Genomic DNA, 47,426 nt, shown 5'->3' with positions numbered 1-47,426 from the left:
AAATAAGTAACAGTTCACTTAAAAAAGAAAATTAAGCAGCGAAGGTTAGCTTGAACCATCATCTCTTAAATAGGTATAAATGAATTCATTTATACACCCTACCGATAGATAAATTATAATCTATTAAAATAAATAATGAATTAGTAAGATTAGTTCATCGATTTACTCTACTTTGCTTGTTTGGGTTTTTTCTATTTTATGGTTTTTATGGTGTTAATTTGGCTGTACAAACAGTATGTGTTTATCATTTAAATATTAATAATATCAATAGATAAGGTGTTATAAGCTATTTTTTCTGATAAAAAAGTAGTTTATCACCATTTTAAAATTTCGTCTAAAATTCATTCGAATGGTTATTTTTATATATAAAAATTGTTAAATTGATGTTTTATTTTATTGTACTTATAATGAGTAAATCAACTTAAGATATTACATTAGATATAAAATTTGTTTATAAATAGAATTTTCAATGGAAAGAACACAGTCCAAGGTGTCGTTAATAACATAAGCTGTAATTATTAACTGACTGTATTTCATGTAAATATGATTTGTGTATCAAAGGTGGGTAACATGAAAAAGGCAAAAAGCGCTAATCATAAGATTTTTGATCAAATTCTTTCTGTAAATAAGCAGAAAGAAAACGAATTTAACAATGGGCAAGATGGTGCAATTATTCTTTCTATACTTGTGATGTTTTTTGTACCATTTTTACTATTAAATACAGCAAGAATTTATTTTGGAATAGATTACAGCTTTGTCGCTGTGATCTCCATGTTGGCGGTTAGTGCTATCATCACATACACATTGTATAAGCGTCTAAAAATGGATTCTAAATTTGCTGAGAAGCATATTGTATTAGACCAATTATTGATGTGTTATACGCCAAAAAATAAAGCAGAGTTTAAGAGCCTTCAAGAAGAGAGAAAGGCAAACCCATCAAGTACTTATTCACTTGTTGAAGATTGGGCTAGTAGAGAAAGACTGCACTATGCAAATTAGCACACACTAATAATCTAATAAATGTTTGCATATCCCTCGGCTACTTTTAGTTAGTTGGGGGATTTTTTTATCTATTGCAAAGGCTAGCCCCACATTGAGGGCTAGGTTAATAAAAATAACTAATTCCAGTTTTTACCTAGAAGGTATGCAACTTCGAGAGATTGCATTCTGTTGAGTCTAGGGTCACATAATGACTTATACTTATAACTAATATCTTCTTCGCTGATCTCAGGAATACCCCCAGTGCACTCAGTAACATCTAGTCCTGTCATTTCTAAGTAGACACCTCCTGGATGTACTCCTGCTTCCTTTAATATATGAATGAACTGAATCATTTCATCAGTAATATCCGTAAAATAGCGTGTTTTATATCCTTCTTTGGCATTTTTAGTATTACCATGCATAGGGTCAATCATCAAAATGACAGGCTCTCTACTGGACTGAATTGATTTTATGAGAGCAGGGAGCTTTTGTTTAATAACCCCTGCTCCCATTCTAATGATGAGAACTATTTTTCCTTTCTCTTGACTAGGATTTAATTTCTTTATTAATTTCAGCAACGTATCTGATGTGATATTTAGTCCGCATTTGATACCAATAGGGTTTTTTATCCCTCTTAACTATTTGATATATAATTGTTATTCATTGTTATTCATTGTTATTCATTGTTATTTAATTATTTACGTTATATAGAATAAAAAAAACGGCATAAATAGCCGTTTTTTATTCTATATAATTATGAGCGATCGACGTTAATGCGATTTTCCTTGTTCAATACCAAGCCCAATCTGTGAACGAATAAATTGTTCTTTAAAGCGCTCCCTTTCCATTTTCCCTTGTTCTGAATTATCTGTTACAGAGAATAACCATGAAGCAATAAATGCCACGGCCATGGAAAAGATTGCTGGATATTCATAAGGATAGATTGGTTTTTCATGATGAAGAATACTAACCCAGATAGTTGGCCCTAAAATCATTAAGACAACGGCGGTAATTAAACCGAACCAACCCCCTGCCAATGCTCCACGAGTGGTCAGTTTGCGCCAGTACATTGAGAGTAGAATGATTGGGAAATTACAACTTGCTGCAATTGAGAAAGCTAAACCGACCATGAAGGCAATGTTTTGTTTTTCAAACAGAATGCCCAACCCGATGGCAACAAAACCTAAGATAACAACGGTAATTTTAGATACGCGTAATTCATCTTTTTCATCAGCTTTACCATTTTTCATTGCCATCGCATATAGGTCATGAGAAACCGCGGAGGCACCTGCTAAGGTTAAACCAGCAACAACAGCAAGGATGGTGGCGAATGCAACTGCAGAAATAAAGCCTAAGAAGAAATTACCACCAACTGCATCAGCAAGATGTACTGCGGCCATATTGGTGCCACCAATTAATGCCCCAGCAGCATCTTTAAATGCAGGATTGGAACTTACAAGAACGATAGCACCAAAACCAATAATAAAGGTTAAGATGTAAAAGTAACCGATAAATCCAGTGGCATAGAACACACTTTTACGTGCTTCTTTAGCGTCACTAACGGTGAAGAATCGCATAATAATGTGAGGAAGGCCAGCTGTACCAAACATTAATGCTAAGCCAAGGGATAAGGCGGATATCGGGTCGGAAACCAGCCCTCCAGGACTCATGATAGCAATACCATTTTTATGAACTTCTACGGCTTCTTTAAATAAGGTATTAAAGTTAAAGCCAACATGCTTCATAACCATAACAGCCATGAATGTTGCACCAGCTAATAACAAGATGGCTTTAATAATTTGAACCCAAGTAGTGGCTAACATTCCACCAAATAGGACATATAGCACCATCAATATACCCACAATAACAACCGCGACGTGGTAATTGAGACCAAATAACAATTCAATTAATTTACCCGCACCAACCATTTGAGCAATAAGATACAGTGCAACAACAACCAGAGAGCCAACCGCAGATAGAATACGAATTGGTCTTTGTTTTAATCGATAAGAAGCGACATCAGCGAAGGTATAACGACCTAAATTACGTAAGCGCTCGGCAATTAAGAATAGAATGATCGGCCAGCCAATTAAGAAGCCAATCGAGTAAATCAGGCCATCGTAGCCAGAAGTATAAACTAGGGCGGAGATCCCTAAAAAGGAGGCTGCAGACATAAAGTCGCCAGCGATAGCCATCCCGTTTTGGAAACCGGTAATTTTCCCGCCTGCAGTATAGTAATCAGAGCGAGAACGCGTTCTTTTTGACGCCCAGTAAGTTATATATAAGGTAAAGCCGACAAACAGTAAGAACATCACAATCGCCTGAATATTCACAGGCTGGCGTTCAACATCCCCTGTCAATGCATCGGAAAACGCCATTGAGGAGGTAAAAAAGAGAATGAGTGAGAGCAATATTTTCATTTTTCTACCTCTTTTAAAATTTCTGCCGTTAAACGGTCGTATTCACCGTTAGCTCGGATAACGTAAAGCCCCGTTAGTACAAATGAAATGACGATCAGCCCTACACCAACAGGGATTCCTCTTGTGATATATGAACCTTCGGATATTGGTGTTCCAAGCCAGCTTGGGTCAAAAGCGATAAGAAAAATAAAACCAACATACAGCACGAGCGTTATTATTGATAACAACCATGAAAAGCGACTACGTTTTCTAACCAGTTCTTTAAAGCGAGGGTTATCCTCTACCTTTTCGTAAGCAGTAGCATTCATCAGAGTTCTCCTCTGTTATACTCGTTATACTTCAAATTGCAGCTTTGTTGACTACACTCACTCACACGAGTTACATACTTATGTATGCCCCTCGTGCTTCGTTCGCTTGTCGCCTAGCTACCCCTCGAATTATTTAGAGTAAACCATCTTGTTGGGATGTATGTAAGGCCGCCTCTATGAGTTGGCCTTTTGGCGTTATGACATACTCATAGACTGTTTTTCTTCGAGTAGTTTTTCGACAACACCAGGGTCGGCCAGCGTGGAGGTATCTCCGAAATTACTGGTGTCTCCTGATGCAATTTTTCGTAGGATGCGACGCATGATTTTACCGGAACGGGTTTTGGGTAGTGAATCCGTCCAGTGAAGTACATCCGGGGTGGCAATAGGGCCGATTTCCTTACGAACCCAGTTGCGAACTTCGGTGTATAGCTCTGGTGATGGCTCAACCCCAGATATTAATGTGACATAAGCATAGATTGCTTGGCCTTTAATATTATGAGGAATACCGACCACGGCAGCTTCAGCCACTTTCGGATGTGCAACGAGTGCTGATTCTATTTCTGCGGTACCTAAACGGTGGCCCGAAATATTCAGTACATCGTCAACACGGCCTGTGATCCAGTAATAACCATCTTCATCACGACGAGCACCATCACCACTAAAGTACATGCCTTTAAAGGTTGAGAAATAGGTTTGCTCGAAGCGTTCGTGATCGCCAAATAAGGTTCGGGCTTGGCCCGGCCATGAATCAACAATCACTAAGTTACCTTCTGTGGCGCCTTCGATAGGTTCACCAAGGTTATCGACTAATGCAGGGCGAACACCAAAGAATGGCAATGTTGCAGACCCTGGCTTTAACATGGTTGCCCCTGGAAGTGGTGTGATCATAAAACCACCTGTTTCGGTTTGCCACCATGTATCAACTACTGGGCAGCGGCTATTACCAATTTTTTTGTAGAACCACTCCCAAGCTTCAGGATTAATGGGTTCCCCCACTGAACCGAGAATTCGTAATGAGCTGCGATCTGTACCTTCAATGGCTTTATCTCCTTCGGCCATTAATGCACGGATAGCAGTTGGAGCAGTATAAAGGATATTGACTTGGTGTTTATCAACCACTTGGCTCATTCGGTTAACTGCTGGGTAATTAGGTACCCCTTCGAACATTAATGTTTTAGCACCATTGGATAATGGCCCATATAACAAATAGCTATGGCCTGTAACCCAGCCCACATCTGCAGTACACCAATAGACCTCACCTGGATGGTAGTCGAAGGTGTATTTAAATGTCAGTGTGGCATAGACTAAATAACCGCCAGTGCTATGCAGAACGCCTTTCGGCTTACCTGTAGAACCAGAGGTATATAAGATGAATAGCGGGTCTTCTGCGTTAATTTCTTCTGGAGGGCAATCTGCACTGACCCCTTTGATGACGTCGTGCCACCAGAGATCACGGCCTTCTACCCAGCTCGGTGCGTTGCCTGTGCGTTGGTAAACAATCACATTAGAAACCGTAGTGACTTGCGGGTTAGCGAGTGCGTCATCCACATTTTTCTTTAATGGAATTGCACGACCCGCTCGTAAGCCTTCATCTGCAGTGATGATTAGCTTCGCTTTGCAGTCAATAACGCGACCAGAGACCGCCTCAGGGGAGAAACCAGCAAAAATGACTGTATGTATCGCTCCAATACGAGCACAAGCCAGCATCGCGACAGCAGCTTCAACAACCATCGGCATGTAAATGGCGACAACATCGCCTTTACGAATACCTTGTTGTTTCAAAACATTAGCAAACTGACAAACATCATGGTGCAGTTCGCGGTAAGTGACATTTTTTGACGATGAGGGGTCATCGCCTTCCCAAATAATCGCAGTTTGGTCGCCTTTTTCAGCCAGATGGCGGTCCAAACAGTTTGCACTTAAATTTAATGTACCATCTTCAAACCAGCGGATATCAATATGGCCGGGGTCAAAAGAGGTGTTCTTGACACGTGTATACGGTTTAATCCAATCAACGATTTTTCCTTTTTCGCCCCAAAATCCTTCAGGGTCTTGAATCGAGCGTTGGTACTCATCGTTATACTGTTGTTCGTTTATCAGGGCATTTTTTGCAATTTCAGCAGGAACGGGATGTTTAGTTATTTGAGTCATATTATTATCTCCTTGCAGATGTTAATACTATGTCAAAAAATGGTTAACTAAAGCACGATTTTTAAATTTGTTTTTCTTTTGCGCGGAAGATCACGTATTAATTGTAATGAGATTTGCAGGATTATCATTTGATGCTAAATATCAAATTGAAATATAAAGCTAAAAATATAATAAAAGGTAGATTTAAAGAAAAATAAACGATGGGGTTATTGGTATTAGTTACTGAATAAAGGAGTTCTCATAGCGAATATAAATATCCATATATTTACTATGGGTTTGATAATGATTTTCATTAACAGTAAAATAACTATAATAGATAGTAATTCACAAGGTGCGAAGTTACGCAAGTGTTTACCCTATGAGCCTTGTGGTAAAAATGAGAAACATAGCGGTATTTACGTCACTGGAGACAATAATATGAGTTATACATTACCTGCTTTACCTTATGCTTATGATGCGCTGGAACCACACTTTGACAAGCAAACCATGGAAATCCACCATACTAAGCACCATCAAACCTATGTGACTAACACCAATACAGCGTTAGAAAAACTGCCTGAATTAGCGGGTTTAGATATCGATGTTTTGATTCAAAAATTGGACCAAATCCCAGCTGATCAACGTACGTTTGTTCGTAACAACGCAGGTGGCCACTCAAACCATAGTCTGTTCTGGAAAGGTTTGAAATTAGGTACTGAATTAAAAGGCGAACTGAAAGCTGCGATTGAGCGTGATTTCGGTAGCGTTGATGCATTTAAAGAACTGTTTGAAAAAGCAGCTGCAACACGTTTCGGTTCTGGCTGGGCATGGCTGGTTCTGAAAGATGACGGTAAATTAGCTGTCGTTTCAACTGCTAACCAAGACAGCCCATTAATGGGTGAGGCTATTTCAGGCGTATCTGGTTACCCAATTATCGGTTTAGACGTGTGGGAACACGCTTATTACCTGAAATTCCAAAACCGCCGCCCTGATTATATTAAAGCATTCTGGTCAGTTGTGAACTGGGATGAAGCAGCGGCACGTTTTGCAGCAAAAGCTAAATAATTTTATAAGATAATTTATTTGCCATAAGCGCAGCATTAATGCTGCGCTTTTTTATTTTGTAGCCCATCTGATTGTTATCTCTACTGGCATTCTTTATGATGGAAGTTCTATTACTTTGCTAAGTGGAGAGCACTGTTCATGTCATATTATCCCCAAGTCTTTATCGGTAAAGTCCAAGCAACCCAGTCTTGTGGGCACAGCGCTATCCATAAGCAAGCTGCCGACGGGTTACTGGTATTAGGGCAATTGGGGCTTGATGGTGATGAACAAGCTGAAAAACGCCACCATGGTGGGCCTGATAGAGCACTTTGTCATTATCCACGTGACCATTATGATTTCTGGGTCAATGCATATCCTGATTTAGCCGATTTATTTGTTGCCTCTGCATTTGGGGAAAATATATCAACGTTGGGTATGACTGAAGAAAACGTATTTATTGGGGATATTTTTGCATGGGGTGATGCGCGTATTCAGGTCACTCAACCCCGTTCCCCTTGTTATAAGCTCAATGGGTTAACGGGAATTGAAAATTTTGCACAAATAATGCAAGACAATGGGCGTTGTGGTTGGTTGTACCGTGTCATTAAAACAGGCAATGTTAGTGAAAATTCGCCATTAGCGCTATTGAGCCGCAATAGTGATATTTCAGTACAAGAAGCCATTATGATTGCATTTCATGCCCCTTATGATGAGGAACTATACCAGCGCCTGTTAAGTGCCGCAGGGTTATCCGCAAGTTGGAGCTTAACCATGCAGAACCGTTTAGATAACCACCGCATCGAAGAGTTTAAGCACCGGTTGTTTGGTAAGCGTTAATCACAGGTGAAAAGCCATTGTGCGCTTATAGCAAAGAGAGTTTTTATCCATAAGCGCTTGCTAGCAATATAACGTGCGATACTGAAAATGCCTATGTCTTAGGCGTTTGTTGTATAAACTGTTGGTACCACGGGATATTCGCCATTAATTCGAGATGTGTTCCCTGAGCGATAATTTTTCCTTTCTCCATATACACAATTTCATCCGCTTGTCGGGCTAGATTAGGCTGGTGGGTGACGATGATACGTGTTTGTTGTTTTGCTTGAATAATAAGGTCAATCACGGAGGCAGTATTGATGTTATCAAGGCTTGCTGTTGGTTCATCCATTAAAATGATATTAGGATGCTGTAGAATCAGCCTTGCAATACACAGCCGTTGTCTTTGTCCTCCAGAAAGTAGCATACCACCGGCACCTACCTCTTTTTCTAAGAGCGTATGATTGGCAGTGAAATTAAGTTGAGTCAGCAATGCACTGATTGCCCGGTCATCAATATTATCATTATCAAGTGCCAAATTTTGGCGTACGCTACCGCAAAATAAACGGCTATCTTGAAGTAAGACTCCCCGGCGAGCACACAATATTTCTTGTGATAGGTTTTTAATATTTTTATTACCGTAGTTCACACTGCCATGTGTTGGGTCTTGTAAGCGAGCGAGTAAGCTTAATAATGTACTTTTTCCTGCTCCGGATGGCCCTACAATGGCGGTAAGCGTATGTTCCTTAAAGCTAAGACCTATGTTTCTTAAAATGCATTTTTTATTATCACTGTAAAATGATAACTGTTCACAGCTAACGCTATCGATAGTGGGTGTTGATGAACGATAAGGAAATGTTAACACCGGAGCCTGCAAGGCTTTTTCGATTCGTTGAATTGCTTTTTTCATTTGCCTAATTGATTGGTCTAAATGAGAAAGTAACCACATAGGTTCAATTAAGCGCGCTAATAAAACTAACCCTGCTAGCCACATATTTAATGGCATCTTTGCATGATCAACTAAATAAATACCGAACCCAAAGAGCGTAATAAACGCGGTTTGTACCATCAATGAAAATAATAAGTGAAATGGCAAGCTTCTTCGTTGTAGCTGTCTCTGAGTTTGATACTGGGATGCTAAGGCAAATTTGGGATGCAGCTGCTCATAATGGGTATTTGAGCGACGAATCAATGGCTGGTGGAGCGCATATTGGTTGAGTGCACTCATTGCTTGTTGTTCTGATTCATGAGCTGCTCGTTCAAAAAAGGCAATTTTTCTGGCAGATAAGCGTAAAGAGATTAATAACAAAAGGAGTATAAACAGTAAAATAGCGCCAAATGTACCTTGATAGACTAACACGCCAATCACGATAGTACAGGGCGTGACTAACCCACTGATAATAGGATGGAGCAAATGTGCGGGGACAGACATAACCTGTGATACAGGTCCTGAAATTAATTGGTTGCTGTTTGAAATGGGTTGCAATGAAAGGGGCAGATGGCGAATAAGTGCCGTAGCAAGATAGCGCATCACCAATCCCCCTGCAAAATAGCCTTTCTGGGTGGCTATAAATGTTACGGCGAGTGTCGTTAAGCTAGAAAGAGTGAATAGTATTAATGGCATAGAGGTATCAAGGTGCCAATCTAAAATAACGACAAATAAAAATAACCCGCTAATTCCTTCTAAAATAGCGCTTAGCGTCATCCAAAATATAGCATTACGTACGGTGTACAATAAGCGTTTAAGCACAGTTCTCCTCCAATGCACGTAAAAGTTGCTGATAGGGTTCCGAATGTATTGAAAGTTGTTGATGCGAGCCTTGTGCGATTAATTTTCCGTTGTCTAACAATAAGATGCGGTCTGCTAGATTCAAGCTGTTTAAGTCATGGGTAACGAATACACAAGTTCGCGGCTCGCTGTGCAATAAATTAAGCACCCGCTGTGCATTTTGTGGGTCAAGTGCGGATGTTGGTTCATCAAGCAGCAATAAAGGCGCTGGTGATAGCAACGCTCGTGCAATCGCGAGGCGTTGGGCTTCTCCACCGGATAACACTACATCTTGCTCTATTACAGCATCCAGCCCTTTAGGTTGTTGTTTTACCAGTGATAATAAATTGAGTTCACCAAGGTAACGGTACATGTCATCTTCAGTGGCGTTTGGGGCAAATAGCCGTAGATTTTCACGTACAGAACAAGGCAGAGGCGAAGTGCTTTGCATGACGATGGAAACCGTACGGTTCAAACTAGTTAATGATAGCAGTGGTAATGGAATTGAGTTAAAGAGGACATTTCCCTTTGTTGGGTCTAAAAAGCGCGCCATAAGTTGTATTAAGGTGCTTTTTCCCGCTCCAGATGTTCCGACAATAGCAATAAATTCGTTGGGTGCTACGGTGATATTAATATTCGATAATATTGGGTTATCACCTATTCTAACGTCAACTTGGGCAAGTTTGAGCTCACCTTGGGATGGAGTAATTTCCTTTTCTCCGTAATGCATATCCGGTTCAGCTAGAAGTTGGCGAATACGTTCTGATGCGCTAACAGCAAGGTTCAAAGCGTCTGCACCATGCCCCATTGCAGCAACGGGGGCAGCAATACTGCTAATTAATAGAATGAATAAAATGACTTGAGCGAGAGGTACAGGCTCAGAGAGTAATGAAACCCCAAAAATAACCCATAATGACAGCAATGTGCTGCTGATTCCGACTTGGGTCAGTGAGCTCAAGGCGCCTATTTTACTTATCCATCGCTTAAAGGCGATTTCAAATTGGTATAACGCTTGTGATGCTTTTTTTTGAATGGATTGATTGGGATATTGCCTTGCCTGTAGCGGGTTATCTGCAAGTTCAGAATATTGTTCATACAGGGCGCTCATTGTCTGGTTACGTGAGGTATATAGCGCCTGATAACGTATAGAACGCATTTGTTTAAATAAAAAAACCGAGGTGATTAATGGCATCAAGCAAAAAATGGTGAGTAGTGTATTTTGCCATAATAGGATGAGAGTTGCTGTTATTGGGACGATAATTAATTTTGTGATATCTGCGGGGGCATGAGCGGTTAATTGATGTAGCGAACGGACATCACGATCAGCTATTTGCAAAAAGCCATCTCGACCATGTTGGGCAAAGTGGTTTAGAGGGAGTTTTTCTACTTTATCCAGAAGTTGTAGCCTGAGTTGGTGGCAGAGATGGTTATCAGTTTGATGTGTTAAATACAGAGCAAAAGTTTGGCAAATTAGCCAGCTCACACCCCCTATGGATGCAATAACAACCCATTCATAATATTGATGAACGGAAGCGTTGGCAATTTGGCTAATTGCTATCAATGGAATGAGTGAACAGAGGCCTGCGATGGCTTGTAAAATAAGTGCAAATAATAGTGTGAAGCGATAGGGACGAAGTAATTCCCAAAGTGCGCGGTACATGCTAAACCTCCATAGCGAATCGGTAACTTTAATTTATTTCGCTTTGTTATCGTGAATTAGTTGTTTTGCTTACCAGACTATTTGTTTTGTTTGCAGGCCTTATTGGCGGAATTCATTTTTAAAGCGCTTTTTTGGGGTTTTTAGTAAGATGGCGATATTGCGATTAAGAATATTGAGGGGGTGAGATGCAATATGATTTAAATGATCTCTACTATTTTGTGAAAGTTGTGGAATATGGTGGCTTTTCACAAGCGGGTTTGGCTCTAGGGATCCCTAAATCTAAATTGAGTCGACGTATTGCAGACTTAGAGAAAAACCTTAATGTTTCATTGATTTACCGTTCTACTCGCCAGTTTCATGTCACGGAAGTGGGGCAAGTTTTTTATCAGCAGTGTAAAAATGTGGTGGATGAAGCTGAAGTTGCTCATGAATTGATTTGTTCCGTTCAGTCACACCCTAAAGGAACGATCAAGTTATCGTGTCCAGTCGCACTGTTACAAGTCTATCTCAAAGAATTACTTGTAGATTTTATGATAAAGTACCCTGATATTGATGTTCAAATTTTAGCAGTTAACCGCCCTGTAGATGTGATTAGTGAAGGGTTGGATTTAGCTATTCGCGTGCGTTCATTGCCATTAGATGATTCTGGCTTAATGATGAAAGTACTTGGATATTCACGGCGTATCTTAGTGGCTAGCCCGCAGTTATTCGCAGAGCACGGTGAACTCACAGAGCCAGAAAAGCTGGTGGATTACCCGATGTTAGCGAATACAGAGCACTCACAAAATTACACGTTGACCCTCAAAAATAGTCACGATCTTAGCTTTACGCAGCATTTTACCCCTAAGTTAGCGACAACAGATGTCTTAACGCTATACCATGCGGCATGCAAAGGGGTTGGGATCGCAAGGTTGCCTTATGGTGTGGTAGAAAAAGATATTGAATCAGGGAAATTGATAGAGATATTACCGAAATGGCAGTTTCCTGAAGACATCATTCATGCGGTATATCCATCACGCAAAGGGTTGTTGCCATCAATCCAATTATTATTAAATCATTTAGCAGATAATATTTCGCCGTCAGTGAAATAAATTTCCCTGATAGCACATTAGGCTATCAGGGAAATATTTCTCATTTACTGTGTTTCAGGAATGCGGCCAAATTTCCCACTGTTGAAATCATTCACGGCTTCATTGATTTCTTGCATAGTATTCATCACAAAGGGGCCGTAACCAACAACCGGCTCGTTAATGGGATCACCACTGAGCAACAGTACTAAGGCATCTTCTGTGGCTTCTAACAGAATATTACTGTCTGTATCGTCGAGGATCATCAGCTCCCCTTCGTTTAAAGCGGAACGACCATCAACAAATATTGAACCACGTAACATGACTAAACCGACATAGCGTCCCGCTTTGGTTGGGATACCTACCGTTTTACCTTTGTTCAGCTGCAAATCCCATACATCTAATGGACTAAAGGTTTTTGCTGGCCCTTTATTGCCTAAATAGTCACCCGCGATCACTCGCAGTGTACCTGCATCATTGGGTAATGCGACTTTTGGCATACTATGGCTTTCTAACAGCTGGTAGCCGGGGGCCGCTGATTTGTCTTTTGCTGGCAAATTAACCCACAGTTGTACCATATCAAGAGTGCCACCTTGTTTCATGAAGGCGTCAGACTGATACTCTTGATGTAAAATACCCGATGCCGCAGTCATCCATTGAACATCACCTGAGCCTATCACACCGCCTTCCCCCGTAGAGTCATGGTGAGCCACTTCGCCATCATACACTATTGTAACGGTTTCAAACCCACGGTGTGGATGCTCGCCAACCCCCCTGTTTGCTGAATTTGAGCTTGGGAAATCAAAAGGCCCCGCTCTGTCGAGCAAAAGGAATGGGTTGAGGTATTTCCCATGATCGTTATAGCTAAACATTGAACGGACAGGAAAGCCGTCTCCGACCCAATGGCTGCGAGGAGATTGATAGATACCAATAATTTTTTTCATGGTTTTGCTCCTAAAATTGTTTTGATGACTGAATAATAAAGGAGCAAATCATTTGGCAGTAGTGGCAAAAATAGGTTTCATTGTTGCAGTGATAGAACAATAGAATAAAGTCTAATTATTCTATTTATAGAACAGTGTTTATCAAAAACTGGACTACTCAGCCTTAAATTGATGAATTAATCTAAATAACACGAAAACGGAGCGGCTATCGTTCTATTTTTAAATCAAAAACAGATTTCATATTTTATCGATTGAGAGGTTTCATCATGAGTAGCCCAGCTAATTTTAATGGTCAACGTCCTGCTATTAACCCAGAAGATGCGGTGATGTTATTAATCGATCACCAGAGTGGCTTATTCCAAACCGTAGGTGACATGCCAATGACGGAATTGCGCGCTCGTGCCGCTGTTCTGGCTAAAATGGCTTCCCTAGCTAAAATTCCAGTAATAACAACGGCTTCTGTACCTCAAGGACCAAATGGTCCGCTCATCCCAGAAATTCATCAAAACGCACCACATGCACAATATATTGCACGCCGTGGCGAAATTAATGCATGGGATAACCCTGAGTTTGTGGCAGCGGTAAAAGCAACAGGTAAAAAACAATTAATTATTGCAGGAACCATTACCAGTGTTTGTATGGCTTTCCCTGCGATTAGTGCGGTGATGGATGGTTATCAAGTATTTGTAGTCATTGATGCATCAGGCACCTACAGCAAAATGGCGCAAGAAATTACCTTAGCGCGAGTGGTGCAAGCGGGTGTCGTTCCAATGGATACTGCGGCTGTTGCGTCAGAATTACAAGGGACTTGGAACCGTGAAGATGCGGCGGAGTGGGCAATGGCTTACACACAAATTTTCCCTGCTTATCAACTATTAATTGAAAGCTACAGTAAAGCGCAAGAAGTTCTGAAAAATAATGAGCAATTAGATTCTGAACGTTAATTCGCGATAACCCCCCACATTTAACTTACAGAATTAAATCAGGTGGTGGATGGCATATTTGCTCCAACCCATATGTGATATTAATCTAATTGATTGTTATTGAGCATGGTAAAAACGGGAAATTTATCCCGTTTTTTATGAAAAATTTATTTGGGGTAGCAAACATAAACCCAAGCGGGTGGAAAATTGAGATAGACACGTTGTTTTGTAAAATTAAAATAGCGAGAAAACATCTTTTCGCAGGATTGGGTGTATTGAAATAAAATAAAAACCCCTTGCTTGGCAACTAAGCATTGATTCGCTTTCTTCAGAATTCTCATGCCTATCTTTTTATTTAGTGAGAGAAAAGGGATGCCAGAGATAATCACATCATACTCATCTTGAAGATATTCAGCCGAAATGGGGTAAACGATAACTCGGTTATCTTTAATCTGTTGAAGTTGTGTAATAAACGTATTATTAACTTCATAAATATCTAATGATGTATTTAATGAAGACTTTTGCAGTATTTGTTTTGTCATTACGCCATTACCAGCACCTATTTCTGCAAATTTACTTTGTTTGCCCCAATCGATATAACTCAGCATGGTATTACAGAGTGAGCTAGATGATGGAATAATCGACCCCATCTCCCTTGGCGAAGTAATAAATTGCTTTATATATTCTTTGTATGAATTAAGCCATAGCGCATTAATAATAAACATTTGCACCTCCAATTAGGGGTATAAGAATTGTTTATTTACTTCACACGGGTAAACCGCACTCACTACAGAATTTATCGCCATATCGGATCATTGAGCGACATTGTTGGCACTGCATCACGTTACGGTATTGCTGCTCGATCTGCTGTTTATCGTTGTAGTACCCATTATTATGGTCACTGTGTTTGGATGAGTGTCCTTGATTTGAATACCCCCCATGCTTGGATGCCCCACCATGTTTGGAATAGCGTGAACCTCGATTTAACCCAAATAATTTGCTGAAAAATGACATAGGTAATTCTCCGTTATTGAGTGTGTTCACGATTAATATAAACATTAGAGTTAACTCCAGACACAAGGCAAAAAGAGATTAATTACACGATATTACATTTAATTACTGTGGGTAATTAATTTGGCATTTTGAATTGATGGGCTGGGTATTACAGGAGGAAATAGACGTTGTCAGTAGCCTAATGGGGGATGAATTTCCCCCATTACACTTAATTTAAGTGGTGAATATTACAACTGCGGGCGTTTAACGAAGCCAATTGCTTCATAAACTTTATCTAACGTTTCTTGCGCGCGAGCAGCCGCTTTAGTTGCACCTTCATCCATAATTTGGTTGAGCAGCGCTTCATCATTACGGAATTCATGGTAGCGAGTTTGAAGAGTAGTTAACATGCCAGAAACGGCTTCTGCTACAGCACCTTTTAGATGACCGTACATTTGGCCTTCAAATTCTGCTTCGAGTTCTGCGATTTTCTTACCAGTCACGCCCGACATGATATCTAATAAGTTAGAAACACCCGGTTTGTTTTCTAAATCATAACGAATACGCGGTGGCTCTTCGGAGTCAGTCATTGCGCGTTTGATTTTTTTCACGACAGATTTCGGGTCTTCTAATAATGCGATAACGTTGTTACGGTTATCATCAGACTTAGACATTTTCTTGGTTGGATCTTGTAGCGCCATAACACGGGCACCACCACCTGTCGGAATGAATGGATCGGGTACAGTGAAAATATCACCGTAAATAGCATTGAAGCGTTGAGCAATATCACGACTCAATTCAAGGTGTTGTTTCTGGTCAATACCAACAGGCACTTGATTCGTTTGATAAATCAAAATATCTGCGGCCATTAGTACCGGGTAATCAAATAGGCCTGCATTGATATTTTCTGCATGACGGGCCGATTTATCTTTAAACTGAGTCATACGGCTCAACTCACCGAAATAGGTGTAACAGTTAAGCGCCCAGCTCAATTGAGCATGTTGTGGGACATGGGACTGAACAAAAATAGTGCTTTTTTTCGGGTCAATGCCACAAGCTAAATAAAGCGCGAGTGTATCAAGGGTTCTTTTACGCAGCTCGATAGGGTCTTGGCGAACAGTGATAGCGTGCTGGTCAACGATACAGTAAATGCAATCGTAGTCATCTTGCATTTGTACCCACTGACGTAATGCACCCATATAGTTACCGATGGTTAATTCACCGGAAGGCTGTGCGCCGCTGAATACGATTGGTTTTTGGGGTTGCTTTAAATTTTCAGTGGGAGTGCTCATTTAGTTATGTCCTTGCTTATTTTATTTCAGATAACCTAATTGCAGGTAATAAATCAGAAAAATGCGTTAATACACAGTTCGGTTCACTCAGTGCAATAGATTCACCATAGTTATAACCGTAGGTCAGACCGACACACGGGCATTCAGCGCTTTTCGCTGCAATAATATCATTACGAGAATCGCCGACAAAAAGCAATTCTTCTTTACGTAAACCGAATGTTCCCATCGTTAAGTAGAGAGGAGCTGGATGCGGTTTTAAAGCTTTGACATCATCGCTACCCAATACCAGAGAAAAGTAGTGTTCAATGTCTAACTTCTTCAATAATGGAGCAATAAATGGGGTCGCTTTATTAGTTACAATCCCCATAGGCAGGCCATGTTTCGCTAATTGCTCTAAAGTGTCTTTTACTTCAGGGAACAGTTGGCTGCCTGTGGTGACAGATGTTGCATAGAATTTATCAAAACTGGCTCGTGCTCTTTTTTGTAGCTCGGGCGTGATTTCTGCTCCTGCCCAAGAAAGCGCTCGCTCAACTAACACATCAACCCCATTGCCGACCCAAATAGAAACACGTTCTTTACCTGCGGGAGGGAAATTCAATTCGTTGAGCATGTTGTCGATAGCGTCAGCTAAGCCGCTGGCGCTGTCTACGAGAGTGCCGTCTAAATCGAAAGCTATCGCTTTGATATTCTCTAATACAACTTGAGTCATTGAGATACCTTTTGTAATTCGTTACGCATCGCGTCGATGACCGTTTTATAGTCAGGTTGATCAAAAATAGCAGAACCTGCAACGAAGGTATCCGCACCTGCTGCTGCGATTTCTGCGATATTGTTCACTTTGACACCGCCATCGACTTCCAAACGAATATCATAGCCACTCTCATCAATTAATTTACGGACTTGGCGCAATTTATTGAGTGTTTGTGGGATAAAGGATTGGCCACCAAAACCTGGATTGACTGACATGAGTAGGATCATATCGACTTTATCCATCACATAATCAAGGTAGCTAAGTGGGGTTGCTGGGTTAAATACTAACCCTGCAGTACAGCCATGCTCACGAATTAATTGCAGTGAGCGATCAACGTGTTCACTGGCTTCAGGATGGAAACTAATATGGGTTGCACCGGCCTTAGCAAAGTCAGGGATAATGCGGTCAACGGGTTTCACCATTAAATGGACATCGATAGGTGCAGTAATTCCGTAGTCACGCAGTGCTTTACATATAGGCGCTCCAAACGTTAAGTTTGGCACATAATGGTTATCCATAACATCAAAATGCACGATATCGGCACCAGCTGCAAGAACATTGGCAGTATCTTCGCCTAAACGGGCAAAGTCAGCAGATAAAATAGATGGGGCAATGAGAAAGTTTTTCATTATTGTCTCCGATTATTAATCGTTATCTGAGAGCCATTCATCGCTAGGTACAAGGCGCTGCGTTTTTTTCTTATCTATCTTTCTAGGAGAAAGGCTATTTGGTATACCCGGATATAATGCCAGTAACTCATTGACTTTTGTCCGGTTCAATATATTTCTACTGATAGTGCGACGTACTTTTACAATATGTAATTGGGCTTGATGATACCACTCTCTCGTCATCGGCGTATCATGATTTGAGATCAAGACAGGGATTTTGCTTTCTGTTGATAACTTTTGTGCCAAAATCGCTAAGTTTTGTTGTTCAAGCGAATTAAATGAATTCGTATGATACGCGGTGAAATTAGCGGTATCTGATAAAGGTGCATAGGGTGGGTCACAGTAGACAACAGCCCCCTCTTTTGCGTTGAGCAAGGTTTCACCATAATGCTGAGTTATAAACGTCGCATTTTGTGATTTTTCAGCAAACCACAGTAATTCTTCTTTAGGAAAATAGGGTTTTTTATAGCGGCCGAAAGGAACATTAAATTCACCACGAGAATTATAACGGCATAACCCATTATAGCAGTGGCGATTTAAGTATAAAAAAAGGATACTGCGTTTCTCAGTATCGGTTGATTGGTTAAAGGCTTCACGCATTAAATAATATTGTTCGGAAGTATTATATTCAGGTGTGAAGATTTGCTGGGCTTCTTCGATAAAAGAATCAGCACGGTCTTTAACCGTATTGTAGAGGTTGATGAGGTCACTGTTGATATCTGCCAGTATGTAGGAATCATAACTGGTGTTTAAAAACACTGACCCAGCACCAACAAAAGGCTCAATTAAGCAATCACCTTGTGGAAGGTGTTTTTTGATTTCTTCCACAAGGGGGTATTTGCCCCCAGCCCATTTTAAAAAAGCGCGTTTTTTTTTCATGCCGTCTTTATTATTACAATCGTTTAGAGTAATAAATCTATACTCTGTCAGGACAACATAATGCGCCCGGGGAAAAACGTTGTTATTTTTGATCCTGTTTGACTTGTTTCATATTTCTAACCCACGGTTTTTTCGCTTGCACTGCAGCAGGTAAGGTTCCTATTGCATTTTTTGCGTCGGTCACTGAACTATAATTTCCATGAATAAGAACATACCAGGTTTGCCCATTACGTATAGTTTTATAGACTTTGTAATTGGCCAGTTTGTTTTCTTTTGCAAAAGCTTCCAATGTATCAGAGCGGCTTGCGCTGCTGAGTTGTAATGTATAGCTACCTGCTGGCGCAGACATGATATTACTACCTTGGCTACTTGCTGTTGATGCGGGTTTCGCTGGCTGTTTAGTCTGCACAGGATGTTTTTGCTCAACGGGTTTTGCAGGTGTTTTTTCTGGTGTGACTGGTTTAACCACAGGTTGCTGTTCGACAGGTTTAACAGTTGGTGGTGTTAGCTGTGTCGCATTTTGTGGTTGGTTAGTATTTGGCACAGAAACTTGGCCTTGATTTAAGGCATCAACGACATCACCAGGTATTTCGATACGCTCACCCAAGCCATTTGGTTGAGTTTGAGGTTCTCCTTGGGTTGGTGTCGGTGTAATTTGTGAACCAGTAATTTCTTGCGGTTGCCCTGATAACGTTTGACCTTGTGAATTTGTCAACGATGAGGAGCCTGATAAATCGATATTCTGTGAATTATTTGTACCCGTTGTTTGTTGCTTTTCATGCTCTGTAGGGGCCTTTAAAGCTGAGCTGATAGCAATAATGAGCAGCAATAGAACCAGAACACCTACACCAATCATAATATGTTGGCGTGAGAGTGCAATTTTAGGTTTTGCAGCAGATGATGATTGGCGTGAGCGCCCAGTCGGTCTATCCGATGTATCTGGCCTAAGATCATTTTGACCTTGAGGCTGGTTATCTGGTTTAAATTCGTCCATTTTCCTCTCCCGAATAAAATTTGCCTATAGTAGAGATAAAATGTCTCTTATCAGTACAACCTCTTAACGACCAAGCAGGGCATCACTGCTTATTTTAAAGCATATATCCTTTCGTAATACCACGCTAGCCAAAGTGGTATTGATAATACGCTTTTTCAGAGTTTCGTATATAGGCGTAGGCATACCGTATAATTTAACGACTTTAGCGAACATCTACCAGTAACATTTTAAAACGCCAGTAAAAATTCGAGTTTTTCTTCGTTTTATGACATACAGGATGATATTGCCGCAATGACAGTCTGCGTATCAACATCTGAACGCATTTCCGAATGGCCGATAGTGGTAGGTAAAATTAAATGTAGTTTTCCACCCATCACTTTTTTATCTCGCATCATATGTGGGAGATAATCATCGGGCTTCATTTGTGACGGGCCTGTGACGGGAAGTGATGCACGCTCTAAAAGTGTGACCACTCGCTGTGTTTGTTCAGGAGTAAATTGACCAAGTAACTCAGCTGTTTTTGCAGCCATAACCATGCCAGCAGCGACAGCTTCACCATGTAACCAGACGCCATAGCCCATATGCGCCTCGATAGCATGGCCAAAAGTATGGCCTAAGTTCAATAGTGCACGTAACCCACTAGTTTCTTTTTCGTCTGCCGCAACGATTTGTGCTTTTAATTCACAACAACGGCGAATACAGTAAGCCATCGCTTGGTCATCAAGAGCGACGAGAGCATCGATATTATCTTCTAGCCAGCTAAAAAAGTCACTATCGAGGATAATGCCATATTTAATGACCTCAGCTAAACCAGAGGCGAGTTCTCTTGGGGGAAGTGTTTTTAAACAGTTGAGATCAATCACGACAGAAGCGGGTTGATAAAATGCACCGATCATATTTTTCCCTAATGGATGATTGACGGCAGTTTTACCACCGACAGAAGAGTCCACTTGAGATAATAAGGTCGTAGGAACTTGAATAAAACGCACTCCACGCTGATAACTTGCTGCTGCGAAACCGGTTAAATCGCCAATGACGCCCCCACCAAGAGCGATGAGGGTGGTGTCACGGTTATGGTGTTTTTCAAGTAATGCGGTAAATACATCATTCATAATGAATAATGATTTGTATTGTTCACCATCTGGTAGAATGATGGTATCAACTTTTACACCTGAAGATTCAAGAACATGCTTTATCTTATCGAGATAAATAGGGGCAAGAGTTTCATTTGTCACAACCATTGCTCGTTGACCTGCAGTTAATGGCCAAAATGCATCCGTTTGTTGATATAAGCCGGGTGCAATATTGATTGGATAACTACGTTCGTCTAGAGTGACGGTGACTTTTTCCATCTTGCTTTACCTTAAGTTCATTTTTGAAAATAACACCATGAATAATTAGTTTTTTTCTAATAGTTCAATGATTTGGCTGGCAACAACTTTAGCGCTTTGCTCATCAGTATGAATAGTAATATCAGCAATTTCTTCATACATCGGATTGCGTTCGTCAGCCAGTTTCTCAAGAACTTCACGCGCAGGTTCGTCAACTTGTAATAGTGGACGTTTTTTGTCACGTTGTGTACGAGATAATTGTTTCTCAATGGTGGTCTCAAGATAAACAACGACACCGCGAGCGGATAGGCGATTACGGGTCTCTTTGGACTTAACAGAGCCACCGCCTGTTGCTAAAACAATGCCTTGTTTCTCTGTAAGCTCATTGATGATTTTTTCTTCGCGATCGCGAAAGCCTTCTTCACCTTCAAGGTCGAATACCCAGCCTACATCTGCGCCAGTGCGTTTTTCTATCTCGTGATCAGAGTCGAAAAACTCCATATTAAGCTGTTGAGCCAACTGACGGCCAATAGTACTTTTGCCAGCACCCATTGGTCCAACCAGAAAGATATTGCGTTTCTCTGCCATGTTTTTTGGTATTACTACGATTATTCGTTAATGATTACCCGCCCCGCCAATCAGATTAGCGGCGGGACCTAAACTGAAACCTCATAAGTGATGATGTGAGATCAGATAAGAAAATTATCTCAATACATCAACCTGAATTGCAACTATATAAATATGGCACTAAGCAAGCAAAGTGCCATATTTAAAATTGCAGGTTTCTATATTTGAGCCGTCTATGTTGTCTAATACCTTGTTTATCATGGTTTTTAACAGTTTCTAGCTATTGGTATCAGCAAGTTATTTCTGTTAAGTGTAGAGCAACATTAATTGTGGCTGTTTTATAAGCGACTGACAGCTTGTTCTTTAATCTACGGATAGTTAGAACACTCAATGGATAACCTTGTATGCTAAAACGACGTCAGCGTCAAATTTATCCGGTAGGTTTATGGCATAAAAAATATTTTTTTTTGTCATCTTTGACTTATTGCTTATTCAACTATTTGAAGTATATGCGTTATTTTTTCTATATTAAATATTGATAAGTTTTGGTGTTATAAAAACGATAAGGACACGTTTATCTATATGCTCTGCCGTATTTGTGAATAATGTACCTAGAAAAGGAATGTGAGATAAAAAAGGTAACCCCGTCTCTGTTTTTTCTTGTTTTTGTTGAAAAATTCCCCCAAGGATAAGGGTTTCATTATTTTTGATAGTAACGGTCGTTGCGATTTCTTGCTTATTGATGGCCAAGTGATGATGTTGACTGCTAGTGAGTGCAGTATCAGGCGAGTTATGACTAATTTTTAGATTTAACTCAACTTTTTCATCACGCACAATAGCGGGAGTGACATCCATTCCGAGTACAGCGTCTTTAAATTGTACGTGCGTTTTCTTTTCATTACTGGTGACATAGGGGATCTCTGTACCTTGCTGAATACTTGCGGGTTGTTGGTGTGAAGCAACTAAACGAGGACTCGCAATAATAGAAAGCAAATTTTCTTTTTCTAATGCTTTAAGTTTCATTTCAAGTAAACCCTCTCCAAGGCTAAGAACATTGAAGGAAAATTGCCCGGATATTGAAGAGTAACGGTTGTAACGATGTAAATGATTAGTGCTCAGATTTCCCCCTGCCATCATTCCCCATTCTAAACCCAATTCTTGTAATGCAGTTCGGCTGCTACTAATGATATGTGCAGTGATTTGCACTTGTTTATTCGGTATATCTTTATGTTTTATCCATTCATCAATCAGTGCTAACCGATCTGGAACATCTTTAATAATAAGACTGTTTGTTGCGATATCGTGATGGATAGATGCATTTGTTGATAATAATGAAGTATCAGGGTGTTCTAATAGGAGGCGAACCTCTTGGGCATTGACTGAGACTAATTTAAATATTTTTTCGGTTAGTAGTGTTTTACTTGGTGCTATTGGCGCTATTGTAATCTCTGAGGTGGGCTGATTTTCTATTACCAAAGGTGGGGTAAGTGGTGCAAAAGGATCTCTAATTTCTTCGGCAGAGACTAAAAATGAAGACAAAAAGAAGAGTCCCCCAATAATTATCATGAGAATGTTAGTTAGTGAGTTATTCATTATGGTTATCATCCTTGATGGCGAGAGTGTCATTGAAAAATGAAAATGAGATGGCGGTAATGATAATTCCTTGTTTTAAATGTATTTTTATATCGTGGAAATGCCATCTCTGAGTTTGAGGAAGAGTAAGAAGCTGCTCTATAACGTGATAAATAGCAGCAAAATTGCCTTGGAACTCCATAAAATAGGTATTGATATCTGTGGGTTGCAATTGATTAAGTGTGACTGAAGAACGAGAAAGTAAAGTATTTAACTGTGTAAGTAATTCAAGAGGTGCTTCTTTAATATCAATTGATTGCTTTAACAATTGAGCCTGCTTTTCTAGTAGTTGCAACGAAGGTGAGTGGTGAAGAGTTTTTGTTTCTTTTGCAATTGCTTCAATTAAGCTCAGGTTCTCAGTAGCTAATTCCATAATCTGATTTTGATTTTCTTTCCAGTATAAAAAATACCCAGTAATGATACAAAGAGCCATGAAGAACCAAACCGGTAGCGTTTGTTGCCAAAAAGGGCGGTACCAAAAAGAATGTGTAGATTCACTCATCGAGCTCCCCTTGGTATTTGGCAGTTAGGTGTAAACGGTTTAATTGATTCACTCGGCTGATTTTTTTCAATTGAATATCACTTAAACCGGGGTGTCTTTTAAGCTGTACGCCGAGTGAATTGATATCTTGAAAATCATAACTGTTAGCTTTGATCTCTAGTTTGTTATCCATTAACTGTAGATTTGTTAGCCAACTTTTGGGTGGGGTTATAGTTGGAAGATTTTGTAATAGCCTAAGTAAAAATTGGTTATTTTCTATGATGCTATCTACTTGTCTTTTTTTGTTCATCAAACGGTTGAGCTGTGTTTGTTGAGCCGTGATCTGCAATGTTAATTGCTGTATCTGTTCATATTGCAGTTGGCTATTATGCTTTCTATTTTTTAGGTCATCTATTTCAATTTTTTGAAATAAAAGTAAAAAAATACAAGCTATAATTACTGAACAGCAAACTACAAAGCAAAAGAGTAAAAACTCTCGTATCTTCTTTTTTATTTGCCGTTGGCGCCAAGGGAGAAAATTAACTTGGTATAGTTCCATCAGTTAAATATCTCCATGACGTAAAGCAAGGCCGGCAGCAATCACAAAATCCCCCAATAATTGCGGTAATTTAATGTTATGCTGTTGAAAAGCCTGACGTAATTCCCAGTGATGAGCAACCTTAGCGGTGTGATGAATATGTTGATGATCTGTAATCAGGTAGATAGGCGAAGTAGGGGGAGTATCGTCTTGATCAAGAAAGGGCAGCAAGTGGGAAAGTGTCGGTATGTCGGTATCTTGTAAATGGTTGTAATTCGCTGGTTGGCTAACTGGCCCTGACCAAAGCCATTCACCTTGTCGGTAATGAATGACCCAACATTCATCGGGTAAACTCGCATTTCTTGCCACATAACGTAAAGCTATGGGGGCGACATCAATAGCAAGTAGGTTAAACCCGCTTTCTGCAAATAGATTTTGCCAAAAGGTAATATCTGACTGGCGAGCTGCGTTAAAATGAACTTGTTGTTTGATGACGCGATAGTCGATGACCAGCTCTTGGGCGTGCATAGAAAAACGTTTTTCAGCTTGAGATTGTAAATACCACCCTAATTCCGGTTGTAGCAATTTGATTTCACTGGGTAATGAAATTTGTTGTTTTATTGTACGAACGGCAGGTAATGCGAAGGATACTGAACACTTTTTAGGTAATTTCTGACGCCATTGTAATAAAATATCCAGTAAAATTTCATACTGCTGATGGCTAGAACTATCCGTTAATTCGAATGGTAATTGCTGCTGCCAACATTCGCATAAATGCCAGTATTGTCTGCGCCGCTTTGCAGCGACTAGCTGTATTCTATCTCGATATAGGTCGATTCCAATGTTCCATTTTGATGTATACATAGTTAATTTCCTTATCATTAACAAATAAATTACGTTTTCTATTGTGCTGTATAAGCTTTATACTGTGTGTTAGTGATATCTAAACCCTCTTGTTAGCCGAGCATGGGAATTTTCCGGTGAAGTTCGTAAAATACTTTTTTATTCTTGTTTTCTGTTGCATTTTTTTGGGAACCGCCTCGATTTATGGCATGTATAAATATGTTGAAGGTGAGTTACCCGATGTCGCAACAATGAAAGACATTCGTCTGCAAATTCCAATGCAGGTATACAGTGCGGATAACGAATTGATTGCCCAATACGGGGAAAAGCGTCGTATTCCTTTACCGCTGGCAGAAATTCCTCCTTTAATGATAAAAGCGTTTATTGCAACTGAAGATAGCCGTTTTTATGATCACCATGGGATTGACCCTATTGGTATTTTCCGAGCTGTTACTGTCATGGCTTCATCTGGTCATGCTTCTCAGGGAGCCAGTACGATTACTCAGCAGCTCGCGAGAAACTTTTATTTAAGTCCTGAAAAAACTTTGATGCGTAAAGTGAAAGAGGCTTTTTTGGCTATTCGCATTGAGCAGCTTTTTACTAAAGATGAAATTATGGAGCTGTACCTGAATAAAATTTATTTAGGTAACCGTGCTTATGGCGTCGGGGCGGCTGCGTATGTTTATTTTGGTAAGACAGTGGATGAGTTGACGCTTAGTGAAATCGCGATGATTGCGGGTTTGCCAAAAGCGCCTTCTACATTTAACCCGCTGTATTCTTATGACCGTGCGGTAAGTCGTCGTAATGTGGTTCTTTCTCGTATGTTTGAGGAGAAATACATTACTCAAGACCAGTATGAACAAGCAAAAAATGAAAAAATAGTTGCTTCGTATCATGCGCCGAAAATCGATTTTTCTGCGCCGTATTTAGCCGAGATGGCACGTCAAACCTTGTTTGATAAATATGGTGAAGATGCCTATACCGATGGGTATAAGGTTTACACTACGGTGATCCGCAAAGATCAGGAAGCAGCAACAACCGCAGTTCGTAATAATTTGATCGACTACGATACTCGCCATGGCTATCGCGGTCCTGCCGAAGTTTTATGGAAACAAAATGAAGCGGCTTGGACAGCAGAGCAGATTGTTGAAAAATTGAAGAAAATGCCTGTTTATGGGCCATTAATGCCAGCCGTCGTGACATCTGCAACGGCTTCAGAAGCACAAGTGATGTTAGCTGATGGCTCGCAAATCCCAATTACGATGACCGGAGTGCGTTGGGCACGTAAATTTATTTCAGATACTCAGCAAGGCGCCGCGCCAAGAGCTGTAAATGCAGTGATGCAAGTGGGTGAGCAAATTTGGGTTCGAAAAGTTAAAGATAACTGGTGGTTAGGGCAAGTGCCTGATGTAAATGCTGCATTTGTTGCTTTGAATCCGAATGACGGTGCAATTATTGCGCTTGTTGGTGGTTTTGACTTCAATATGAGTGAGTTTAACCGGGTTACCCAATCATTACGCCAAGTTGGTTCGAATATTAAACCTTTCTTGTATACCGCTGCGATGGATAAAGGCCTGACATTATCATCATTACTTAATGATGTGCCGATTAGTCGTTGGGATGCGGGCGCAGGTTCTGATTGGCGTCCTAAGAATTCACCTCCTCGATATGATGGGCCTATTCGTTTGCGTCAAGGTTTAGGTCAATCAAAAAATGTTGTGATGGTTCGCGCAATGAGAGCCATGGGTGTGGACTATGCCGCTGATTATTTAACTCGCTTTGGTTTCCCTGCGGAAAATATTAACCGTACAGAGGCGTTAGCGCTAGGTGCGCCATCATTTACACCAATGCAAATGGTTCGTGGATATGCCGTCATGGTCAATGGTGGATATTTGATTGACCCATATTATATTTCGAAGATCGAAAATCATAATGATGAGGTTATTTTTGAAGCCAATCCTAAAATAGCATGCCCTGATTGTACGAATATTCCAGTGATTTATGGGGATACTGAACGTACTATTGCGAGTAAAGGTATGGATGATGAATCTACCGAAGAAGTGACGCAATCGGGTGATAATACTGTCATACAAGAGCCGACAATGGAATTAACAACGGCATCTAACTTAGACGGGAACTCTGGTGACCAATATGCGCCTCATGTGATTAATACCCCACTCGCATTCTTAATTAGGGATGCGATGATGACCAATATCTATGGCGAGCCTGGTTGGTCTGGTACGGGTTGGCGTGCAGCGAGAGACTTAGGTGGTCGGCGTGATATTGGTGGGAAAACAGGAACAACGAATAGCTCGAAGGATGCTTGGTTCTCTGGCTATGGTCCAGATGTTGTTGCTTCAGCATGGATAGGTTTCGATGACAATAGGCGTACTCTAGGTCGTGGTGAAGCGGGGGCTAAAAGCGCACAGCCAATGTGGGACGACTTTATGAAGTCTATTTTGGATGGAGTGCCTGTGAAAACAATGAAGCCACCTAAAGGGGTTATTTCCGTATCCATTGATAGCCGGACAGGCAAGTTAGGTTCTTCCCGTCGTGAGTATTTTATTGAAGGAACAGAACCGAAAGAACATGCAGTACAAGAGGTAGGCACGACAATTTCTACGGAAGGTGGGGCTAGCCAAGAGCTATTTTAAAATTATTGTTGGCTAAACTCTCTCAATTAGCACCCCATTGTTGATTAAAAACATGGGGTGTTTTCTATAGAGACATTTAATATATCAGAAGGTTATGTGCCGATATTAATAATTGGTTATGGAAATCACATGCAGCTGATACAATAATAGGTGTTTTTACTTACCACTTTTTAGGTAACGTTCTAGATAGAAAAGTGCGCTAATATTCCGAGCTTCGTTGAAATCAGGGTGTTCCAGTAATTCCATCATTCGAGATATTGGCCATAGCTCTTGTTGTAGAGGTTCAGGCTCATCTCCTTCGAGTTTTTCACTGTATAAGTCTTGGGCGATAAGAATATTCATTTTGCTCGAGAAGTATGATGGTGACATCGTAAGCTTGGCAAGCTGAACAATGTGATTAGCGCCATAACCTATTTCTTCTTTGAGTTCACGTTGGGCCGCTTCAATGGCGATTTCACCGGGGTCGATAGCACCTTTGGGAAAGCCTAATTCATAGCTTTCAATCCCGACAGCGTATTCGCGAATGAGGATGAGGTTATCACCCATGATAGGAACAATAAGAACCGCTTCACGTTTTGCGGGCCGCATTCTTTCATAGACTCGTTTTTCGCCATTACTAAATTCGAGGTCAACTGATTGAATGCTGAATAATTTTGATTGAGCAACATCTTGAATATTCAAGATTTTAGGTTTTTTTAACTCTGTCATAACGATTTCCGAACAGGATGAGTGAAATCTATTGCTAAAAGCATATTTCATTGATTTACGAGACGCGTTTTACTTAGCACTGCCCGTATTTTGAAATCATCGTACAACTATGACCTATATCAAAATAAAATGATAGATATTATCGAGTCGATAAAATGCTGTTAGTATAATCGTCGTTCAAAAATAGCACGGATAAATAAATAAAATATTTTTTTACAAGATGTTGTAATTTAAAATAAAAATCCTAAATAGAATAGGAATTGGCTTATTTTTAGAAAGCCTGAGGGTTGATATGCTTTTCTTATTCATTTTTCATTGGGGAAACAATGCTAAACCATGTCATTATAACGGCTATAATTGTTATTAGCCTGACTATAATGGCTTCCTTCCTATACTTTAGGCGGGGGCGGCATTCTGGTGTCTATCAAATACCCTCTGTAGCGTCACCATCATTTAGAAAAATGATTGATTCAGATTACCAAACCATCTCTCAGTATTTAAATTATTGCTCTACTGTATCAATAAATTCTTCTCAACATCCATGGCAAATCAAAAAAAATTCAACAATTGCAACAGTTTGTCACTCATTAACGCGTTTTAACTTACGCCAAGAGCAGGGAAATAGCTGGCGTTATTTTATTGATACCATTGAAGTTCAGCTCCCTTCACAGCTTGAACCGTTTTTGCAGCGCCAAAATGTCATGGAGATAGTTGAAACAGATCATTTACCATTGATTATTTCAATGAATAGTCACTCATTGAAAGATTTTAGTAGTGAATGGCAAACTGGCGTGCCACTCGATTCAATATTGCCTGATGCTGCCATTCAAGAACGTGGTCAACATAGCATTGAACGATTAAAAGTTCGTAAAGAGACGATAGAAGAGCATAGATTACACCATTCTACGGGCTGGCTTGGCGCTGCGATCGTTTGCCTGAGTTTTTTATTTGGTTATTTAACCCTCGTTTCAATCCCGTTATTACAGGAATCGGGGTTAGTGATTTCAATGATTACGTTTGTCATTGGGTTACTTGTTCTTTTTCGCTCGAGGATGTTTCCTCGAAAATACCAAGATATTCAATGTATTCATGGTCAGCCAAAGCGTTGGGAACTTTATGGCGAGCTTGATAAAAAATATTCAACAAATACCTCTATTGCGGGGATTGATTTGCATTACCCCAGTCATTGGGAAAATTATTTAAAATACGAAGAAAACCAAGCCGTTAATATTGATTTTTATGCGACGGGTGAGGTGGTTAAACTCGGTAAATACCTTTCGTTGCATGAAGAAGAACGTTATTACCCATACAAACGGTTCAAGAAGAATGTATTGATGTTAGTTGGGGCATTATTAACGATGTCTCTGATATTTGCATATCAACCGATGGGGCTGCCGATAAAACTGGGTTTTGCTTGGTTAGGTGGTACAGAGAAAATCACGGTTGAAAACCCGAATGATCTCGTTGCTCGTCAGCTTAAAGTGGGGGATACATTAGTTGCCCAAGGTAAAGGGATGTGTTACCGCCCACCGAATTTGAATAAAGAAAACCAAGCTCAATTTGTACCGTTTGATTGCTCTGGTATTTATTGGAATGATGTTAGTTTACTGACTGAACCTCAATCTGAGGTTGTCGAACGCTCAATATCATTGCTTGATACTGTCAAAAGCCAATTACATCCAGACAAAAACTCAGTAGGGGTTAATCCAAGGTTACAGCGCGATATTATGAAATCAGGGATGAATATCATCTTTGATTTTTCGGCCATTATTATGGGAACAGAACAACTGTGCCATAATTCTGATAACTGTTTAAAATTAAAAAATGCGCTGACTAACCTAGGAAGTACAGAGGATTGGCCTACATTAGTAAAGAAAGCGTCCACAGGAAAATTAAAAGGGGCTCATGTTTTATTACGTGCGGGGAGCGCAGAGGCCTTGGAAAACATTGTGGAAGACACCATATATGATTTTATCAAGACAGAAATAGACAGAGAAGTGCGTAAAATTAATAGTCCACCTCCTGGGGGTGTTTTATTAATTAGTGATGAAAATAAGCCTTTAGTCGATTCGATACCAGGAGCCTCTTTTAATGAGCTATCGCCATTACAGCGTTGGCAAGAATTGCAAAGGTTATCAAATCTTCTAATCAATACACCGTTCAATATTGAAGGGGTTATTACGAGTTTATCAGTAGATGCCAATGGCACATTGCAAATTGTGTTGCATGAAGAGCCCAATGCAAAAGTGGTGTCTCAGTATATATGTAGTACGCTTTTTATCCTGTTTCTGTTGGTATGTGCGTTGTTAAATGGTTCGCTGATTGTGCTACGTGTTTTGAATAATAAAAAGCGTTTGCGTAATATTACAGAATATTATGATAAATGCTTTGAGGCTAATTCTCCCTCCTATCGTCGATAGTATCATCCCGAAAATAGAGGCAGCCTCTTCTTAGTTTGATTCAGACTTATGTTGAGGAGGCTCCATGAATCAATCCACTATAGAACCTGTTCGCCTTGATAAATGGCTGTGGGCTGCGCGATTCTATAAAACGCGTGCAATTGCCCGTGAAATGATTGAAGGCGGTAAAGTTCATTATAATGGGCAAAGAACTAAGCCCGGGAAAATTGTTGAGCTGCACGGAATCGTTAAGCTTCGGCAAGGTAATGATGAACGGACGGTTGAAATCATGCAAATTAGCAGCCAGCGTAAAGGCGCACCGGAAGCACAGTTGCTGTACTGTGAAACCGTAGAAAGCATTGAGCAACGAGAGAAAATGGCACAAGCGCGTAAGATGAATGCACTTACGATGCCACATCCAGAGCGACGTCCAGATAAGAAAGAACGGCGTACTCTATTAAAGTTTAAACAAACAAATTCTCATGAGTCGTCTTGATGACGGCCTGAGCAACAGCCCGAGCAATAGAGAGATATTATGGCAAACCAAGACTTACTCCACCGTTTTTTATTTGAGCAACATTCCGTTCGTGGAGAAATGATCAGTGTTGATGAAACCTTTGAACATATTTTAGAAAACCATGACTACCCAACAGCGGTGAAAGGTTTGTTAGGTGAGTTACTTGTTGCTACCAGTTTATTGACGGCAACGTTGAAGTTCGATGGTGATATTACTGTCCAAATTCAAGGTGATGGGCCGGTTAATCTGGCGGTTATCAATGGTAATAATTTACAACAGATGCGCGGTGTTGCACGTGTAGATGGCCCTGTTGTGGCTGGTAGCACTCTGAAGCAGATGATTGGTAATGGTTTTATGGTGATTACCATCACACCGAATCAAGGTGAACGTTATCAAGGAATTGTGGCGATCGAAGGAGATTCTATTGAAGAAAGCATTGATGCCTATTTCCGCCAGTCAGAGCAATTGCCAACTCGTTTATTCATTCGTGTGGGTGAAGTAGATGGGAAACCAAGTGCAGGTGGCATGTTGTTGCAAGTTTTACCAGCAGCAAATGAAACAAGCCATGAGTTCTTTGACCACTTAGTGCAACTGACAGCCACAATCAAAGGTCAAGAGCTGAGTACATTGGATGTGAAAGAGGTTTTACATCGTCTTTATCATGAAGAAGATGTCACGTTATATGACCCACAATCTGTCGAGTTTCGTTGTACTTGTTCAAGGGAGCGCTGCGAAAGTACATTAGCAACGTTACCGAAGGAAGATGTTATCGATATTTTACACAAAGATGGAAAAATTGATATGGAGTGTGAATTTTGTGGCTCACATTACGTATTTATTGAATCCGATCTTCAAGGGTTAAATAATGAGCTAAATCAGCAACTTCACTGATACGATTTAGCAACCTAATTATGTGACAAGGGTGCAATTCTGCACCCTTTTTTTATAATTTTAAAGCATTATTACGTGCTCTAAGTCTCATTATGAATTAAAAAAAATTATACATTTTCAATTCTTTGATAGCAATCGCTGTTAATTAGTCGTAAAGAATTATGATCATCCGCAGATTAATTATGTTTACCAGGAGCAATATAATGAGCGCTAAAAGCATTACCCTGAAGGAACTTGAAAAGTACGGTATTCATGATGTAGCTGAAGTGGTTTATAACCCAAGTTACGAGCTATTATTCACGGAAGAAACTAAGCCAGGACTTGAAGGTTATGAGCGTGGAACAGTAACTACTTTAGGTGCTGTTGCGGTTGATACAGGTATCTTTACAGGTCGTTCACCAAAAGATAAATATATTGTACGTGATGACGTGACTCGCGATACAGTTTGGTGGGCAGACCAAGGTAAAGGTAAAAACGACAACAAACCGATGTCACAAGAAGTTTGGGCGGATCTCAAACATTTAGTGACTGAACAACTGTCTGGTAAACGTTTGTTTATCATTGATGCATTCTGTGGTGCGAACGCCGACACTCGTCTAAAAGTACGTTTCATTACTGAAGTTGCATGGCAGGCACATTTCGTTAAAAACATGTTCATTCGCCCATCAGATGAAGAGCTAGTGGGCTTCGAACCTGATTTCATCGTCATGAACGGCGCGAAATGTACTAACCCGAACTGGGAAGCACAAGGTTTGAATTCAGAAAACTTTGTTGCGTTCAACTTAACAGAGCGCATGCAACTGATCGGTGGCTCTTGGTACGGCGGCGAAATGAAGAAAGGTATGTTCTCTATGATGAACTACCTACTGCCATTAAAAGGCATTGCATCTATGCACTGTTCTGCTAACGTCGGCGAAAAAGGCGATGTCGCCATTTTCTTTGGTTTATCTGGAACAGGTAAAACCACACTTTCTACCGATCCAAAACGTAAGTTAATTGGTGACGATGAACACGGTTGGGATGATGACGGCGTATTCAACTTTGAAGGCGGTTGCTACGCAAAAACGATCAACTTATCTAAAGAAGCTGAGCCAGACATCTATGGCGCTATCAAACGTGATGCGTTATTGGAAAACGTGATGGTGTTGGCAGATGGTACTGTTGATTTCAATGATGGTTCAAAAACGGAAAACACCCGTGTTTCTTATCCAATCTACCACATTGATAACATTGTAAAACCTGTTTCTAAAGCGGGTCATGCAACAAAAGTTATCTTCTTAACCGCAGATGCATTTGGTGTGTTGCCACCTGTTTCTCGTTTAACGCCTGAGCAAACGCAGTACCACTTCCTGTCAGGCTTTACCGCGAAATTAGCAGGGACAGAGCGTGGTGTGACGGAACCGACTCCGACATTCTCTGCATGTTTTGGCGCTGCATTCTTATCATTGCACCCAACACAATACGCTGAAGTATTAGTTAAACGTATGGAAGCGGCTGGCGCGAAAGCTTACTTAGTGAATACAGGTTGGAACGGTACAGGCAAACGTATCTCCATCAAAGATACACGTGCCATCATCGACGCTATTTTAAGTGGTGATATCGAAAAAGCGGACATGATTAAACTGCCTGTGTTCGATTTAGAAGTCCCAACAGCATTACCGGGTGTGGACACCAATATCCTTGACCCACGTAATACTTATGCAGACAAAGCACAGTGGGATGAAAAAGCGCAAGACTTAGCGGAACGCTTCGTGAATAACTTTGATAAGTACACGGACACGCCAGCAGGTGCTGCACTGGTGAAAGCCGGGCCAAAACTGTAATTAGTTTTGTGAATCAATAAATAATAAAGGCTCTACTGATGTAGAGCCTTTTTGTTGTGAAAATGATTATTCTGCGGATGGTAAGTCAAACAACAGGATTTCACTATCTTCACTTGCTTTGATGGTGAGTGCTGTTTCTTGCCAAATAGCTAAACCATCGCTGGTGGTTGCTTTCTGGCCATTGATTTCCACATTCCCTTTAACGACTTGAATCCATACAACTCGCTTATCAGCGACCGCATGAGTGTGGGTTTCATTTGCAGGTAATGCCCAGCGCCACAGTTCCATATCTTGATAAACTTTTAATGAGCCATCACGTGCATCCGGTGATAGCACCAATTGCTTGCCATCTTTGGAATCGAACCGTTTTTGCTCATAACGTGGCTCAATACCCGTTCTCTCAGGAATGATCCAAATTTGGTACAAGTGTAGCTCTTCTTCATTGCTTGGGTTATATTCAGAATGACGAATACCTGTACCCGCACTCATAATTTGGAATTCACCCGCAGGGATTTGCTCCATATTGCCCATGCTGTCTTTATGTTCGACAGTCCCATTGAGCACATAGGTCAATATTTCCATATCTTTATGGGGGTGAGTTCCAAACCCTTGGCCCGCAGCAATAAAGTCTTCGTTAATCACTCTCAGTGCAGAAAAGCCCATAAATTGCTCATCATAGTAGCTAGAGAATGAAAAAGTATGCCAACTGTCGAGCCATCCATGGTTTGCATGACCACGTTCGTTTGCTTTGCGTAAATAAATCATCGTGTTCTCTCCTGTACGGATTTCAACCTTGGTTGAACTCGCTCTAAATGTGTTGATGACAGTTTAACCAATTTATATGCAGAGAAAAGTAGCTCCCATTAACCATAGGATCCAAAAAATTTGAATAAGATACGCGGTGATTGCAGAGAATTGTGGTGTGGATAAAAAAATAGCCAGCGCAAGGCTGGCTAAAGTAAACACTGGAAGCAATGTGAGCAATGTCGTACCCCCTGCAAAAGGGTGACTAAGTAACCCTATCGAGGAAGTGATGATAATGATAATAGTTATCACTATCGTTTGTAAAGCATTATTTTTAACCAAAATAATATATCTTATAATTAAAACTGCAATTATATGATTTATATGAAATTAAATATTAACCATTATTTTTCAATGGATTAAGGTTTTCTGGACATCAATACAGGAGGATACTCCTAACGGAATAATTCCGTTAAGCGTCAGATTAAGACTGAGTATGTTTCCAGTCTTTTTTCTATTATTCTGCAAAAGGGAGAGGCAAACTTTCCGCACATGCTGCCGCGGAACTCCATGCCCATTGAAAATTATAACCCCCGAGCCAGCCAGTCACATCCATAACTTCACCAATAAAGTACAGACCAGACACTTTAAGCGACTGCATGGTTTTAGACGATATTTCGTGAGTATCAACGCCACCCAATGTTACTTCAGCTGTGCGGTAACCTTCCGTTCCATTAGGTTGTACCTGCCATTGGTGTAATGTGGTGTGTAACGCTTCAATTTGAGGGTGATTAAGCTGTTTTAGCGCACATTCAGGGATCTGTCCTTGGGCTTGTAATACCTCAATTAGCCGTTTTGGTAATAATTTAGCTAAGGTATTTTTCAATGATTGATTTGGGTGCTGTTGTCTTTCTGAAACGATAAAATCATTGATGGAGATATCTGGAAGTAAGTTAATACTCACGTACTCGCCAGGGTTCCAGTAGCTGGATATTTGCAAAATGGCTGGACCAGAAAGCCCCCGATGGGTGAATAAAATATTTTCTTTAAATACGGTGCCACTTGCCGCTGTTACCGTTGCAGGGACAGAGATGCCTGAAAGTACCTGTAATGTTTCTAAAAGGGGTTTATGTAAAGTGAAGGGCACCAGTGCTGCTCGTGTTGGAATAATAGTATGCCCAAACTGTTCCGCAAGTCGATAGCCAAAAGGGGTTGCACCTAAACCAGGCATCGATAAGCCACCGCTTGCAACGACAAGTGAGTGGGTACTTACTTGAGAACCGTTAATCGTGACTAAAAACCCTTCATCTATTTTGTCAACGGCAGTTACCTCACTGCGTAACTTAATAGTGATATTAGGTAGGTTACACTCACTTTGCAGCATATCGACGATATCTTGTGCGCTATTATCACAAAAAAGCTGCCCTAAGGTTTTTTCATGATAAGGGATATTATATTTAGCGACTAAGGCAATAAAATCCCACTGTGTATAGCGAGCAAGTGCTGACTTACAAAAGTGCGGGTTCGTAGAAATGTAATTACTGTGCTCTGTATACATATTAGTGAAATTGCAGCGTCCGCCACCGGACATCAATATTTTCCTGCCTAATTTTTTCCCGTTATCAACCACTAGCGTCTTCAAACCGCGTTTGCCAGAGTGTGAGGCACAAAACAAACCTGCTGCGCCAGCACCTAAAATAATAACGTCGAAATTTTTCACAATAAGTGTCTCTATATATGTTTGATTTTAAGCATAATTACATTGATAACTGGGATATTTTACGTCATCTCATCGAGATTGTAATGTAAAGCTTTGAGGAAGAACTGATGAAAACTATACAGGACGTATTATAATTAGAGAAATTCGTCTAAAAAAAGCAAACAACGATTATTTTCTGGAAATATCGTTAAAAAGTTTCAAAAATTCAGAATAAGTTTGATTGCTATAATTCGTTGAAATATATGGAGTAATTGCTATGAGCTACTTTTTTGATGGGTAGTTAAATCAAAAAAAGGTTAGATTTTGCTTCCACCGCCAGCGTTTGTCACTGATAATGCGCCGCGTTCATGTCCAACATATAATGGCTTAACGTCTATGCTACATCTTTTTACAGGTTTAGAATTTCATACAGGTCTATTATTAGTTCTGGCACTGTTGTTTGTGCTGATCTATGAGGCTATAAATGGCTTCCATGACACCGCTAACGCGGTAGCAACGGTTATTTATACCAGAGCAATGCGGGCTCAGTTCGCAGTTGTCGTGGCAGGGGTTTTTAACTTTTTTGGTGTCTTGCTGGGAGGATTGAGCGTTGCATATGCCATTGTCCACCTCTTACCAACAGACCTCTTGCTTAATGTGAGCTCAGCTCACGGCCTTGCAATGGTTTTCTCATTGCTCTTGGCTGCAATTATTTGGAACCTTGGAACTTGGTACTTAGGTATTCCTGCTTCCAGTTCACACACACTTATCGGGGCGATAATCGGGGTGGGCTTAACCAACGCGATTGTGACTGATTCGTCTGTCGTTGATGCCTTGAATATACCGAAAATGATCAGTATTTTCATGTCATTAATTTTGTCTCCCGCTATCGGTTTTGTGATTGCTGGTTTGATGATTTTCTTTTTGCGCCGTTATTGGAGTGGCACAAAGAAACGTCGTCGTATTCACTTAACACCTGCGGAACGTGAGAAAAAAGATGGTAAGCGTAAGCCACCATTCTGGACTCGTACTGCATTGATTTTGTCAGCAGTTGGGGTGAGTTTCTCCCATGGTGCGAACGATGGCCAGAAAGGCATCGGTCTTATCATGCTGGTGCTAATTGGTGTTGCTCCAGCAGGTTTCGTTATGAATATGAATTCTAACGGTTATGACATCGCAAAAACACATGATGCGGTTGTCCACCTGCAACAATACTATGAAACACATAAACCAGCGTTAAACCATGCAATAGAAAATGCCCCGACCGTTGCAGAAAGTAGTGATGAACCCGGTGGTGAATTCCATTGTGATAGCACACGTACTGGCGCTATTTTAAATCAAGCTCAAACGATGCTTGATGGCATTCAAAGTTATGAAGAGCTGACGCCAGACCAACGTAACCACGCACGCCGTTTGCTGATGTGTATCTCTGATACTGCGAATGCGGTTGCGAAATTACCAGAAACAAGTTCCAAAGATGCTAGCTTACTGAAAAAACTCAGTAATGATTTGCTGTATACCGTTGAATATGCACCACTGTGGATCATTATTGCGGTTGCTTTAGCATTATCATTAGGCACCATGTTCGGTTGGCAGCGTGTTGCTGTGACCATTGGTGAGAAAATTGGTAAGAAAGGTATGACTTATGCGCAAGGTGTATCTGCTCAGGTAACTGCAGCAGTCTCTATCGGTGTGGCAAGTTATACTGGTATGCCAGTTTCAACAACGCAGGTTTTATCTTCTGCAGTGGCGGGTACGATGGTTGTCGATGGTGGTGGTGTACAAACAAAAACCATTAAAAGTATTGCGCTAGCATGGTTATTAACTTTACCGGTGTCTATTGTATTATCCGGCGGTTTATACTGGCTATCGCTGCTGTTTATCTAGTCGCGCTAATTTTGGCTTCATACATGAGTATGGAGCCTTTAACAGTTACATGAACACAGTAATCTACATATACAAAATAGTGATGATCGAAAGGCCATCACTATTTTTTCATTAGAAAGTTAAGATCACAGCTAACCTGTTATCAATAAATACGCTAGACTCACGATAACAAGTATGCTGAGCCTGCTTATCATCATGAATTGCTTACGGATTCGCTCACAACGCAAAATAACTTCAGGGTCATAATGTTCAAGGTATTGTTTGTTATTTATGTATCGAACTAACCGGAGTTGTTTGTTTAGCTGGCCGTGTGTAGTAAAAAAACCATTACCATCAACGGATTGATAAAGCAGAGGGTCTGAATCCCTTAAAATAGACAATAGAACACGAACGGAAGAAAAGTACCGCATCATATTTAAGATGCACAAAATGCATAATGCCCAAAACAATGCAATCATACTGAACATAATCCTCTCCTTAGAACTTAGCTCAAGCTCACAGCAATTGTCGCAAAGGAAATACAGCAGAAAAATTATACTTATACTCAGTTGTTTTATTGTAGGATAAATTTTTGTTTAAAAAAAGTGCAGTTAGTGCAAATTTGTGATGACCTTTTGTTTATATTGAAGAAAATAAACCTGAATAGTTGAATTTTAATATCACAGTTTGTAGTGCAACTTTGTTGTTTTCCTAAGCTAAAAGAGTCTCCATAACTCGAATTTTTTAGGGCAATATATTAATATTGAATGAATGATGTTATTGTTTTATAAAATGTTATATGAAGTGATGATTTTAAGGTTAATCTGCTTAGATGTGATCAAAGCAACACTTAATAATCACAATTAGCAGGTATAGTATTCATAAAGATGTGGTGAAGGCATAACCACCAGATAATCAGCATTCGGAAGGAGTTTACTTATGGCTTACAAACATATTCTCGTTGCGGTAGATTTATCACCTGAAAGTAAAGTATTACTGGATAAGGCTGTCTCTATGGCAAAACCTTACGGGGCCAAAGTATCTATGATCCATGTTGATGTTAACTATTCAGACCTCTATACCGGTCTTATTGATGTCAATCTTGGTGACATGCAGCAACGTATTACTGATGAAACGCGTAATGCTCTGAAGGATTTATCTGCAGGCGCGGGTTATGAAATTCAAGAAACGCTCAGCGGTAGCGGTGATCTAGGCCAAGTACTGGTCGATGCCATTAAAAAATACAATATGGATTTAGTGGTCTGTGGGCACCACCAAGATTTCTGGAGCAAGTTGATGTCGTCTGCTCGCCAGCTAATCAATACAGTCCATGTGGATATGTTGATTGTGCCACTAAATGATGATGAAGAATAATCCATATCACGCTATTTGAAATATTATTCACTAAAAACGCTTGCTTATGCAGGCGTTTTTTTTGTTTCAAAATATGTATTTTGAGGGAGTTATTGGCAGGTCAAGCAATTTATTTTGCTATAGAGTGAAAAAAAACCTTGAATTTAGAATACAAACTAATGATATATTCAATAGGCAAACGCAAATCAACCTCACATTTCCTAAAAATAATGATAAGAAAGAGTGAGGCACATCACAACAACTACATGTTAAAAAGGAAGACATAGATGACACAATCACTATCTTCGTTCTTGGAGTCTGTCCAAAAAAGAGACCCTTCTCAACCTGAATTTCTACAAGCGGTACGTGAAGTATTCACTTCCCTTTGGCCGTTCTTAGAGCAAAATGCGAAGTATCGTGACCAAGCATTACTTGAGCGTTTTGTTGAACCTGAACGTGTAATTCAATTTCGAGTGTGTTGGGTAGACGACCAAGGTAAAGTTCAAGTCAACCGTGCATGGCGTGTACAATTTAGCTCTGCAATCGGCCCATTCAAAGGTGGTATGCGTTTTCATCCATCTGTGAATTTATCCATTCTGAAATTTTTAGGCTTTGAACAAACACTGAAAAATGCCCTGACCACATTGCCAATGGGTGGTGGTAAAGGTGGCTCTGACTTTGATCCTAAAGGTAAAAGCCATGGTGAAGTGATGCGTTTCTGCCAAGCATTGATGACAGAACTTTATCGCCATATTGGTTCTAATACTGACGTCCCTGCGGGAGATATTGGTGTGGGTGGTCGTGAAGTGGGCTTTATGACAGGTATGATGAAAAAACTGTCTAATGACACTTCTTGTGTATTCACCGGTAAAGGATTGTCCTTTGGTGGTAGTTTAATTCGCCCTGAAGCAACTGGTTACGGTTTGGTTTATTTCACAAATGCAATGCTAAAACGCCATGGCCTAGGCTTTGAAGGGATGCGTGTAGCAGTTTCCGGTTCAGGTAACGTTGCACAGTACACCATTGAAAAATGTATGGAGCTTGGCGCTAAAGTGGTTACAGCTTCTGATTCAAGCGGTACTGTGGTTGATGAGGACGGTTTTACAACAGAAAAACTTGCACGTTTGGAAGAAATCAAAAACAACTATGGTCGTATTGAAGAATATGCAAAAGAGTTTGGCTTAACTTACTTAGCGGGCCAGCAACCATGGAATGTGCCTGTCGATATTGCTCTGCCATGTGCAACACAAAATGAGCTGGATGTTGATGCAGCAAAAGTGTTAATCAAAAATGGTGTTAAAGCGGTCGCTGAAGGGGCTAATATGCCAACGACGATCCCTGCAACCGAACTGTTCCTTGAAGCGGGAGTGCTGTTTGCTCCAGGTAAAGCGGCTAATGCAGGTGGTGTGGCAACGTCAGGTCTTGAGATGGCTCAAAATGCGGCTCGTCTAGGTTGGAAAGCTGAAAAAGTTGACGCTCGTCTACACCATATCATGTTGGATATTCACCAGCATTGTGTGGAATTCGGTGGTGAAGAGAAACAAACAAACTATGTTCAAGGTGCTAATATCGCGGGCTTCGTAAAAGTCGCTGATGCAATGCTTGGGCAGGGTGTGTTGTAATTCTCTGACCTCAAAACGTACGCGAAAGGGCGGCTGTATCATACTGATAAATTCACCTGTACATACGCCCTTCGCCGTTACGTTTATTCGTTATCTTTAATGCATGGATAGATATCAAACCGATGGTTTTTAGTGGTAATCGCTGATGGCGCTTTTTGTCCCGCAAGGGGCTCTGCATAGTCAGGGCGCTTAACAACTACTCTACGTTTAGCCAAAGCAATCGCAGGGGCTAATAATGAATCTGCATCATCATCTGCTCCCACCAATGACTGAAATACTCGCATTTCTTTCTTCACTAAAGCACTTTTTTGTCGATGAGGGTACATCGGGTCAAGATAGATAACATCAGGCGCGTGGGTTATTTCGCTTAGTGCTGTAATACTGGATGCATGAATCAATGACATTCGTTCTTGTAACCATGGGCCAATTTCTGCATCTTGATAGCCTCGTTGTAAGCCATCGTCCAATAGTGCAGCAACCACAGGATGGCGCTCCAACATGCGGACATGGCAACCGAGAGCGGCGAGAACAAAGGCATCACGCCCTAGGCCAGCAGTGGCATCAATCACATCGGGAATATAATCTTTTTTGATTCCCACAGCTTTGGCAACAGCTTCACCACGACCCCCTCCAAATTTACGGCGATGGGCCATAGCCCCAGAGACGAAGTCGACAAAAATTCCTCCTAATTTAGGTTCATCTAGCTTACGCAGTTGTAAATTTTCAGGCGTAAGTACGACAGCCATAACGGCATCAGGGGTATGAGAAAGCTGCCATTTTTCAGAAAGTTGAGAGAGAGTGCCGGGATCGGCACCCTCTTCACAGATCAACTGGATCGCAATGTCATTAGCCATGGATACCATAGCTCTTTAACATCGCATCAAGTTCTGGCTTGCGGCCACGGAAGCGTTCAAACAGTGCCATTGGCTCTTCAGAACCCCCACGACTTAAGATATTGTCGAGGAAGGACTGACCCGTTTGACGATTAAAGATACCTTCTTCACTGAAGCGTGAGTATGCATCTGCCGCGAGCACATCTGCCCACAAGTAGCTGTAATAGCCTGCTGCATAGCCACCTGCGAAAATATGGCTAAAAGCATGTGGGAAGCGCGACCATGTAGGTGAAGGAACCACTGCGACTTTATCTTTAATTGCATATAACGTTGGCATGACTTGCGCACCTTTTGCTGGGTCATATTCAGCGTGTAAGGTGAAGTCAAATAGACCAAATTCCAACTGACGCAGAACAAACATGGCTGACTGGTAATTCTTCGCCGCTAACATGCTATTGAGCATTTCTGTTGGTAATGGTTCGCCAGTTTCATAATGGCCAGAAATAAATTCGAGGGCTTCGGGCTCCCAGCACCAATTTTCCATAAATTGACTTGGTAGTTCGACAGCATCCCATGGCACACCGTTAATCCCTGCAACATCTGCAACATCAATTTGCGTTAACATATGATGTAAGCCGTGACCAAATTCGTGGAATAAGGTAGTGACCTCATTATGGGTAAACAGTGCAGGTTTATCACCGAGTGGCTTGTTGAAGTTACAAGTTAAGTAAGCGACAGGGTTTTGTAGTGAGCCATCTTTATGCACCATACGACCTACACAATCGTCCATCCAAGCCCCACCACGTTTATGTTCACGGGCGTAGAGGTCAAGGTAGAAACTACCGCGCAGAGTATTGGTTTCGTCATAGAGTTCGAAGAAACGCACATCTTTATGCCATGTTTCGACGTCATTGCGTTCTTTGGCGGTTAAACCATAGATACGATGAACAACCTCGAATAACCCATTCAGGACGCGCTGTTCAGGGAAATAGGGGCGTAACTGCTCATCATTTAATGAGAATTTATGCTGTTTTTGTTTTTCGCTGTAATAGGCTAAATCCCATGATTCAAGCGTATCGACACCATAATGCTCTTTAGCAAAAGCGGTCAATTCAGCCAGTTCATTTTCCCCTTGCTGATGAGCTCGGTCGGCTAAGTCATTGAGGAAATTCAGCACTTGCTCTGGCGATTCGGCCATTTTGGTCGCTAGGGATTTTTCTGCGTAGTTTTTAAAACCTAATAATTGCGCTAATTCGTGGCGTAAGGCCATTAGTTCATCAATTAATTCGCTATTATCCCATTTACCTGCATTTGGGCCTTGGTCAGACGCACGGGTGCTATATGCATGGCTCATCTCACGACGTAATTCTGCATTGTCAGCATAGGTCATAACAGGTAAATAGCTTGGCATATCAAGGGTAAGTAAGTAGCCTTCTTCACCTTTTGATTCAGCCATGGCTTTTGCTGCAGCAATTGCACTTTCTGGCATACCCGCTAATTCATTTTCGTCTTTAATGAGCTTACTCCAACCCATGGTAGCATCAAGAACGTTATTGCTAAATTTAGATGCTATCTCCGACAAACGTGCGACGATTTCACCGTAACGTTGCTGTTTTTCAACGGGTAAGCCAATGCCGGATAATTCAAAGTCACGTAAGGTATTTTCGATTGATTTACGTTGAGCTTGGCTAAGGGAATTAAATTCAGCCCCTTCTTTTAATGACTTATATGCTTGATATAAAGGCTCATGTTGCCCCATCCAAGTACTGAATTCAGACAGTAACGGCAAGCATTTTTCATACTCTTCGCGCAGTTCTGGGCTGTTTTTCACTGAGTGTAAATGACTAACTGGCGACCAAACACGAGAAAGCTTATCACTGGCTTCTTCTAAAGGTTGGCACAGGTTGTCCCAAGTGTATTGATCCGTTGCACTCAGCAGGTTTTCTACTGTTTGGCGATATTCATTGAGTACATGTTGGACTGCGGGGAAAACATCCGCAGGCTCTATTGTAGAAAAGCGGGGTAGTGCGGAATCGGCTAATAATGAATTTGTCATAAAACATCCTGTGATTGCAGGCTTGTGCTCGTAGGCCAAGGCTTACTGTGTTGACAATAAAAGTTAAATGGCGAACTTATACCCAAATAGGGTTAATGTTATGGATCATATAACCAGTGCGCCATAGCGAATATAAGAAAGTATATGGGGGCAGATGTACAAACCTCAATATCAATCTAACGTTTTTTCTTATTAACACTTATCAATAAATGGGTTTTTTGTTGGCTTTTATCAATAAAGGCAATAGTTGTAGTTTCAATGCTTTGGAAAATAATGAATTCAGTCTATAATCAATTTCCAATCTATAGAGGAAGATCGTCGTCTCCGGTGAGGCGGCTGGATTTCAAATCCAGTTGGGGCTGCCAGCAGTCCCGGGCAGGTTCGACTCCTGTGATCTTCCGCCAAACGCAGTTTCTGAATTTCTTCTAAAAGCTATATTTTCTTTGTAAATCAATAAGATTAATCATCTCAAAGTCTGTCTGATTCTCCCCTTGTTTACTGGTTTCTACCCCTGTTTGGGGGCAAAATTGGGGGCATAATTTTTCCCTATTTTTTGGATGCCCCCACAATGAAGCTTTACGCCCGCCAGGTAGCGGCCTCAAGGCCAATGGTAACCCCCTATAAAATGACCGATGGAGGGGGGTTATATCTCGAGGTTATATCAACGTTTGCAGGAGAGCTTAATTAAAGGTGGATTATCGGGACGAAATGCAAAAGGTAAGTGAGCTCGTACTTGTTCAGTAAATGGTATTGATGGGGATATTAAATTAAATAAAGCATTGTGGGTGATGACTGAAAAGATGCACAAACATTTTTCTTGCAGAGAATGGATATAGGTAATAGTAGTTCATTGTTTTTACATCAAATAATGTGCTTGCTAGCTATTTATAAGTCGGGCGAAGTGCGTAAAACGGATGTGACGGTTGCGAAGAATTATCTACGTGAAAATGAACTCAAAGAATTAAATCGCATTGTCAATATGTGGCTCGATTTTGCCGAAGACCAAGCACTGTGCCGTAAGCAGGTTTTTTTACAGGATTGGGATACTCAGCTGGATCAGTTTTTAAGTTTCAATGACCGTAATGTCTTGCAGGGTGCTGGCGGAATCAGCAAAAAATCTGCTGATGAAAAGGCTAAAGTAGCGTTTGATATTTTTGTTCAAAAGCGTCGCCAGCTAAAAGAAGCGGAAAGGGCTAGGATGAATATTGCGGCACTGAAAGGTTTGTTGAAAATAGGAAAGTAGAAAAATAGTAGAATCACTATTTTTAGTTAAATTGCTAAAATTAGCTTAGTACCTGAGGTGGTCGTAGTAAACAAGGGGGAACTCATACTCACTAACGGTTCATAACCACGAAAAGTGTACTAAGAACCTTTTAGTATTAGTGAGTCATTACAGGTTTTAGTTAGGTTGATTCCCTAACTAGAAATCAGCCTTAGAAAAACCAGTCATAACATCCAGTTCCATTTCGCGGCCTAATGCCGTCATTGGATGGACAATTATCAAACCTCGCACGGACTTCTTCAATTTGCCAAGATCGGCTTGTTCTTTCTTAGTGATGGGTCGTTTGAATGGCATATCGACTAACTTCTGTGCTTCTTTGCTGAGCTTTGTGTTACGCACCGCTTTCAGGCGAGTAATTTCAGTTTCCAACGTCACTTTTTCTTTTTCGAGTTCTGCGTATTTTTCTGCATCGCTCGTCAGTTGCATACTTGCCATCTGGTGACGAATAAGGTCTAAGCGGTCGCTAAGAAGCTTAATTTGTGTTTTTTCAATTTCTTTCATTATTTAATTAACCGTGAATAAATTTCTTGTCGGCAAGTATACACTATTTCGTATTAGAGGGTGAAAAGGGATATAGACTGACACCCCATGTGAGGACGCCTTTATCGCTCATCATTCATGCAATGAAAACAACATAATTACCTTATAAATCAACTTATCACTCAACCACTCACAATTCTGTTCTTTTATGCCTTAGTGATATTATGATTAAGTGCTTGCATTTCGGTATCATCACTGACCTTTCTGACATATTATATTTAATTTTCTGAAAAATTATTATTTTTAGTTAATTTATCGTTGGTATATAGCAAAATATAACGAGGTATAGATGAGATCATAATGACTAAACGTAAATTTATTACACGTACAGAGGTGAATTCTTTATTGGATGCTACAAAGCAAGGTCGCTATCCTAATCGCGATTATTGCTTGTTATTAATGAGCTTTTTGCATGGGTTAAGAGTTAGTGAGCTCACTCATATCACAATGGCTGATATTGATTTAGTGCAGAAAGTGATATTTATTAGGAGACTAAAAGGAGGGCTGTCTACCGTACAGCCTATAATTCCCGAAGAGTTTAATGCGATTGAAAAATGGCTAGTTGAAAGAGATTCTTGGAAAACAGCGGGATCAGATTGTCTATTTATTTCACAAAAGGGAAGCCAAATTTCTCGTTATCAAATTTATCGTTTATTTGAGCAGTATGGAAAAATAGCTGGGCTTCCTGTAAAGCTTCATCCTCATATGCTAAGGCATGCATGCGGCTATGCATTAGCTGATTTAGGTCGGGATACACGATTAATCCAAGACTATTTAGGGCATCGAAATATCGCCCATACTGTAATTTATACTGCGAGTAATGAAAAAAGGTTTAGTGGTATTTGGTTGAATCAATAAGCAATTTAATGACTTGTATCAACATAAGGCTAGCACTAAACATAATAATATGAACTAAACACCAAGAATACCTCAGTTATTTAGGCAATTGATTTGATAAAACTGAGGTATTCTTATGCATATTAAGGGCAATAATTATTTTTAAAGCCACAAACAACATACTCAACTAATTTATTTTCCAGCCTTTAAAAATAAAATTAGTTAATAATTTTATTTATTCATTTTTTTTTGAATTATCATGATTTAATTACTCCAATTAAGAGTGTCAGTAAACCACTTTCGTGGTTAACTAATTGTTATCATATTTTAATCATTTTTTTCACAATAATAGTCCATTTTTGATTGCTAAATAAAGCCACTCTGTGAAATGACACGATGTAAGTGAAATCATTTAGATGATAAATTCATATTTTTGGTTTTTGTGAGTTAAAAACCTTTAATTGATGCTTTAAAATACAGAAATATAATATATAACAAAAAAATTAATCAATTATCAATGATAATCAATTGGATAAATAAAATATCTATAAAAATCAATCTGTAATGCAACATAA

41 protein-coding genes, 1 tRNA gene and 2 pseudogenes are annotated in these 47,426 nt (G+C 40.4%); 17 read left to right on the top strand and 27 right to left on the bottom strand.

Annotated features, from left to right (window positions below; all coding sequences use genetic code 11):
* The first annotated feature begins 570 nt into the window (after positions 1-570).
* On the top strand, positions 571-999 hold the full coding sequence (locus PSF28_RS20910) for a hypothetical protein (protein WP_210836413.1): 429 nt from the start codon (positions 571-573) through the stop codon (positions 997-999).
* Positions 1,000-1,118: 119 nt separating this feature from the next.
* Here PSF28_RS20910 and PSF28_RS20905 read toward each other — a convergent pair whose 3' ends face one another.
* The 4 genes from PSF28_RS20905 to acs all read right to left on the bottom strand — a co-directional run bounded on the left by PSF28_RS20905 (position 1,119) and on the right by acs (position 5,860).
* Positions 1,119-1,610 carry a 3-deoxy-7-phosphoheptulonate synthase gene (locus PSF28_RS20905; RefSeq protein ID WP_272685602.1) on the bottom strand — a complete coding sequence of 164 codons (492 nt, stop codon included), beginning with the start codon at positions 1,608-1,610 and terminating at the stop codon, positions 1,119-1,121.
* Between the two features lie 141 nt (positions 1,611-1,751).
* On the bottom strand, positions 1,752-3,401 hold the full coding sequence (gene actP, locus PSF28_RS20900; protein WP_272685601.1) for a cation/acetate symporter ActP: 1,650 nt from the start codon (positions 3,399-3,401) through the stop codon (positions 1,752-1,754).
* Positions 3,398-3,709, bottom strand: coding sequence for a DUF485 domain-containing protein (locus PSF28_RS20895; protein ID WP_004906633.1), 312 nt, complete (start codon positions 3,707-3,709; stop codon positions 3,398-3,400). Before PSF28_RS20895 ends, actP begins: the two co-directional genes overlap by 4 nt.
* 195 nt (positions 3,710-3,904) lie before the next feature.
* Positions 3,905-5,860, bottom strand: a complete 1,956-nt coding sequence (acs, locus tag PSF28_RS20890) for an acetate--CoA ligase (RefSeq protein WP_115166313.1) — start codon at positions 5,858-5,860, stop codon at positions 3,905-3,907.
* Between the two features lie 417 nt (positions 5,861-6,277).
* Between acs and sodA the strand changes: the two genes are divergently transcribed.
* Positions 6,278-6,904: a superoxide dismutase [Mn] gene (gene sodA / locus PSF28_RS20885; RefSeq protein ID WP_004906628.1), complete on the top strand. Its 627-nt coding sequence runs from the start codon at positions 6,278-6,280 to the stop codon at positions 6,902-6,904.
* A 138-nt stretch (positions 6,905-7,042) separates the two neighbouring features.
* Positions 7,043-7,720, top strand: a complete 678-nt coding sequence (yiiM, locus tag PSF28_RS20880; RefSeq protein ID WP_210836421.1) for a 6-hydroxyaminopurine reductase — start codon at positions 7,043-7,045, stop codon at positions 7,718-7,720.
* A 91-nt stretch (positions 7,721-7,811) separates the two neighbouring features.
* Here yiiM and PSF28_RS20875 read toward each other — a convergent pair whose 3' ends face one another.
* Positions 7,812-9,446 (bottom strand): ATP-binding cassette domain-containing protein, encoded by a 1,635-nt coding sequence (locus PSF28_RS20875; protein WP_272685600.1) that lies wholly within the window; start codon positions 9,444-9,446, stop codon positions 7,812-7,814.
* The gene (locus PSF28_RS20870) at positions 9,439-11,124 is read right to left on the bottom strand and encodes an ABC transporter ATP-binding protein (RefSeq protein ID WP_272685599.1); all 1,686 of its coding nucleotides are present in this window, start codon (positions 11,122-11,124) and stop codon (positions 9,439-9,441) included. Before PSF28_RS20870 ends, PSF28_RS20875 begins: the two co-directional genes overlap by 8 nt.
* Before the next feature lie 185 nt (positions 11,125-11,309).
* Here PSF28_RS20870 and PSF28_RS20865 point away from each other — a divergent pair, with 185 nt between their 5' ends.
* Complete coding sequence (locus tag PSF28_RS20865) at positions 11,310-12,215, top strand: LysR substrate-binding domain-containing protein (RefSeq protein WP_272685598.1); 906 nt, start codon at positions 11,310-11,312, stop codon at positions 12,213-12,215.
* 44 nt (positions 12,216-12,259) lie between these two features.
* On the opposite strand, the gene PSF28_RS20860 is transcribed toward PSF28_RS20865, so the two are convergent.
* Positions 12,260-13,135, bottom strand: coding sequence for a pirin family protein (locus PSF28_RS20860; RefSeq protein WP_210836429.1), 876 nt, complete (start codon positions 13,133-13,135; stop codon positions 12,260-12,262).
* Between the two features lie 266 nt (positions 13,136-13,401).
* Here PSF28_RS20860 and PSF28_RS20855 point away from each other — a divergent pair, with 266 nt between their 5' ends.
* Positions 13,402-14,079 carry a hydrolase gene (locus PSF28_RS20855; protein WP_102140131.1) on the top strand — a complete coding sequence of 226 codons (678 nt, stop codon included), beginning with the start codon at positions 13,402-13,404 and terminating at the stop codon, positions 14,077-14,079.
* A gap of 146 nt (positions 14,080-14,225) precedes the next feature.
* On the opposite strand, the gene PSF28_RS20850 is transcribed toward PSF28_RS20855, so the two are convergent.
* From PSF28_RS20850 to PSF28_RS20790, 13 genes are all read right to left on the bottom strand, one after another.
* Positions 14,226-14,783 (bottom strand): class I SAM-dependent methyltransferase, encoded by a 558-nt coding sequence (locus tag PSF28_RS20850; protein ID WP_210836430.1) that lies wholly within the window; start codon positions 14,781-14,783, stop codon positions 14,226-14,228.
* A 40-nt stretch (positions 14,784-14,823) separates the two neighbouring features.
* Positions 14,824-15,117 carry a hypothetical protein gene (locus PSF28_RS20845; RefSeq protein ID WP_272666508.1) on the bottom strand — a complete coding sequence of 98 codons (294 nt, stop codon included), beginning with the start codon at positions 15,115-15,117 and terminating at the stop codon, positions 14,824-14,826.
* A 182-nt stretch (positions 15,118-15,299) separates the two neighbouring features.
* The gene (gene trpS, locus PSF28_RS20840; RefSeq protein ID WP_115166320.1) at positions 15,300-16,343 is read right to left on the bottom strand and encodes a tryptophan--tRNA ligase; all 1,044 of its coding nucleotides are present in this window, start codon (positions 16,341-16,343) and stop codon (positions 15,300-15,302) included.
* A gap of 16 nt (positions 16,344-16,359) precedes the next feature.
* Positions 16,360-17,052 (bottom strand): phosphoglycolate phosphatase, encoded by a 693-nt coding sequence (locus PSF28_RS20835; RefSeq protein ID WP_272685597.1) that lies wholly within the window; start codon positions 17,050-17,052, stop codon positions 16,360-16,362.
* A complete protein-coding gene (rpe, locus tag PSF28_RS20830; RefSeq protein WP_004263207.1) occupies positions 17,049-17,723 on the bottom strand; it encodes a ribulose-phosphate 3-epimerase in 675 nt (224 codons plus the stop codon). Before rpe ends, PSF28_RS20835 begins: the two co-directional genes overlap by 4 nt.
* A 15-nt stretch (positions 17,724-17,738) precedes the next feature.
* The gene (gene dam / locus PSF28_RS20825; RefSeq protein WP_210836432.1) at positions 17,739-18,641 is read right to left on the bottom strand and encodes an adenine-specific DNA-methyltransferase; all 903 of its coding nucleotides are present in this window, start codon (positions 18,639-18,641) and stop codon (positions 17,739-17,741) included.
* 82 nt (positions 18,642-18,723) lie between these two features.
* Positions 18,724-19,635, bottom strand: coding sequence for an SPOR domain-containing protein (locus tag PSF28_RS20820; protein ID WP_272685596.1), 912 nt, complete (start codon positions 19,633-19,635; stop codon positions 18,724-18,726).
* Positions 19,636-19,898: 263 nt separating this feature from the next.
* Positions 19,899-20,987 carry a 3-dehydroquinate synthase gene (gene aroB, locus PSF28_RS20815; protein ID WP_272685595.1) on the bottom strand — a complete coding sequence of 363 codons (1,089 nt, stop codon included), beginning with the start codon at positions 20,985-20,987 and terminating at the stop codon, positions 19,899-19,901.
* Positions 20,988-21,032: 45 nt separating this feature from the next.
* Positions 21,033-21,554, bottom strand: a complete 522-nt coding sequence (gene aroK, locus PSF28_RS20810) for a shikimate kinase AroK (RefSeq protein ID WP_004906592.1) — start codon at positions 21,552-21,554, stop codon at positions 21,033-21,035.
* A gap of 507 nt (positions 21,555-22,061) precedes the next feature.
* Entirely contained in the window at positions 22,062-23,126 is a 1,065-nt protein-coding gene (locus tag PSF28_RS20805; protein WP_210836435.1) for a transporter, read from the bottom strand.
* Positions 23,119-23,667 carry a hypothetical protein gene (locus tag PSF28_RS20800; protein WP_210836436.1) on the bottom strand — a complete coding sequence of 183 codons (549 nt, stop codon included), beginning with the start codon at positions 23,665-23,667 and terminating at the stop codon, positions 23,119-23,121. Before PSF28_RS20800 ends, PSF28_RS20805 begins: the two co-directional genes overlap by 8 nt.
* Entirely contained in the window at positions 23,660-24,205 is a 546-nt protein-coding gene (locus tag PSF28_RS20795; protein ID WP_210836438.1) for a PilN domain-containing protein, read from the bottom strand. Before PSF28_RS20795 ends, PSF28_RS20800 begins: the two co-directional genes overlap by 8 nt.
* Positions 24,206-24,208: 3 nt before the next feature.
* Complete coding sequence (locus PSF28_RS20790; RefSeq protein WP_272685594.1) at positions 24,209-25,048, bottom strand: pilus assembly protein PilM; 840 nt, start codon at positions 25,046-25,048, stop codon at positions 24,209-24,211.
* Positions 25,049-25,164: 116 nt separating this feature from the next.
* On the opposite strand from PSF28_RS20790, the gene mrcA reads away from it, so the two are divergent.
* Positions 25,165-27,681, top strand: a complete 2,517-nt coding sequence (gene mrcA / locus PSF28_RS20785; RefSeq protein ID WP_272666514.1) for a peptidoglycan glycosyltransferase/peptidoglycan DD-transpeptidase MrcA — start codon at positions 25,165-25,167, stop codon at positions 27,679-27,681.
* Positions 27,682-27,837: 156 nt separating this feature from the next.
* Here mrcA and nudE read toward each other — a convergent pair whose 3' ends face one another.
* Positions 27,838-28,389 carry an ADP compounds hydrolase NudE gene (nudE, locus tag PSF28_RS20780; RefSeq protein ID WP_210836441.1) on the bottom strand — a complete coding sequence of 184 codons (552 nt, stop codon included), beginning with the start codon at positions 28,387-28,389 and terminating at the stop codon, positions 27,838-27,840.
* 326 nt (positions 28,390-28,715) lie between these two features.
* Between nudE and PSF28_RS20775 the strand changes: the two genes are divergently transcribed.
* From PSF28_RS20775 to pckA, 4 genes are all read left to right on the top strand, one after another.
* Positions 28,716-30,809 (top strand): IgaA/UmoB family intracellular growth attenuator, encoded by a 2,094-nt coding sequence (locus tag PSF28_RS20775; RefSeq protein WP_272685593.1) that lies wholly within the window; start codon positions 28,716-28,718, stop codon positions 30,807-30,809.
* 64 nt (positions 30,810-30,873) lie between these two features.
* On the top strand, positions 30,874-31,284 hold the full coding sequence (hslR, locus tag PSF28_RS20770) for a ribosome-associated heat shock protein Hsp15 (RefSeq protein WP_210836443.1): 411 nt from the start codon (positions 30,874-30,876) through the stop codon (positions 31,282-31,284).
* A gap of 39 nt (positions 31,285-31,323) precedes the next feature.
* The gene (hslO, locus tag PSF28_RS20765; protein ID WP_210836445.1) at positions 31,324-32,196 is read left to right on the top strand and encodes an Hsp33 family molecular chaperone HslO; all 873 of its coding nucleotides are present in this window, start codon (positions 31,324-31,326) and stop codon (positions 32,194-32,196) included.
* Between the two features lie 203 nt (positions 32,197-32,399).
* Entirely contained in the window at positions 32,400-34,019 is a 1,620-nt protein-coding gene (gene pckA / locus PSF28_RS20760; protein ID WP_004906570.1) for a phosphoenolpyruvate carboxykinase (ATP), read from the top strand.
* Between the two features lie 66 nt (positions 34,020-34,085).
* Here the strand turns inward: pckA and PSF28_RS20755 are convergent, their stop codons facing one another.
* The gene (locus PSF28_RS20755) at positions 34,086-34,784 is read right to left on the bottom strand and encodes a pirin family protein (protein ID WP_109913168.1); all 699 of its coding nucleotides are present in this window, start codon (positions 34,782-34,784) and stop codon (positions 34,086-34,088) included.
* Positions 34,785-35,280: 496 nt separating this feature from the next.
* Positions 35,281-36,483 (bottom strand): NAD(P)/FAD-dependent oxidoreductase, encoded by a 1,203-nt coding sequence (locus tag PSF28_RS20750; protein WP_272685592.1) that lies wholly within the window; start codon positions 36,481-36,483, stop codon positions 35,281-35,283.
* Positions 36,484-36,858: 375 nt separating this feature from the next.
* Here PSF28_RS20750 and pitA point away from each other — a divergent pair, with 375 nt between their 5' ends.
* Positions 36,859-38,349, top strand: a complete 1,491-nt coding sequence (gene pitA / locus PSF28_RS20745; protein ID WP_272685591.1) for an inorganic phosphate transporter PitA — start codon at positions 36,859-36,861, stop codon at positions 38,347-38,349.
* 131 nt (positions 38,350-38,480) lie between these two features.
* Here pitA and uspB read toward each other — a convergent pair whose 3' ends face one another.
* Positions 38,481-38,816, bottom strand: coding sequence for a universal stress protein UspB (uspB, locus tag PSF28_RS20740; protein ID WP_004906561.1), 336 nt, complete (start codon positions 38,814-38,816; stop codon positions 38,481-38,483).
* A gap of 451 nt (positions 38,817-39,267) precedes the next feature.
* Between uspB and uspA the strand changes: the two genes are divergently transcribed.
* On the top strand, positions 39,268-39,702 hold the full coding sequence (gene uspA / locus PSF28_RS20735; RefSeq protein WP_004263149.1) for a universal stress protein UspA: 435 nt from the start codon (positions 39,268-39,270) through the stop codon (positions 39,700-39,702).
* Positions 39,703-39,968: 266 nt separating this feature from the next.
* Positions 39,969-41,303 (top strand): NADP-specific glutamate dehydrogenase, encoded by a 1,335-nt coding sequence (gene gdhA / locus PSF28_RS20730; RefSeq protein WP_004263145.1) that lies wholly within the window; start codon positions 39,969-39,971, stop codon positions 41,301-41,303.
* Between the two features lie 83 nt (positions 41,304-41,386).
* Here the strand turns inward: gdhA and rsmJ are convergent, their stop codons facing one another.
* On the bottom strand, positions 41,387-42,157 hold the full coding sequence (gene rsmJ / locus PSF28_RS20725) for a 16S rRNA (guanine(1516)-N(2))-methyltransferase RsmJ (protein WP_210836449.1): 771 nt from the start codon (positions 42,155-42,157) through the stop codon (positions 41,387-41,389).
* Entirely contained in the window at positions 42,150-44,192 is a 2,043-nt protein-coding gene (gene prlC / locus PSF28_RS20720; RefSeq protein ID WP_210836451.1) for an oligopeptidase A, read from the bottom strand. The genes rsmJ and prlC overlap by 8 nt, the downstream gene beginning before the upstream one ends.
* A 309-nt stretch (positions 44,193-44,501) precedes the next feature.
* Between prlC and PSF28_RS20715 the strand changes: the two genes are divergently transcribed.
* The 3 genes and pseudogenes from PSF28_RS20715 to rhuM form a co-directional block, all read left to right on the top strand.
* A tRNA-Sec gene (locus tag PSF28_RS20715) sits at positions 44,502-44,596 on the top strand.
* A gap of 252 nt (positions 44,597-44,848) precedes the next feature.
* Positions 44,849-45,028: pseudogene (locus tag PSF28_RS20710) on the top strand (DUF932 domain-containing protein); the annotation flags it as partial.
* A gap of 41 nt (positions 45,029-45,069) precedes the next feature.
* Positions 45,070-45,435: pseudogene (gene rhuM, locus PSF28_RS20705) on the top strand (RhuM family protein); the annotation flags it as partial.
* A 177-nt stretch (positions 45,436-45,612) separates the two neighbouring features.
* On the opposite strand, the gene PSF28_RS20700 reads toward rhuM, so the two are convergent.
* Positions 45,613-45,975, bottom strand: a complete 363-nt coding sequence (locus PSF28_RS20700) for a YibL family ribosome-associated protein (protein WP_210836453.1) — start codon at positions 45,973-45,975, stop codon at positions 45,613-45,615.
* A gap of 339 nt (positions 45,976-46,314) precedes the next feature.
* Between PSF28_RS20700 and PSF28_RS20695 the strand changes: the two genes are divergently transcribed.
* Complete coding sequence (locus PSF28_RS20695; protein ID WP_210836456.1) at positions 46,315-46,872, top strand: tyrosine-type DNA invertase; 558 nt, start codon at positions 46,315-46,317, stop codon at positions 46,870-46,872.
* Positions 46,873-47,426 lie beyond the last annotated feature (554 nt).

Source organism: Providencia sp. PROV130, from assembly GCF_028482225.1.
Classification (GTDB): Bacteria; Pseudomonadota; Gammaproteobacteria; order Enterobacterales; family Enterobacteriaceae; genus Providencia; species Providencia rettgeri.
Note: the sequence above shows the minus strand (reverse complement) of the source record. Positions and strands in the feature narration are given on the sequence as shown.

What these genes read in the sequence shown, in the direction of transcription:
- PSF28_RS20910 (WP_210836413.1), top strand. Translation starts at nt 571, where the DNA reads ATGAAAAAGGCAAAAAGCGCTAATCATAAGATTTTTGATCAAATTCTT.
- actP (WP_272685601.1), bottom strand. Translation starts at nt 3,401, where the DNA reads ATGAAAATATTGCTCTCACTCATTCTCTTTTTTACCTCCTCAATGGCG.
- PSF28_RS20895 (WP_004906633.1), bottom strand. Translation starts at nt 3,709, where the DNA reads ATGAATGCTACTGCTTACGAAAAGGTAGAGGATAACCCTCGCTTTAAA.
- acs (WP_115166313.1), bottom strand. Translation starts at nt 5,860, where the DNA reads ATGACTCAAATAACTAAACATCCCGTTCCTGCTGAAATTGCAAAAAAT.
- sodA (WP_004906628.1), top strand. Translation starts at nt 6,278, where the DNA reads ATGAGTTATACATTACCTGCTTTACCTTATGCTTATGATGCGCTGGAA.
- yiiM (WP_210836421.1), top strand. Translation starts at nt 7,043, where the DNA reads ATGTCATATTATCCCCAAGTCTTTATCGGTAAAGTCCAAGCAACCCAG.
- PSF28_RS20870 (WP_272685599.1), bottom strand. Translation starts at nt 11,124, where the DNA reads ATGTACCGCGCACTTTGGGAATTACTTCGTCCCTATCGCTTCACACTA.
- PSF28_RS20865 (WP_272685598.1), top strand. Translation starts at nt 11,310, where the DNA reads ATGCAATATGATTTAAATGATCTCTACTATTTTGTGAAAGTTGTGGAA.
- PSF28_RS20860 (WP_210836429.1), bottom strand. Translation starts at nt 13,135, where the DNA reads ATGAAAAAAATTATTGGTATCTATCAATCTCCTCGCAGCCATTGGGTC.
- PSF28_RS20855 (WP_102140131.1), top strand. Translation starts at nt 13,402, where the DNA reads ATGAGTAGCCCAGCTAATTTTAATGGTCAACGTCCTGCTATTAACCCA.
- PSF28_RS20850 (WP_210836430.1), bottom strand. Translation starts at nt 14,783, where the DNA reads ATGTTTATTATTAATGCGCTATGGCTTAATTCATACAAAGAATATATA.
- PSF28_RS20845 (WP_272666508.1), bottom strand. Translation starts at nt 15,117, where the DNA reads ATGTTTATATTAATCGTGAACACACTCAATAACGGAGAATTACCTATG.
- trpS (WP_115166320.1), bottom strand. Translation starts at nt 16,343, where the DNA reads ATGAGCACTCCCACTGAAAATTTAAAGCAACCCCAAAAACCAATCGTA.
- PSF28_RS20835 (WP_272685597.1), bottom strand. Translation starts at nt 17,052, where the DNA reads ATGACTCAAGTTGTATTAGAGAATATCAAAGCGATAGCTTTCGATTTA.
- rpe (WP_004263207.1), bottom strand. Translation starts at nt 17,723, where the DNA reads ATGAAAAACTTTCTCATTGCCCCATCTATTTTATCTGCTGACTTTGCC.
- dam (WP_210836432.1), bottom strand. Translation starts at nt 18,641, where the DNA reads ATGAAAAAAAAACGCGCTTTTTTAAAATGGGCTGGGGGCAAATACCCC.
- PSF28_RS20820 (WP_272685596.1), bottom strand. Translation starts at nt 19,635, where the DNA reads ATGGACGAATTTAAACCAGATAACCAGCCTCAAGGTCAAAATGATCTT.
- aroB (WP_272685595.1), bottom strand. Translation starts at nt 20,987, where the DNA reads ATGGAAAAAGTCACCGTCACTCTAGACGAACGTAGTTATCCAATCAAT.
- aroK (WP_004906592.1), bottom strand. Translation starts at nt 21,554, where the DNA reads ATGGCAGAGAAACGCAATATCTTTCTGGTTGGACCAATGGGTGCTGGC.
- PSF28_RS20805 (WP_210836435.1), bottom strand. Translation starts at nt 23,126, where the DNA reads ATGAATAACTCACTAACTAACATTCTCATGATAATTATTGGGGGACTC.
- PSF28_RS20800 (WP_210836436.1), bottom strand. Translation starts at nt 23,667, where the DNA reads ATGAGTGAATCTACACATTCTTTTTGGTACCGCCCTTTTTGGCAACAA.
- PSF28_RS20795 (WP_210836438.1), bottom strand. Translation starts at nt 24,205, where the DNA reads ATGGAACTATACCAAGTTAATTTTCTCCCTTGGCGCCAACGGCAAATA.
- PSF28_RS20790 (WP_272685594.1), bottom strand. Translation starts at nt 25,048, where the DNA reads ATGTATACATCAAAATGGAACATTGGAATCGACCTATATCGAGATAGA.
- nudE (WP_210836441.1), bottom strand. Translation starts at nt 28,389, where the DNA reads ATGACAGAGTTAAAAAAACCTAAAATCTTGAATATTCAAGATGTTGCT.
- PSF28_RS20775 (WP_272685593.1), top strand. Translation starts at nt 28,716, where the DNA reads ATGCTAAACCATGTCATTATAACGGCTATAATTGTTATTAGCCTGACT.
- hslR (WP_210836443.1), top strand. Translation starts at nt 30,874, where the DNA reads ATGAATCAATCCACTATAGAACCTGTTCGCCTTGATAAATGGCTGTGG.
- hslO (WP_210836445.1), top strand. Translation starts at nt 31,324, where the DNA reads ATGGCAAACCAAGACTTACTCCACCGTTTTTTATTTGAGCAACATTCC.
- pckA (WP_004906570.1), top strand. Translation starts at nt 32,400, where the DNA reads ATGAGCGCTAAAAGCATTACCCTGAAGGAACTTGAAAAGTACGGTATT.
- PSF28_RS20755 (WP_109913168.1), bottom strand. Translation starts at nt 34,784, where the DNA reads ATGATTTATTTACGCAAAGCAAACGAACGTGGTCATGCAAACCATGGA.
- pitA (WP_272685591.1), top strand. Translation starts at nt 36,859, where the DNA reads ATGCTACATCTTTTTACAGGTTTAGAATTTCATACAGGTCTATTATTA.
- uspB (WP_004906561.1), bottom strand. Translation starts at nt 38,816, where the DNA reads ATGTTCAGTATGATTGCATTGTTTTGGGCATTATGCATTTTGTGCATC.
- uspA (WP_004263149.1), top strand. Translation starts at nt 39,268, where the DNA reads ATGGCTTACAAACATATTCTCGTTGCGGTAGATTTATCACCTGAAAGT.
- gdhA (WP_004263145.1), top strand. Translation starts at nt 39,969, where the DNA reads ATGACACAATCACTATCTTCGTTCTTGGAGTCTGTCCAAAAAAGAGAC.
- rsmJ (WP_210836449.1), bottom strand. Translation starts at nt 42,157, where the DNA reads ATGGCTAATGACATTGCGATCCAGTTGATCTGTGAAGAGGGTGCCGAT.
- prlC (WP_210836451.1), bottom strand. Translation starts at nt 44,192, where the DNA reads ATGACAAATTCATTATTAGCCGATTCCGCACTACCCCGCTTTTCTACA.
- PSF28_RS20700 (WP_210836453.1), bottom strand. Translation starts at nt 45,975, where the DNA reads ATGAAAGAAATTGAAAAAACACAAATTAAGCTTCTTAGCGACCGCTTA.
- PSF28_RS20695 (WP_210836456.1), top strand. Translation starts at nt 46,315, where the DNA reads ATGACTAAACGTAAATTTATTACACGTACAGAGGTGAATTCTTTATTG.